Origin of the sequence: Allobosea sp. BK604 (assembly GCF_004341515.1) — a bacterium.
Lineage (GTDB): Bacteria > Pseudomonadota > Alphaproteobacteria > Rhizobiales > Beijerinckiaceae > Allobosea.
The window spans coordinates 219,954-277,248 of the sequence record NZ_SLZF01000007.1; the positions used below are offsets into that span (position 1 = coordinate 219,954).

General features: G+C 66.7%; 51 protein-coding genes (2 of these 51 only partly in view). 42 read left to right on the forward strand and 9 right to left on the reverse strand.

Annotated features, from left to right (window positions below; all coding sequences use genetic code 11):
- From EV560_RS22205 to EV560_RS22215, 3 genes are all read left to right on the forward strand, one after another.
- Positions 1–78, forward strand: the 3' portion of a protein-coding gene (locus tag EV560_RS22205) for a c-type cytochrome (RefSeq protein ID WP_131857998.1). Its footprint begins 291 nt before the window's first position; 78 of the gene's 369 nt are visible here — the last part of the coding sequence; its start codon lies beyond the left edge, outside the window; the stop codon is at positions 76–78.
- A gap of 24 nt (positions 79–102) precedes the next feature.
- The gene (locus EV560_RS22210) at positions 103–1,380 is read left to right on the forward strand and encodes an NAD(P)/FAD-dependent oxidoreductase (RefSeq protein WP_131857999.1); all 1,278 of its coding nucleotides are present in this window, start codon (positions 103–105) and stop codon (positions 1,378–1,380) included.
- 87 nt (positions 1,381–1,467) lie between these two features.
- A complete protein-coding gene (locus EV560_RS22215; protein ID WP_131858000.1) occupies positions 1,468–1,860 on the forward strand; it encodes a c-type cytochrome in 393 nt (130 codons plus the stop codon).
- A 224-nt stretch (positions 1,861–2,084) separates the two neighbouring features.
- On the opposite strand, the gene EV560_RS22220 is transcribed toward EV560_RS22215, so the two are convergent.
- From EV560_RS22220 to EV560_RS22240, 5 genes are all read right to left on the reverse strand, one after another.
- Positions 2,085–3,122 carry a succinylglutamate desuccinylase/aspartoacylase family protein gene (locus EV560_RS22220; RefSeq protein WP_131858001.1) on the reverse strand — a complete coding sequence of 346 codons (1,038 nt, stop codon included), beginning with the start codon at positions 3,120–3,122 and terminating at the stop codon, positions 2,085–2,087.
- Between the two features lie 187 nt (positions 3,123–3,309).
- Entirely contained in the window at positions 3,310–4,092 is a 783-nt protein-coding gene (locus EV560_RS22225) for a transporter substrate-binding domain-containing protein (protein ID WP_131858002.1), read from the reverse strand.
- 42 nt (positions 4,093–4,134) lie between these two features.
- Positions 4,135–4,866: an amino acid ABC transporter ATP-binding protein gene (locus EV560_RS22230; RefSeq protein WP_131858003.1), complete on the reverse strand. Its 732-nt coding sequence runs from the start codon at positions 4,864–4,866 to the stop codon at positions 4,135–4,137.
- Positions 4,853–5,503 (reverse strand): amino acid ABC transporter permease, encoded by a 651-nt coding sequence (locus EV560_RS22235; protein ID WP_131858004.1) that lies wholly within the window; start codon positions 5,501–5,503, stop codon positions 4,853–4,855. The genes EV560_RS22230 and EV560_RS22235 overlap by 14 nt, the downstream gene beginning before the upstream one ends.
- Entirely contained in the window at positions 5,500–6,162 is a 663-nt protein-coding gene (locus EV560_RS22240) for an amino acid ABC transporter permease (RefSeq protein WP_131858005.1), read from the reverse strand. The genes EV560_RS22235 and EV560_RS22240 overlap by 4 nt, the downstream gene beginning before the upstream one ends.
- A gap of 153 nt (positions 6,163–6,315) precedes the next feature.
- Between EV560_RS22240 and EV560_RS22245 the strand changes: the two genes are divergently transcribed.
- The 3 genes from EV560_RS22245 (at position 6,316) to EV560_RS22255 (ending at position 8,040) form a co-directional block, all read left to right on the forward strand.
- On the forward strand, positions 6,316–7,098 hold the full coding sequence (locus EV560_RS22245) for an IclR family transcriptional regulator (RefSeq protein ID WP_165923578.1): 783 nt from the start codon (positions 6,316–6,318) through the stop codon (positions 7,096–7,098).
- Between the two features lie 89 nt (positions 7,099–7,187).
- Complete coding sequence (locus EV560_RS22250) at positions 7,188–7,553, forward strand: ArsR/SmtB family transcription factor (RefSeq protein ID WP_131858007.1); 366 nt, start codon at positions 7,188–7,190, stop codon at positions 7,551–7,553.
- On the forward strand, positions 7,531–8,040 hold the full coding sequence (locus EV560_RS22255) for an SRPBCC family protein (protein WP_131858008.1): 510 nt from the start codon (positions 7,531–7,533) through the stop codon (positions 8,038–8,040). The genes EV560_RS22250 and EV560_RS22255 overlap by 23 nt, the downstream gene beginning before the upstream one ends.
- Before the next feature lie 104 nt (positions 8,041–8,144).
- On the opposite strand, the gene EV560_RS22260 is transcribed toward EV560_RS22255, so the two are convergent.
- A complete protein-coding gene (locus tag EV560_RS22260; RefSeq protein ID WP_131858009.1) occupies positions 8,145–9,158 on the reverse strand; it encodes a helix-turn-helix transcriptional regulator in 1,014 nt (337 codons plus the stop codon).
- Positions 9,159–9,413: 255 nt separating this feature from the next.
- Between EV560_RS22260 and EV560_RS22265 the strand changes: the two genes are divergently transcribed.
- From EV560_RS22265 to EV560_RS22400, 28 genes are all read left to right on the forward strand, one after another.
- Entirely contained in the window at positions 9,414–11,639 is a 2,226-nt protein-coding gene (locus EV560_RS22265) for a TonB-dependent receptor (RefSeq protein WP_131858010.1), read from the forward strand.
- Between the two features lie 3 nt (positions 11,640–11,642).
- Positions 11,643–12,017 (forward strand): hypothetical protein, encoded by a 375-nt coding sequence (locus EV560_RS22270; RefSeq protein WP_131858011.1) that lies wholly within the window; start codon positions 11,643–11,645, stop codon positions 12,015–12,017.
- Entirely contained in the window at positions 12,014–13,258 is a 1,245-nt protein-coding gene (locus tag EV560_RS22275) for an MFS transporter (protein WP_131858012.1), read from the forward strand. Before EV560_RS22270 ends, EV560_RS22275 begins: the two co-directional genes overlap by 4 nt.
- A gap of 354 nt (positions 13,259–13,612) precedes the next feature.
- Positions 13,613–14,155: a c-type cytochrome gene (locus tag EV560_RS22280; RefSeq protein ID WP_165923579.1), complete on the forward strand. Its 543-nt coding sequence runs from the start codon at positions 13,613–13,615 to the stop codon at positions 14,153–14,155.
- Entirely contained in the window at positions 14,155–15,273 is a 1,119-nt protein-coding gene (locus tag EV560_RS22285; RefSeq protein WP_131858014.1) for a hypothetical protein, read from the forward strand. The genes EV560_RS22280 and EV560_RS22285 overlap by 1 nt, the downstream gene beginning before the upstream one ends.
- Before the next feature lie 20 nt (positions 15,274–15,293).
- Positions 15,294–16,478, forward strand: coding sequence for a cytochrome-c peroxidase (locus tag EV560_RS22290; RefSeq protein WP_131858015.1), 1,185 nt, complete (start codon positions 15,294–15,296; stop codon positions 16,476–16,478).
- On the forward strand, positions 16,475–16,801 hold the full coding sequence (locus EV560_RS22295; protein WP_131858016.1) for a cupredoxin domain-containing protein: 327 nt from the start codon (positions 16,475–16,477) through the stop codon (positions 16,799–16,801). The genes EV560_RS22290 and EV560_RS22295 overlap by 4 nt, the downstream gene beginning before the upstream one ends.
- A gap of 120 nt (positions 16,802–16,921) precedes the next feature.
- Complete coding sequence (locus EV560_RS22300) at positions 16,922–18,574, forward strand: SpoIIE family protein phosphatase (protein ID WP_131858017.1); 1,653 nt, start codon at positions 16,922–16,924, stop codon at positions 18,572–18,574.
- Positions 18,575–18,724: 150 nt separating this feature from the next.
- The gene (gene tssA, locus EV560_RS22305; protein ID WP_131858018.1) at positions 18,725–20,374 is read left to right on the forward strand and encodes a type VI secretion system protein TssA; all 1,650 of its coding nucleotides are present in this window, start codon (positions 18,725–18,727) and stop codon (positions 20,372–20,374) included.
- Between the two features lie 27 nt (positions 20,375–20,401).
- Entirely contained in the window at positions 20,402–20,905 is a 504-nt protein-coding gene (gene tssB, locus EV560_RS22310; RefSeq protein ID WP_131858019.1) for a type VI secretion system contractile sheath small subunit, read from the forward strand.
- A 24-nt stretch (positions 20,906–20,929) separates the two neighbouring features.
- Positions 20,930–22,411: a type VI secretion system contractile sheath large subunit gene (gene tssC / locus EV560_RS22315; protein ID WP_131858020.1), complete on the forward strand. Its 1,482-nt coding sequence runs from the start codon at positions 20,930–20,932 to the stop codon at positions 22,409–22,411.
- A 96-nt stretch (positions 22,412–22,507) separates the two neighbouring features.
- Entirely contained in the window at positions 22,508–22,924 is a 417-nt protein-coding gene (tssE, locus tag EV560_RS22320) for a type VI secretion system baseplate subunit TssE (protein WP_165923580.1), read from the forward strand.
- A gap of 13 nt (positions 22,925–22,937) precedes the next feature.
- On the forward strand, positions 22,938–24,686 hold the full coding sequence (tssF, locus tag EV560_RS22325) for a type VI secretion system baseplate subunit TssF (RefSeq protein ID WP_131858022.1): 1,749 nt from the start codon (positions 22,938–22,940) through the stop codon (positions 24,684–24,686).
- Positions 24,650–25,630, forward strand: coding sequence for a type VI secretion system baseplate subunit TssG (gene tssG, locus EV560_RS22330; protein WP_131858023.1), 981 nt, complete (start codon positions 24,650–24,652; stop codon positions 25,628–25,630). The genes tssF and tssG overlap by 37 nt, the downstream gene beginning before the upstream one ends.
- Positions 25,631–25,848: 218 nt before the next feature.
- Positions 25,849–27,603 carry a type VI secretion system-associated FHA domain protein TagH gene (gene tagH, locus EV560_RS22335; RefSeq protein WP_131858024.1) on the forward strand — a complete coding sequence of 585 codons (1,755 nt, stop codon included), beginning with the start codon at positions 25,849–25,851 and terminating at the stop codon, positions 27,601–27,603.
- On the forward strand, positions 27,600–28,130 hold the full coding sequence (gene tssJ, locus EV560_RS22340; protein ID WP_131858025.1) for a type VI secretion system lipoprotein TssJ: 531 nt from the start codon (positions 27,600–27,602) through the stop codon (positions 28,128–28,130). Before tagH ends, tssJ begins: the two co-directional genes overlap by 4 nt.
- An 83-nt stretch (positions 28,131–28,213) precedes the next feature.
- On the forward strand, positions 28,214–29,536 hold the full coding sequence (gene tssK / locus EV560_RS22345) for a type VI secretion system baseplate subunit TssK (protein WP_165923581.1): 1,323 nt from the start codon (positions 28,214–28,216) through the stop codon (positions 29,534–29,536).
- Positions 29,533–30,525, forward strand: a complete 993-nt coding sequence (gene icmH, locus EV560_RS22350; protein WP_131858027.1) for a type IVB secretion system protein IcmH/DotU — start codon at positions 29,533–29,535, stop codon at positions 30,523–30,525. The genes tssK and icmH overlap by 4 nt, the downstream gene beginning before the upstream one ends.
- Positions 30,522–34,100 carry a type VI secretion system membrane subunit TssM gene (tssM, locus tag EV560_RS22355; protein WP_165923582.1) on the forward strand — a complete coding sequence of 1,193 codons (3,579 nt, stop codon included), beginning with the start codon at positions 30,522–30,524 and terminating at the stop codon, positions 34,098–34,100. The genes icmH and tssM overlap by 4 nt, the downstream gene beginning before the upstream one ends.
- Positions 34,100–34,819 (forward strand): type VI secretion system-associated protein TagF, encoded by a 720-nt coding sequence (gene tagF, locus EV560_RS22360; RefSeq protein WP_165923583.1) that lies wholly within the window; start codon positions 34,100–34,102, stop codon positions 34,817–34,819. The genes tssM and tagF overlap by 1 nt, the downstream gene beginning before the upstream one ends.
- Complete coding sequence (locus EV560_RS22365) at positions 34,816–35,511, forward strand: PP2C family protein-serine/threonine phosphatase (RefSeq protein WP_131858030.1); 696 nt, start codon at positions 34,816–34,818, stop codon at positions 35,509–35,511. The genes tagF and EV560_RS22365 overlap by 4 nt, the downstream gene beginning before the upstream one ends.
- 18 nt (positions 35,512–35,529) lie before the next feature.
- Positions 35,530–36,540 (forward strand): serine/threonine-protein kinase, encoded by a 1,011-nt coding sequence (locus EV560_RS22370; RefSeq protein ID WP_131858031.1) that lies wholly within the window; start codon positions 35,530–35,532, stop codon positions 36,538–36,540.
- 123 nt (positions 36,541–36,663) lie between these two features.
- Positions 36,664–38,160, forward strand: a complete 1,497-nt coding sequence (locus EV560_RS22375; protein WP_131858032.1) for a type VI secretion system Vgr family protein — start codon at positions 36,664–36,666, stop codon at positions 38,158–38,160.
- Positions 38,161–38,219: 59 nt separating this feature from the next.
- Positions 38,220–38,585: a hypothetical protein gene (locus EV560_RS22380; RefSeq protein WP_131858033.1), complete on the forward strand. Its 366-nt coding sequence runs from the start codon at positions 38,220–38,222 to the stop codon at positions 38,583–38,585.
- A gap of 630 nt (positions 38,586–39,215) precedes the next feature.
- Positions 39,216–39,734, forward strand: coding sequence for an Hcp family type VI secretion system effector (locus EV560_RS22385; protein ID WP_131858034.1), 519 nt, complete (start codon positions 39,216–39,218; stop codon positions 39,732–39,734).
- Positions 39,735–39,945: 211 nt separating this feature from the next.
- On the forward strand, positions 39,946–42,693 hold the full coding sequence (gene tssH, locus EV560_RS22390; protein ID WP_131858035.1) for a type VI secretion system ATPase TssH: 2,748 nt from the start codon (positions 39,946–39,948) through the stop codon (positions 42,691–42,693).
- 26 nt (positions 42,694–42,719) lie between these two features.
- Positions 42,720–44,345, forward strand: coding sequence for a sigma-54 interaction domain-containing protein (locus EV560_RS22395; RefSeq protein WP_131858036.1), 1,626 nt, complete (start codon positions 42,720–42,722; stop codon positions 44,343–44,345).
- Positions 44,346–44,386: 41 nt separating this feature from the next.
- A complete protein-coding gene (locus EV560_RS22400) occupies positions 44,387–45,742 on the forward strand; it encodes a serine/threonine-protein kinase (RefSeq protein ID WP_131858037.1) in 1,356 nt (451 codons plus the stop codon).
- Between the two features lie 63 nt (positions 45,743–45,805).
- Here EV560_RS22400 and EV560_RS22405 read toward each other — a convergent pair whose 3' ends face one another.
- Both EV560_RS22405 and EV560_RS22410 read right to left on the reverse strand, forming a co-directional pair.
- Positions 45,806–46,615 carry a MinD/ParA family ATP-binding protein gene (locus tag EV560_RS22405; RefSeq protein WP_131858038.1) on the reverse strand — a complete coding sequence of 270 codons (810 nt, stop codon included), beginning with the start codon at positions 46,613–46,615 and terminating at the stop codon, positions 45,806–45,808.
- Positions 46,612–47,052 carry a hypothetical protein gene (locus tag EV560_RS22410; protein ID WP_131858039.1) on the reverse strand — a complete coding sequence of 147 codons (441 nt, stop codon included), beginning with the start codon at positions 47,050–47,052 and terminating at the stop codon, positions 46,612–46,614. Before EV560_RS22410 ends, EV560_RS22405 begins: the two co-directional genes overlap by 4 nt.
- 377 nt (positions 47,053–47,429) lie before the next feature.
- On the opposite strand from EV560_RS22410, the gene EV560_RS22415 reads away from it, so the two are divergent.
- The 8 genes from EV560_RS22415 to EV560_RS22450 all read left to right on the forward strand — a co-directional run bounded on the left by EV560_RS22415 (position 47,430) and on the right by EV560_RS22450 (position 56,776).
- On the forward strand, positions 47,430–47,876 hold the full coding sequence (locus EV560_RS22415) for an ATP-binding protein (protein WP_131858040.1): 447 nt from the start codon (positions 47,430–47,432) through the stop codon (positions 47,874–47,876).
- Between the two features lie 66 nt (positions 47,877–47,942).
- Positions 47,943–48,278, forward strand: coding sequence for an STAS domain-containing protein (locus tag EV560_RS22420; RefSeq protein WP_131858041.1), 336 nt, complete (start codon positions 47,943–47,945; stop codon positions 48,276–48,278).
- 232 nt (positions 48,279–48,510) lie between these two features.
- Positions 48,511–51,594 carry a DUF2169 family type VI secretion system accessory protein gene (locus EV560_RS22425; protein WP_165923584.1) on the forward strand — a complete coding sequence of 1,028 codons (3,084 nt, stop codon included), beginning with the start codon at positions 48,511–48,513 and terminating at the stop codon, positions 51,592–51,594.
- Positions 51,584–52,654, forward strand: a complete 1,071-nt coding sequence (locus EV560_RS22430; RefSeq protein ID WP_131858043.1) for a pentapeptide repeat-containing protein — start codon at positions 51,584–51,586, stop codon at positions 52,652–52,654. The genes EV560_RS22425 and EV560_RS22430 overlap by 11 nt, the downstream gene beginning before the upstream one ends.
- A 16-nt stretch (positions 52,655–52,670) precedes the next feature.
- Positions 52,671–53,069, forward strand: coding sequence for a DUF4150 domain-containing protein (locus EV560_RS22435; RefSeq protein ID WP_131858198.1), 399 nt, complete (start codon positions 52,671–52,673; stop codon positions 53,067–53,069).
- A gap of 34 nt (positions 53,070–53,103) precedes the next feature.
- The gene (locus tag EV560_RS22440) at positions 53,104–54,306 is read left to right on the forward strand and encodes a hypothetical protein (RefSeq protein WP_131858044.1); all 1,203 of its coding nucleotides are present in this window, start codon (positions 53,104–53,106) and stop codon (positions 54,304–54,306) included.
- A gap of 16 nt (positions 54,307–54,322) precedes the next feature.
- Positions 54,323–54,991 (forward strand): DUF3540 domain-containing protein, encoded by a 669-nt coding sequence (locus tag EV560_RS22445; RefSeq protein WP_131858045.1) that lies wholly within the window; start codon positions 54,323–54,325, stop codon positions 54,989–54,991.
- Between the two features lie 3 nt (positions 54,992–54,994).
- Positions 54,995–56,776: a tetratricopeptide repeat protein gene (locus EV560_RS22450; RefSeq protein ID WP_131858046.1), complete on the forward strand. Its 1,782-nt coding sequence runs from the start codon at positions 54,995–54,997 to the stop codon at positions 56,774–56,776.
- 127 nt (positions 56,777–56,903) lie between these two features.
- On the opposite strand, the gene EV560_RS22455 is transcribed toward EV560_RS22450, so the two are convergent.
- On the reverse strand, positions 56,904–57,295 hold the 3' portion of the coding sequence (locus EV560_RS22455) for a patatin-like phospholipase family protein (protein WP_131858047.1). The gene runs 775 nt beyond the window's last position; only the last 392 of its 1,167 coding nucleotides appear in the window; its start codon lies off the right edge, out of view — the gene reads right to left on this strand; it ends in the stop codon at positions 56,904–56,906.

Here is a 57,295-nt window from a genome sequence, read left to right on the forward strand (position 1 = left end):
ACCATTGCCGCGCGCCTGAGCCGCGACGACATGGCCGCGCTCGCCGCCTATTTCGGCGCGCTGACGCCAAAGCCCTGAGACCGATATGCGGAGGACAGGCAGATGACACTCACCCGACGCGATCTGGCTGCCGGTTCCGGCGCCCTCCTGGCCGCGAGCACGCTCACGGCGCCCGCCGTGCTCGGCCAGGCCAAGCCGCGCGTCGTCGTGATCGGCGGCGGTCCGGGCGGCGCGACCGCCGCGAAATACATCGCCAGGGACGCAGGCGGCGCAATCGCGGTGACTCTGGTCGAGGAGGACGAGACCTACCAGACCTGCTTCCACTCCAACCTCTATATCGGCGGCTTCAAGCCCTATGACGCGCTGGTCCATCGCTATGACACGCTCGTCTCGGCTTATGGCATCATCCTCGCCCGCACCCGCGCCACCCAGGTCGATCGCGAGAAGAAGGAGGTCGTGCTGAGCGATGGCCGCCGCCTTCCCTATGACCGTCTGGTGCTCTCGCCCGGCATCGACCTGAAATATGATTCCGTGCCCGGCTGGTCGCAGGCCGCCGAGGAGATCATGCCGCATGGCTGGAAGCCGGGGCGGCAGACACAGCTGATCAGGGAGAAGCTCGACGCGGTGCCCGATGGCGGCACCATCGTGATGATCGCGCCGCCCAATCCCTATCGCTGCCCGCCCGGCCCCTATGAGCGTGCCTCGATGTTCGCGCATGTGCTGATGCAGACGAACCGCAAGCAGGCCAAGATCGTCATTCTCGATCCGAAGGAGAGCTTTTCCAAGCAGGGCGTGTTCCAGCCCGATTGGGAAAAGCGCTATGGCGCGATGATCGAATGGCTCGGCCCGAAGGTGCATGACGGCATCAAGTCGGTCGACCCGAAGACCGGCACGGTCGTGACCGGCTTCGAGACCTACGAGAACTGCGCCTTCGTCAACGTCATTCCGGCCCAGATGGCCGGCCAGATCGCGCGCGATGCGGGGCTCGCCCCGGCGGGCGGCTATTGCGCCATCGACCCGGCGACGATGAAATCGACCGCCGATCCCAGCATCTTCGTGCTCGGCGATGCCTGCAATGCTGGCGACATGCCGAAATCGGCCTTCTCGGCCAATAACCAGGCCAAGGTCGCGGCAATGATCGTGCGCAGCGAATTGGCCAATGGCCCGAGCTTCCCGGCCCGCTATCTCAACACCTGCTGGAGCCTGGTCGACACCGACGACGCCATCAAGGTCGGCGGCCGCTATGAGCCGAGGGACGGGCGCATCGCCGCGATCGATACCTTCATCTCGCAGCCCGGCGAGAGCGACGAGGTCCGCAAGCAGACCCAGGCCGAGAACACCGCCTGGTACGCCGCCATCACCGCGGACATGTTTACGTGATGGCCGCAATTGCCGCTTAGAACGATTCGAACTTATGTGAACCCCGCACGTTTGTGTGCGGGCTTACTCGCCGACGAAGGACAGACGATGAAAGCGATTCTTGCCAGCGCCACGCTCCTGACCGCCGCAATGCTGCTCGGGACCTCCGCCAACGCCCAGGACGTCGCCGCGGGCGAGCGCTCCTTCAACAAGTGCCGCGCCTGCCACCAGATCGGCGAGACCGCGAAGAACACGGTCGGCCCGGTCCTGAACGGTCTGTTCGGCCGGCATACCGGCGCGGTCGAGGGCTACAGCTATTCCAACGCCAACAAGGGCGCCAACATCACCTGGGACGAGGCGACCTTCGCCGAATACATCAAGGATCCGCGCGCAAAGATCCCCGGCACCAAGATGGTCTTCGCGGGCATCAAGAACGAGCAGGAGATCAAGGACCTGACCGCCTTCCTCAAGCAGTTCGACAAGGACGGCAAGAAGATCTGAGCAGCCGGATCGCCATCCCGGACGCAGCGAAGCGGCGCCGCCGCAAGGCTAGAGCATTTCCGCGTTTCTTCGAATCGCAAAAATGCTCTATCTATCTGTTTTGACGCATTTTCTTCACGCGAACCGGCATCCACTTCGCTCGAAAATGCGCTAGAGCACGCGCCGATCTGATCGTGAGGCGATCGGATCGGATTCGGCTCTTGTCCGGGCTGACGTGGTCTTGACTACAGCGTCCCCTTGTAGGGCGCGGCCACGATCAGGCAGCAATTGCCCGGCCTGACCCTGCCCGGCTGGCGGCGGCCGTAGAGGATGCCGTCGGCGGCGTAGTGCAGCAGCTCCGGCGGCCGCGTCGGGTCCCAGGTGCAGTGGATGCGTCCCGCCGGCTGGCCGGTGCTGACCTTCTCGCCATTGGCGTGGAACGGCTCGAAGATGCCGTCGGCCGAAGCGTAGACATAGGCCGCGGTTCCCGGCAGCTCGAGGATGGTGCTGTCGCCGCGCTTCGGCTCCGGCGTCTCGTGGGCGACGATGCCGAGGTGGTCGAGCACATTGGCGACGCCGCGCCGGCAGACCTTGAGCGCCTCCAGCGAGACCGTGCCGCCGCCCGCCATCTCCGTGCCGACCGTGACCAGCCCCTGCCGGCAGGCCGTCGCGGTCGCGGTGCGGGGCTCGCCGAGATTGCTGATCACCACCGTCATCGGCGCGTCGAAGGCCTGCACGGCCGCGACATTGCGCTTGTGCAGGGTGGGGTCGTCCGTCGGCTCGACGATTGCGCTCGGGATGATGTCGAGCGAGGAGCCGCCCGAATGCAGGTCGAGGAAGGCGTCGCCGAGCGGCAGGATATGGTCGCTGACATAGGCTGCGATCTGCTGCGTGATCGTTCCGCGCGGATCGCCCGGGAAGCTGCGGTTGAAGTTCAGCCCGTCGACCGAGGAGGTGCGTTTTCCTGCGATCACCGCATGGACATTGTTGGCCGGCATCAGGATGAGCCGTCCTTGCACCCGCCCGGGATCGAGATCGCGGATCATGTCGCAGATCGTGATCGGCCCCTCGTATTCGTCGCCATGGTTGCCGCCCTCGAGGATCGCGGTCGGCCCCGAGCCGTTCTTGATGACAGCGACGGGAATGCGCGTTGCACCCCAGGCATCGTCATCGGGCGAATGCGGGATCATCAGGAAGCCGACCTGCTTGCCGTCGCGCTCCGGATCGACCGTGAGGAAGGCGGAGGAGGGGCGGGGCGTAGGCTTTGGGCGGGGGCTAGTCATGGCGGGCTCGTGGATATGATCGCGTTTCAGGGATGAGCACGGAGAACCCCCTCCCATAGGAGGGGGCGGCTCGGAGTGCGTCTTGGTCGGGCTTGACCCGACCATCTCGGGACGGAAGAGCGCCCCGTTCTGAAAGGGATTCCCGGGTCCGCGCTTCGCTACGCCCGAGAATGACGCTCTCGGCCGTTCACAGCGTCGGCAGCGGGTCCATCGGCATGTCCAGGTACTTCCTGTGCAGCCGGTCGATCTCGCCGTTCATCGTGTTGAAGAAGATGAAGCTGTCGAGCCAGCGCACCAGATTGTGCTGGTCCATCTGCACGGCCATATGGGCCGGGCTGCGGCGAATGACGAATTTGCGCTCGAATTCCTTGTTTGGATTCTGCTTGGCGAGCGCTTGCGCGACGATGCTGTTGGTGGCGATCAGATCGGCCTGGCCGGTGATATAGGCCGCGGCTGCGGTGGCGTCGTCCTCGGTGCGCATCAGGTTGGCCTTGGGCGCGGCGGCGCTGATCGCGAGTTCCTGCGTCGTGCCCTTGGCGGCGGCGATACGGGTCGAGCCGAGCGTCTCCGGGCTGGTGACGTTCGAGGATTTCGGCCCGAAGACGGCGAGGAAGGTGTTGGCATAGGGCGCGGTGAACATCACCTGCCGGGCGCGCTCGGGGGTCAGGCCGAGCACCGAGATGACGATGTCGACCTTGTCGGTCATCAGGAACGGGATGCGGTTGGCGCCGGTGATCTGCTGCATCTCCAGCTTCACGCCGAGACCCTTGGCGACCATCTCGGCGAATTCGATATCGAAGCCGATCGGGTTGCGGTTGGCGTCCTGCGCGCCGAATGGCGGCGCGTCGAGCGGCACGCCGATGCGGACAACGCCCTTTTGCAGGATGTCCTGGAGCTTGTCGGCATGGGCCTCGACCGAGCCGAAGGCGGCGACGGCCAGGGCTGCGAGACCGGCGAAGAATGAACGCATGATGTTTCTCCCCTCGTTAACGACTGATACGAAACGGCTTCCTCAGTGCAGGACCGCGCTGAGGAAGGTCTGCAGTTCGGGCGTCTTCGGCTCGGCGAGCACCGCCGCGGCCTGGCCTTCTTCGTGGATTCTGCCCTCGTGCATGAAGACCACGCGTGAGCCGAAGCGGCGCGCGAAGCCCATCTCATGGGTGACGAGGATCATGGTCATGCCCTCCTTCGCCACGGATTCGAGCACTTTCAGCACCTCGCCGGTCAACTCGGGATCGAGCGCCGAGGTGACCTCGTCGAACAACATGACCTTGGGCCGCATCGCCAGCGAGCGGGCAATGGCGACGCGCTGCTGCTGGCCGCCCGAGAGCTGCGAGGGGAAGGCGTCGAGCTTCTCCTCGAGCCCGACCCGGCGCAGCACCTCGCGCGCGACCTCGCGGGCCGCATCCGGCGCCTGCTTCTTCACGACGCGCGGGGCGAGGGTGATGTTGTCGCTGACCGAGAGATGCGGGAACAGGTTGAAGCTCTGGAACACGATGCCGACCTCCTGCCTGAGCTTGCGCAGGTTGGTCCTGGGATCGTTGACCTTGACGCCGTCGACGCTGATCGAGCCGGCCTGGATCGGCTCCAGCCCGTTGATGCAGCGAAGCATCGTGCTCTTGCCGGAGCCGGAGCGGCCGATCACCGCCACGACCTCGCCCTTGGCGATGTCGAGCGAAACATCCTTCAGCACTTGAACGGTGCCGTAGCTCTTGCTGATCCCGTGGATTTCAACGAGCGACATCGAGCCTCCGCTCGAGCGAGCGGCTCCATTGCGTGAGGGGGAAGCACATCGCGAAATAGATGCAGGCGACGGTGATATAGACCGCGAAGGGCTTGTAGGTGCCGGCTGCCGTGAGCTGGCCCTCGCGGGTGAGCTCGACCAGGCCGATCGTCGCCGCCAGCGAGGTGTTCTTGATCAGCTGGACGAGGAAGCCGACCGTCGGCGGGATCGCGACGCGGATCGATTGCGGCACGATGACGTGGCGGAGTTGCTCGTAGAGCGAGAGGCCGAGCGAGGCGCCGGCCTCCCATTGCGTCTTGGCGATCGAGATCAACGCTCCTCGCCAGATCTCGCCCAGGAAAGCGCTGCCATAGATCGAGAAGGCGACGGCGGCCGCGAGCCACGGATTCACCGAGATGCCGATCAGCGGCAGGCCGAAGAAGATCAGGAACAGCCAGACCAGCAGCGGCGTGCCCTGGACGACATGGATATAGGCGGCGGTGAACCAGCGTAGCGGCGCGATCGGCGAGATCCGCGCGAGGGCGAGGATGAGCCCGATCACGGCCGAGCCGGCGAAGGCGGCCGCGGTCAGCGCCAGCGTCCAGCGCGCCGCGGCGATCAGGTACAGGACATCGATGGTGCCGAATGTCCTGATCATCGCCTGACGAACGCCATGTAGTAGATGCCGGCGAAGAGGCCGCGGAAGGCGAAGGCCAGGCCCAGATAGAGCACCCCGATCACGGTATAGACCTCGAAATCGCGGAAGGTGCGCGACTGCACGATCGAGGCGGCGTGGAACAGGTCCTGCACCGAGATCTGCGAGACCACGCTGGTCGCCAGCATCAAGAGCACGAACTGGCTGGCGAGCGCCGGGAACATCGCCTTCAGCGCCGGGAACATCACGATATAGCGGAAGACCTGCAGGCCGGAGAGCCCGAGCGAATGCCCGGCCTCGACCTGCGCCTTCGGCACCGCCTCCAGTCCGGCCCGCACGATCTCGGTCGTATAGGCGCCGAGATTGATGACGAGCGCGATGATCGCCGCCGTCAGCCCGTCGAGCCTGAGGCCGAAGCTCGGCAGGCCGAAGAAGATCAGGAAGAGCTGCACCAGGAGCGGCGTGTTGCGGATGACCTCGACATAAACAGTGACGATCCGCTTCAGCCAGCCCGGCCCATAGACCTTCGCTGCCGCGCAGGCGACGCCGATGACGAGCCCGCCCACCATGGTGCAGGCCGAGAGCAGCAGCGTGGTGAGGACGCCGTCGAGAATGGACTCCCAGGCCGCAAAGATGTCGCGAAACTGCAGCCCGTATTTCATCGCGTTCAGACCGGCCGGATCATGGCTGCGGCGCTCGCGCAGGCGGATTCGTGGCTCGGAATGGCAGGCAGTCGCGTCATGTTTCCCCTCTTTACGGAGAGGCTAGGTTGGCTTCTTATTTGATGTCAAGCTTCATATATGAAACAAGACGACATGGCCGATCTCCCGGACAGCGACAACGGCGACAAGGCCTCCTACGCCGCTCCGGCCCTGGAGAAGGGTCTCGACATCCTCGAATTGCTGGCCGAGGTCGGCGAGCCCTTGTCGACGCGGACGATCGCCGAGCGCCTGCAGCGCTCGAAGAGCGAGATCTTCCGCATGGTCTTCGTGCTGCAGCAGCGCGGCTATCTCGTGCGCGAGGCCGGCACCGACCGGCTCGCGCTCTCGCGCCGCCTGTTCGATCTCGGCATCAGGTCGCCGAGCGGGCGCCAGCTCACCTCGGTCGTACTGCCGCTGATGGAGCGTTTCAGCGAGGAGAGCGGGCAGGCGGCCCATCTCGTCGTGCTCAGCCGGGCGCAGACCGTGGTGCTCGCCACCACCTCCGGCCATCTCGACGCGACCGTGACTGTGCGGCCGGGCTATGGCCGCCCGGCGCTCGAGGCCAATTCCGGCCGGCTCATCCTCGCCTTCCAGCCCGAGGCGCGCCGCCGCTCGCTGATGCGGGACGATCCGGCCGAGCAGGCGAGGCTCGATAGGCCCGAGATCAAGGAGGCGCTGGCCCTGATCGTCACGCAGGGGCACCAGATCGCGCCGAGCCGCGACATTCTCGCTGTCACCGACATCGCCTGCCCGGTTATCGGGCCCGCAGGCCAGGCGCAGGCTGCGATCCTCGTGCCCTGCCTGCAGCGCCACGGCGTCACGACCGACGAGAAGGCGATCCTGACGGCACTCAAGGCCTGCTGCCACGAGGCAGGCCTGCGCCTCGCCTATAGCTAGGCCGTCGACTCACCAACCCAGCCGCAGCTGAACCCGGCACGCTCGGCCCACTTGCGTGCGGCCCGTTTGCGCGCTAAATACTGAACCATATGGTTCAGTATTTGACAGCCCGTCTCGACGCCTCGTTCGCCGCGCTCTCGGACGCCACAAGGCGCGGCGTCCTGGAGCAGCTCGGGCGTGCGGACGCTTCGATCACCGAGCTTGCCGAGACATTCCACATGACCCTCACGGGCATGAAGAAGCATGTCGGCGTCCTCGAGCAGGCGGGGCTCGTCACCACCAGGAAGGTCGGGCGCGTGCGGACCTGCAAGCTGCGTCCGGGCGGGCTGGAGGAGGAGGCGGCCTGGATCGAGGGATATCGCCAGCTCTGGGCCTCACGGTTCGACGAGTTGGACACAATCGTCAAGGAACTGAAACAGAAGGAAGAGGTCGATGGACGCAAAGGGAATGAGTGAGCCCACCTCCGGGAAGAGTCCTACGACGGTCGAGCGGGCGTCCGAGCGTGAACTGGTCGTCACGCGGACCTTCAACGGCCCCGCGCGCATCGTGTTCGAGGCCTGGACCAGGCCCGAACTGCTCCAGCGCTGGTGGGCGCCGAAGTCGTTCGGGATATCCTTCATCTCCTGCGAGGCCGATGTCCGCACGGGCGGCACCTACCGTTTCGTATTCGGCCATCCGGCCTCGGAGCAGCCCATGGCGTTCTTCGGCCGCTACATCGAAGTCATACCGCATTCCCGCCTTGTCTGGACGAATGAGGAAGGCGGTGACGGAGGGGCGGTGACCACGGTGACCTTTGAGGAGCGGGCCGGACAGACCGTCGTCACCTTGCACGATCTCTATCCGTCGAAGGAGGCTCTCGACGCCGCCATCGCCTCCGGAAGCACGAGCGGGTTCAGCGAGACCTTCGAGCAGCTGGACGAGCTTCTCGCGACCCTAGGCTGAAGCGTGGGGCGGTCATGAGGTCGATCTCATGGCCGGTTCCTTGCGCTGCCCCGCCGCTTCGCCTCACGCCGCGATTCACGGTGCGGAAATGATGGTGTCGGCGATTAGCTCAAGTGGGCAGCGTTGCTCTTAAGCTGAGAGGGCGACTGGCCGTAGCGCTTGCGGAACGAGCGGTTGAAATAGGAGAGGTCGCCGAAGCCGACCTCATAGGCGATGCCGGAAATCGTCAGCCCGGACTCGTCCGACGCGATCAGCTTGTACCAGGCCCGTTCGAGCCGGCGTTCCAGCACATATTCCGAGAAGGTGCGCGCCTCGCTTTCGAACAGCTTCTGGATCGAGCGCGCGCTGACGCCATAAAGGCTGGCGATCGTCTCGATGCTGAGATCGCGCCGCTCCAGCCGCGTCTCGATATCGGCCTTGACCGCCCCGAGCCGCGCCGCGCGCCGGTCGAGCGGATTGGCCGGCTGGGCCGGGCTGCGGTCGCGCAGCATCGCGCCGATCAGATCGTGGATATGGGCGATGGCGAGCCCCTGCAATTCGGCCGAGTTCAGCGGCAGCAGGCCGCGCAGCAGCAGTGCGCCGTAATTGGCCAGCGCCTGCAGCGCGCGGTTGCCGCGCGCGACCGGCTGCATCAGCCGGGCTTCCAGGGGCGTGATGAAGCCTTGCAGCCGCTCCGTCTCGAGCTGGATCAGGTCGAGCCGGCCGACCTGGAGCAAGGTGAAGCGCAGCTCGCTCCGGGCTTCGGCGATCAGCGCCTCGCGCGCCCGCAGGATGGTGCGGCGGCCGTCATGCTCGATGATCACCCGCCCGTCGGCCGGCCGCAGCAGCAGATAGCGCGAGACCTGGCCGAGCGCGGCGTCCGGCCAGCGCCAGTGGCCCGCCGGGTGGAAGCAGGACATCAGGCCGAGCTCCGGCCGCGTCGTCAGGACGCTGCTGGCGCCGAAGGGCAGGATCGCCCCGGCCGCCATGGTCTCGCGCGCCGCCGAGCGTCCGAGGAAGCGGTGCGACAGGGCCTGCGCTTCCTGGCGGCTGAGGCTGTCGGAGATGCGCCAGAGCGGCGCCAGCGCTTCATCATCCTCTTCGGCAAGGCCGGGCCGTGTCGCGTCCGCCACATCCATCGTCGTCGTTGCTTTGCTTCGCTGCAGTCCAAGGACGAGTTCGCGCCCGTCCAAGATTAAGCCTCTATCGCGACGATACAAGAATTCACTGGAGGGCGCTACGAAGCATTACTAGACTCCGTATCAGGAATGGGATTGCTAATTTAAAACAATTCCAAACAAGACTGAATACATTCGAGTGAAAGTAATTCTTTGCTGCGGAGACCGCCGCTTTATTTGACTGGCCGCTTACATGGCCTCGCAGGTTCGAGATCGATGCGCAGCACCTTTGCTTTTTCCTCCAGCCTTCTGGCCCTGGTCGTCTCCTCCGCCGCGCTGGCGCAAGCCCAGCCGCAGGCGCCGATCGAGCTCGACGAGATCACCGTGACCGCCGCGCGTGCCGATCGCGCCATCGCCGACGTGCCGCAATCGGTCCAGGTGCTGAACCGAGAGCAGATCGAGGACCAGCTCAAGCAGAGCTCGAGCGCCGCGGCCGCGCTGGCCAAGCTCGTTCCGGGCTATTCGATGCCGACCCAGACGGTCTCCAGCGCCTCGGAGAATTATCGCGGCCGCGACCTGCTGGTCCTGCTCGACGGCGTGCCGATGAACACGCCGTTGCGTGACGTCTCGCGCATCCTCGCGCTGATCGACCTCAACAGCGTCGAGCGCATCGAGGTCGTCGCCGGCGCCTCCAGCCTCTATGGCGCCGGCGCCACCGGCGGCACGGTCAATTTCATCACCAAGAAGGCGACCGACGGCAAGCCGACGGTCTCGGTCAACACGGCGATCCGCGGCTTCACCGAAAGCCTCGGCCGCTCGCTCGCGCCGGAGGCCTCGGTCACGGTATCCGGCAAGGTGCCGAATGGCTTCGACTACATGATCACCGGCACGGGCAAGGGGGCGGGTCGCACCTATGACGGCGCCGGGCGGGAGTTGCCGTCGGACGGCCTGCTCGGCCAGGGCGGCGGCGACCGCTATCGCCAGGGCAATTTTTTCGCCAAGCTCGGCTATGATTTCGACGCCTCGAAGCGGATCGAGGGCTCGGTCAACTGGCTCTATTTCAACCAGGATCCGAAATATCTCACCAATTACACCCCGCCCTTCGCCCGGCCCGACCGGACGGCGCCCTATACCGGCGACAGCGTGCTGGAGGACACCAAGTCCTTCTCGCTTCGCTACAGCGACAGTGATTTCGCGCTCGGCAAGCTCAGCGTGCTCGGCTTCTACAACGACATCGAGAAGCGCTTCAATTTCTCGACCTTCTCCTACCCCTATAATTCCCAGGTCTACTACTCGTTCAACCCGGCCTCGCCGACGAGCCCGGCCAACCAGACCACGCTTTATTCCCAGCGCGGCGGCGTCAACGTCACCGTCGACACGCCGCTCGACCGGCTCCTGCCCGGCGCGAAATTCACCTGGGGCGGCGACTACATCAAGGAAAAGACCTGGCAGACCCTGACCAACGGTCAGGACGTCTTCACGCCGCTGCAGCAGGATACGCTCGCCGGCTTCGGCCAGCTCCAGATCCCGATCGGCGAGCGCGTCGTCGTCCGCGGCGGCCTGCGTTACGAGCATTTCGCGCTCTCGGTCAGCAATTATACCCGCCCGGCCGCCTATGCCGCGGTCGCCGCCCGCACGCCGCTCGGCTACCAGGCCTTCGTCCTGCCGGCGCTCAACGTCATCGGCGGCGATTTCGACTATTCGGCCCTGACCGGCAATCTTGGCGCGACCGTCAAGCTGACCGAGACGAGCGAGCTCTTCGGCGGTTTCTCGCAGGGCTTTGCGCTGCCGGATGTCGGCGCCTTCACCCGCCGTGCCGGCATCTCGACCGCCTATGCCTGCCCGGTTGCGACGCCGAACTGCCTGCCCACGAGCCGCAGCACCGTGAGCTACGCCTCGATCGCGCCTGAAGCGCAGATCGTCAACAATTACGAGATCGGCATCCGCGGCAGCTATGACCGCTTCAAGGGCTCGCTCTCCGGCTATATCAGCACCTCCGACGAGGGTGTGACCTTCGACCAGATCACCAACACGCTCTCGCAGCAGAAGGAGCGCATCTGGGGCGTCGAGGCGACCGGCGACTATGCCGCGACCGATAATTTCACCCTTGGCACCGTGCTTTCGTTCCGTGAAGGCCGCTACGACACCAATGGCGACGGTAGGCTCGACAGCAGCCTGCCCAATAACCGCATCGGCTCGCCCTGGCGCGGCATGCTCTACGGCAGCTACAAGTTCGTGAACGGCATGCAGCTGCGCGTCGAGGGCGAGGCCTTCTCCGACCGCAATGTCGCGATCGACCTGAACGGCACGCGCTACAGGCTAAAGGGCGCCGCGACGATGAATGTCGCGCTGACCGCGCCGGTCTGGGCGGGCGAGGCCTATCTCGCGGTCAACAACCTGTTCGACCGCACCTACCAGAACCCGACCGGCACCTCGGTGCGCAACCTCGCCAATTATGCCTGGGGCCGCACCATCACCCTCGGCTTCCGCAAAACGTTCTGAACCATGGTCAGCCTCGAAACCGGCGCCGATTCGGTCGTCACCCTGCGTTACCTGCCGCCCTATGAGGCGGAGGACGAGCGCGCCTATCTCGATGCGCTCGCCGAGATCGGCCGGCGCGACGAGCCCTTCCTGCTGCTCACCATCTTCGGCGGCGGCGGCAAGCTCTCACGCGAGGGCGAGCGCGAGCAGGCGCTCTGGTTCAAGGCGACCCGGGCGCATTTCGGCCGGCTCTGCGGCGCCTGTGCCATCGTGCGGCCGGGCGCCAACGAGCAGATGGCCGAGACCTTCCGCAAGCTCTGGCCCTTCCCGATCAGCCTCGAGCTGGACGAGGCGGCGGGCCGCGCCTTCCTGCTCCGGCACAAGGCGAAAGCGGCATGAGCGCGACCGGTATCGCCATGGCCGGATCGGCTTCGACAAGGGCCCGCTACCGGCTCTTCGCCGTGCTCGGCGGGCTTTATCTGGCGCAGGCGATCCCGTCCTATCTCTTCGTCGCCGCGCTGCCGCCGATCATGCGCGAGCTCGGCGTCTCCCGCACCGCCATCGGCTATATGAGCATCCTGCTGCTGCCGCTGGTCATCAAGTTCTTCTGGGCGCCCTGGGTCGACCGCATCCGCCCCTTCGCCCGGGCTCACCGCGCCGGCTGGGTCCTGATCACGCAGACCGGCGTGATCCTCTGCATCCTCGGCCTGCTCGCCATCACCCCCACCAATGTGACCGGCATCATCGCGATCGGCTTCATCGCCTCCTTGCTGATCTCGACGCAGGACATCGCCACCGACGGCTATGCCGCGAAATACCTGCCGGAGTCCGACCGGCCGATCGGCAACGCCATCCAGGGCGGCTCGATCGCCTTCGGCGTCGTCATCGGCGGCACGCTCGGGCTGGTGCTCTACCATCACATCGGCTGGACCGGCATGCTCCTCACCATCGCCGCGATCTCGCTGCTGCCGCTGATCGCCGCGGCGGTGATGCGCGAGGACGATCCGGTGCCGGATGTTGCCGCCAGGCGCCCCTCGATCCGCGCTTTCCTGAAGCGCCCTGAAGCACGGCAGATCCTCTGGATCGCGCTGATCTACCGGGCGAGCGAAGGCCTGGTGAAGGCGATGGAAGGGTCCTACCTGGTCGATGCCGGCGTGCCGCTGACCCAGATCGGCTATCTCTCCGGCATCTCGGCGACGACGGCTGGCCTGGGTGGCTCCGTGTTGGCGGCCTGGCTGCTGAAGAGGCGCGGTCTTGGCTTCGTGCTCGCGCTGCTCGGCAGCCTGCGCACGCTCTGCTTCCTGCTTTTCGCCTGCCACGCCTTCGGCGCGGTGGTCGGCGCCTGGCCGCTCTTTGGCGCCGCCGGCTTCCAGACGCTGATTCGCTATATGGAGATCGTCGCGCTCTATTCGCTGTTCATGGCGGTGACGAGCTCTGACCAGCCCGGCACGGATTTCACCATTCTCGCCTGCGCCCAGCTGCTGGTCTATCTCGCGGGCTCGATGCTGGCCGGGAAGCTCGCCGATACGCTCGGCTATGGCGTCCTGTTCTCGCTCGCGACCGCGATTTCGGCGCTGGCGGTCCTCGTCACGCTGCGCCTGATCGCCAGGACCGGGGCCGCGCGGCACGCGCCTGCCTGATAGCGGCCCGTCCCCACAGACCTTCCGGCCCCTGTCGTAACGGAACGATATGTCGCAGGGGGAAGAACTGCCGTCCGCGCCATTGCAACATAACAGTTAAAAACCGCTGCTAAGCCAGCTTTCCATGCGTCATGTGCTGCTGGTGACGCATCCGGGCCGAAGCACGTCGAAACACGTCGCCATTCACCCGAAACTCCGCACAGCGTCTGGAGCATGATGCCGAAAAGTGGGAACCGGTTTTCGGGCGACATCATGCTCCAAATTGTTGGTGAGAGACGGATTCAGACATGACATGAAACCGCCCCGTCGCGGCTTCTTTCCATGTCATCCGGCTCTGGTGTTTTGGAGCCGAGAGTGGGCGGTTCGGTCGAATCCCGGCGCGAGCAGGGCGAGCAGTCGCTGCTTTGGGCGGGCGGGCTTGCCTTCGCGGCTTTGCTCTGCCTGGTGGCTGCAGCCGGGCTCTTGCTCTCGCAGCGTGGCCGCATCGAGCGCGCGAGCTTCATCGAGCCGCTCTCGCATGAACGGCTCGAGACGGGCTTCGCGCTCTATCGCCAGCATTGTGCCTCCTGCCACGGCGCCTTCCTCGGCGGCGCGCCGGGCTGGCAGGCCGATGCCCAACGCGCGCCGGCGCTCAACGAAACCGGCCATGCCTTCAATCACAGCGATGTCGATCTCTATCAGCGGGTTGCGGCCGGCTCGCGCGCGCCGGGAGGCCGTATCAGCATGCCGGCCTTTCGCGGTGCGCTGTCGGATGAGGAGATCGTGACCGTGCTCTCCTATATCGCCGCCTGGTGGCCCGAGCAGGAGCGGCTGCGACGCCTCGATCCCAACTGGGTCTTCCCCGCGACCTGCTCTCCGGGCGAGGCGGGTGCCGCCGCTGCGGCAGGTCGAAGCTGATGCTGCTTGCCGCATCGAGACGCCGCGTCGATTTCGCGGCTCTGCCTGCCGCGCCTGCAAGCCTGTTCGGACCGCCGCGCGGCATCGGGCGCGGGTTGCTCGGCGCCCTGGTCCTGCTGCCTGCGCTCGGTGGCCGGGCCGAGGCGCATGTGAAATGGTTTGCGGCTTATAATGTCGCGGCCAGCCCGCTGCCGCTGCCGGAAGTCTTCTCGGGCGCGTTCCTGATCGTGCTTGCGCTGTCCGCCCTCTTCATCCTGACGGTCTATATTTGCGACCGCACGATCGAGGCGTTCCTGCCCGAGGAGATCATCGAGAACCTCTTCGTGGCGGTGAAGCCGCTCTCCTCCGACATCCTCAGGATCTGCCTCGGCGCTTTCTTCCTCTGTCTCTGGGTGCTCGGCGGCATCATCCTGACCCCGGAGCTGAAGACCGATATCGAGGCGATCTCCTGGTTTCAGCTGGTCCTGGCGCTGTCGACACTGTCCTGGCGGACAGTTTGGATAGCCGGCTTAGGTATTTTCGTCCTTTACGCAATCGCGATCGCGGATTATGGCGTTTTCCACCTGATGGACTATCCGCTCTTCCTCGGGATTGCGGCCTATCTCATCATCGAGTCGCTGAAGATCGAGCGGCTCCAACCTTACGCGTTGTCGATCCTTTACGTCGCCATGGCTCAGACACTACTCTGGGCTTCCGTCGAGAAATGGGCCTTTGGGGCGTGGACCATGCCGTTGCTCGCGCAACATGAGCGCATCACTCTCGGCATCGACCATCGCGTCTATATGATATTAGCCGGCTTTGTAGAGTTCGTCGCATCCTTCCTGCTCTTGTACGGACGCACCAGTCAAAGGCTGGTCGCTGCGATGCTTCTGGTGATTTTCCTCGCCGCCATCATCGATTTCGGCAAGATCGACGCAGTTGGGCATAGCATGATCATCGCCTCGCTGGCGGTCATGGTCATGAACGGCAATACGATCGTCAATCGTGTCCTCCAGAACCATATTCCGTCTTTCATGATCGGCGGCGCGGAAGCGGTCGTGACCTATCTCGGTTACCTGCTGCTGTTCTTCACGATGTACTACGGCCTGCACGGCTTCATTTACGGCAGCTGGGGCTGAAGGCGGGGGATCGACGGCCGATGGATCAGCAGCTCAACGGTGCGGGACAGGGCAGGGGCCGCGGCGCGGCCCGGCGCCGGCATGTCTCCATGCTGGCCGGGGCGCTGCTGGTCTCGCTCGTCGCCGGCTGCTCGACCTTGGAGGACATTGTCGAGGATTCGCAGCCCGAGGTCGCGCAGGCGAGCCTGGCGCTGACCCCCGAGGCGCAGGAGCAGAGGGCGCGCGCCCTGGCGCGCCGTCCGAGCACGGCTGCCCTGCGCGCCGCCTATCGCCGTCCCGCTGCCCTGCCATCCGATGCGCATGCTTCCGAGGCGATCGTCAGCCTCGGCGACAAGCTCTTCCGCTCCCGCGAGCTGTCGCGCCAGCGCAGCATTTCCTGCATGAGCTGCCACGAGCCGCGCGCCGCCTGGTCGGATCTGCGCGCCAAGCCTGTCGCCGATAACGGCGTGCCGATGCCGCGCCGTTCGCAGACCCTCTACGACATGGCCTGGCAGAGCAGCTTCCTCTGGGACGGGCGGCAGGACTCGCTCGAGAGCATGGTCAACGGGCCGATCGCCTCGCCAGACATCATGGGCCTGCCGCTCGACGCCATGGTCGCGCGCCTGCAGGGCCTGCCCGAATACGTCGCGGATTTCCAGAAGGCCTATCCGGATTACGGCATCACGCCGGAAACCGTGTCGCATGCGCTCTCCGCCTTCATGCGCACGCTGCGTTCGCCCGCCACCCGCTTCGACCGCTGGGTGAACGGCGACGACAAGGCGCTCAGCCCCGCCGAGCTGCGCGGCTTCCAGCTCTTCAACGGCAAGGCCAATTGCTTCGCCTGCCATTCCGGCTGGCGCTTCACCGACGAGGGTTTTCGCGATATCGGCCTGCCCGCGACGAGCGATCGCGGCCGCGGCAAGATCAAGCCGCAGATCGAGAGCCTCGCCTTCGCCTTCAAGACGCCGACGCTGCGCGGCGTCGCCGACCGGCCGCCCTATATGCATGACGGCTCGGTGCGCAGCCTGGAGGCGGTGGTCGAGCATTATGATCGCGGCGGCGTCCGGCGCCCGAGCCTGTCGCCCGACATGTTCCCGCTCGGCCTGACCGCGCAGGAGAAGAGCGACCTCGTCGCCTTCATGCGCACGCTTTCGCCCGGCCCGCGCGACGCCAGGACGGCGAGCACGGCCGGCACGGCAACCACGGAGGAGGCGCAACAGCCATGACCAGAACCGGAGTTTTCGTTGCGGCCCTGCTCGCCGCCGGCACCATTGCCCTCTCGCCCGCGCTGGCAAAGGAATTCACCGTCACGCAGAAGGGCCAGCAATTCACGCCGCGCACGCTCACCCTCAAGGTCGGCGACGAGATCGTCTTCATCAACGACGATACCGGCACCCATAACGTCTTCTCGGAAAGCCCCGGCAACGCCTTCGACCTGAAGGCCCAGCGTCCGGGCTCGAAGACCAACGTCACCTTCTCCGCGGCCGGCCAGGTCGATGTCCGCTGCGCCATCCATCCGACGATGCGCCTCTCGGTCACCGTCGAATAGGCCGCGGCGCACAGCAAATCATCAGCTTACCCGGTGAGCGCGCATGTCCATGCGTGCAACTGTCATATTCGTGCGGTCCTGTGCCCGGCTGGATACGTGCCACGAGGATCATCGGTGAAAATGACGGTCAAGCGTAAACTCTACGGCCTGGTCGCGCTCGGGATCTTCATCGCGGCGCTCGTCGCCTCGGTCGCGGTCTATGGCGTCGCCTCGATGTCGCGCGCCAGCCATTCGATTTTCGACAATGCGCTCCTCGTCAACAAGAACGTCTCGACGCTGGTCGTGCTCTTCGAGCAGAGCCGCTCGCTGGTGCGCAGCGTCTCTTCCGATTCCAACACGCAGGCGGTCGAGAAGGCCTTCGCCGCCTTCGACGCGATCGACCAGAAGCTGGCCGACACCTCGATCGACGTCTTCCGCTCGATCACGAACGAGGGCGTCCGCGAGGTCGTGACCTCCTTCATCGCCAGTCTGGACCGTTCGCGCCAGGTCTCGCAGGATATTTTCAAGGCCTGGCTCCAGGGCGACAAGGCCAGCGCCGCGATCCTCAGCAATGTCGACGAGACCCGTAACGAGGCGGCGATGCGCGAGTCACTGGCGACGCTGACCGCCTTCGTCGACCGCCTGGCTGCGGACGATCTCGCCGCGCTCGAACGGACGCAGCGCGTCACCATCATGGTCGCGGTCGCGGTCGCGGCGGTGATGCCCTTCCTGATCTATCTCGCGTTCCTGGTCGCAAGGCAGATCGCGCTGCCGATCGCCTCGCTGACCTTCGCGGCGCGTGATGTCGAGCGCCGCAAGTTCGAGCCGGTCTCGATCGAGCATGTCGCGGTCCAGCGCAACGAGCTCGGCTCGCTCGCCCGCGTCTTCCAGAAGATGGCAGTCGACGTGCAGCGCCGGCAGGAAGAGCTCGAGGCCGAGGTCGAGGCGCGCACGCATGATCTTGCCGCCAAGAACGAGCTTCTCGAGAAGTCGCAGCATCGCATGGAGACCGAGCTCGACATCGCCCGCTCGCTCCAGGGCGCGATGCTGCCACAGCGCATGCCGAAGCATCCGAGCTATTCCGGCCGTGCCATCATGCGCCCGGCTCGCGAGCTCGGCGGCGATTTCTACGACTTCTTCATCATCGGCGAGGACGAGATCGGCCTCGTCATCGCCGACGTCTCCGGCAAGGGCGTGCCGGCCGCCTTCTTCATGGCGATCTCGCGCACGGTGCTGCAGGCGAGCGCCCGCGAGCGCCGCTCCGCCGGCGAATGCCTGGCCGAGACCAACAGCATCCTGTGCGAGCAGAACCCGCTGGAGATGTTCGTCACCGTCTTCTACGGCATCCTCAACCTGCGCACCGGCGTGCTGCAATACGCCAATGGCGGCCACAACCCGCCGGTCGTGGTCAAGGATGATGGCGAGGTCACCCAGCTGCCGCAGACCGGCGGCATGGCGATGGGCATCATGGCCGGCCTGACCTACCAGGAAGGCAGCGTCACGCTTTCGGCCGGCGACACGCTCTTCCTCTATACCGACGGCATCTCCGAGGCGATGGATGGCGAGGGCCATGAATTCACGGTCGATCGGCTGCTCGCCTCGCTCTCTGAGAGCCATCGCCAGTCGCTCGATATCGTCGTCTCCAACGTCACCGACGCGGTCAGCGATTTCGTCGGCGATGCGCCCCAGCATGACGACATGACCTATCTCGTCGTGCGCTATAAGGGCCCGCCCGTGGCGCCGATGGCGGTCGCTGCCGGCCGCGACGGCGCCGAACTCGCCCAGCCGGTCTGACCCTAGCAAATCGAACGGCTATTCATGCCGCGGCCGTAAAGCGGCCGGGGTGTCGTAAAGTCATATAACAGTCATCGAAGCTTCAAGAACGAGCGTCATCACTGTCCGGCGCGGCCGAGCTTGCGCGTCTTGCGGCCGCTGTGGGCGTCGATGTCAGAAACCGAAACTCCCTTCGATCAACGCATCCTGATCGGAGCGGCGGCTGTGTCCGAGGGCGCACCTGCCGGCGCCGACCCGCGTGGTGGTCCCGAGTTCGAGGAGCTCGAGACCGAGCTGCGGCGGATGGAGACCGACGGCCCGGCTGCGGTGAACTGGCGCCGCGTCATCGACAATTCCAGCGCGATCATCGGCGCACGCGGCAAGGATCTGCTGATCGGCGTCTGGCTCGCCTATGCGCTGACCCGCGAGGAGCGTTATCACGGGCTCGCCACCGGCCTCGGCGTGATCAGGGGCATGGTCGCCGAGCATTGGGACGGCATGCAGCCGCCGGTGGCGCGTGAGCGCGCCCGCGTCGGCGCGCTCGAATGGCTGGTTGGCCGCGTCACGCCCTTGCTCGAGGGCGAGGTCGCCGAGAGCGACTGGCCGGCCGTCCTCTATGCCTATGACCAGCTGGGCGAAATCGACACGCTGACCAGCGAGAAGCTGAAGAAGGAGCAGGTCGCCTATGGCGACCTCCTGCGTGCGCTCCGCCCGCATCGTGATACCGCCCGCCGCGGCATGGAAGAGGCCGCGCAGAAGCTGGCGCAGGCCGAGGCCGAAGCCAAGGCACGCGAGGAACAGGCGGCGCAGCAGGATGCCGCTCCCGCAGAGCCGGCAGCGCCCGCACCGGCGGCAGCGCCCTCGGCCGCGCCCGCTGCGGCCTCCACGCCTCTTGCCCAACCGGCCGCGGCGCCCGCTTCAGCCAGTTTCGACCTGTCATCGCTCGATCAGTTGCCGGACACGCTGCGCAATCTCGCAGCCGCCATGATCGCGCGCAGCACGGCCGATCCCGGCGCCTATCTGTTGGCGCGAGTCGCCTCCTGGTGGCGCATCCGCCAGCTGCCGCTGAACGAGGGCGGTCGCACGGCGGCCATGCCGCCGGTCGACGAGTTCGCCGCAGTCACCACGATGCGCGGCGCCGGCCAGAACGCCGAGGCTCTGCGTGCCCTGAACGATCTGGTCTGGACGGCGCCGTTCTGGCTCGAAGGTCATCGCCTCACGGCCGAGATCCTCGGCTCGCTCGGGCCGGACCATGCGGCCGCGCAGGCGACCGTGGCCGGCGCGATGCCGCTCCTGCTCGCGCGCTTCCCCGAATTGCTCGATCTCACCTTCGGCGACGGCCGGCCCTTCGCCGATCCGGCGACGCGCAGCTGGATCGAGGAGACCGGCGGCGCCGGCGGCGGCGGTTCGGGCGGCCCGTCCGATGGGGTCGATCGCGCCATCAGCGAGGCGCGCGCGCTCGTCGCCAATGGCAAGGCGCCCGATGCGCTCGAACTCCTTGCCGGCCTGACGCGCGGCGAGATCGGCGGGCGCGCCCGCCTGGTCCGCCAGGTCGCCCAGGCCCGCTTCTGCCTCGATGTCGGGCTGATCGGCGCGGCCCTGCCGCTGCTCGACCATCTCGAGGCGATGCTGAAGACACATGATCTCGAATCCTGGGAGCCCGCGCTCGCGGTTCAGGTCGCGGAGCTCCGCTTCCGTGCCCTGACCCATTCCGACGCGACGCGGCTGATGCTCGAGGAGCGTCGCAGGACTGCTCTGGAGGAGACGCGCCTGCGCCTCGTCCGGCTCGATCTCGCGACGGCCGCGAAACTGTTCCGCTGATCCACCATTGAAGCTGGGGAGATAGTCATGTCGAAGGAAGTCTCGGTGGCTCCGAAAGAGCGCGTCAACATCAAGTTCAAGCCCGCCACGGGCAACGCCAAGGAAGAGGTCGAGCTCCCGCTCAAGCTGATGATGGTCGGCGACTTCACCGGCCGTCCCGATGACCGCACGGTCGAGGAGCGCTCGCTGGTCGACATCAACAAGGACAATTTCGACGATGTCCTCAAGGGCCATGAGCTCAAGCTCGACCTCGCCGTCACCAACAAGCTCGAGGACGGCGCCGATGCGCCGGACGTGAAGGCCAATCTCTCCTTCGGCAAGCTCAAGGATTTCGAGCCGGAGCAGGTCGCCCGCCAGGTGCCGGAGCTGCGCAAGCTGCTCGAACTGCGCGAGGCGCTGGTCGCCATGAAAGGCCCGCTCGGCAACGTTCCCGCCTTCCGCAAGGCGATCCAGAACGTGCTCGACGACGAAGGCGCCCGCGAGCGCCTGCTCAAGGAACTGACCGGCCCGGCGCCGGACAAGACGCCCTGATCTGCTGACCAACAGGACATCGCCATGAACAACCCGCAACTCCAGTCTGAGGGCGCTACGCTCGTCCAGACCGAGGACTCGATCCTCGACCAGATCCTCGGCGAGACCAAGCTGCAGCCGAGCGACGAGGGCTATGACGTCGCCCGCCGTGGCGTCGCCGCCTTCATCGCCGAGCTGATGCAGCCGTCGCGCAAGGACGAGAAGATCAACAATGCGGTCATCGACCAGATGATCGCGACGATCGACCAGAAGATGTCGGCCCAGCTCGACGTCATCCTGCACGACGAGACGTTCCAGAAGCTGGAATCGGCCTGGCGCGGCCTGAAATTCGTCGTCGACCGCACCGATTTCCGCCAGAACATCCGCCTCGAGATGCTCAACGTCTCGAAGGACGAGCTCCTGGCCGATTTCGAGGACAGCCCGGAAGTCGTCAAGTCCGGCCTCTACAAGCACATCTACTCGGCCGAGTTCGGCCAGTTCGGCGGCAAGCCCTACGGCGCGGTCATCGCCAATTACGAGATGTCGGCCGGCGCCCAGGACGTCAAGCTGATGCAGTTCATGTCGAGCGTCGGCGCGATCTCGCATGCGCCGGTCATCGCCTCGGCGGGCCCGCAGATGTTCGGCGTCGAGAAATACGAGGACATCGCCAACCTCAAGGATCTCGAGTCGATCTTCGAGGGGCCGAAATACGCCAAGTGGAACGCCTTCCGCGAGACGGAAGATGCGCGCTATCTCGGCCTGACCGTGCCGCGCTTCCTGCTGCGCCTGCCCTACGGCCCGGAAACCGTTCCGGTGAAGTCGTTCAACTACCAGGAGACCACGGCCGGCGACACGGACCGCTATCTCTGGGGCAACGCCGCCTATACCTTCGCGACCCGTCTCACCGATTCCTTCGCGCAGTATCGCTGGTGCCCGAACATCATCGGCCCGCAATCGGGCGGTGCGGTCGAGAACCTGCCGGTCCATACCTTCGAGTCGATGGGCCAGACCCAGTCGAAGGTGCCGACCGAGGTGCTCGTCACCGACCGTCGCGAATACGAGCTGGCGGAGCAGGGCTTCATCGCGCTGACCATGCGCAAGGGCTCGGACAACGCCGCCTTCTTCTCGGCCAACTCGGTCCAGAAGCCGAAGAACTTCGGCAACACCGCCGACGGCAAGCAGGCTGAGCTGAACTACAAGCTCGGCACGCAGCTGCCTTACATGATGATGATCAACCGCCTGGCGCACTACATCAAGGTGCTGCAGCGCGAGAATATCGGTTCCTGGAAGAGCCGCGAGGAACTCCAGGACGAGCTCTCCAAGTGGATCAGCCAGTATGTCGCCGACCAGGAGAACCCCTCTGCCGAGGTGCGCTCCCGCCGGCCGCTGCGCAAGGCCGAGATCCGCGTCGAGGATGTCGAGGGCGAGCCGGGCTGGTATCGCGTTGGCATGTCGGTCGTCCCGCACTTCAAGTACATGGGCGCCGACTTCACGCTCTCGCTCAAGGGCAAGCTCGACAAGCAGTGAGACCGGCGCCGCGGCGCGTGACATGCGCGCCGCGGCATTCCGGCTGAATCTTAGGCCCGCCGTCGCGGCGGGCCCGCTCCCGTCATGGGCGAGATCATGTTTTCGAAGAGCCTGTTCGACCGCCTTGAGACCGCCACGGAGGGGATGCCGTCCCCAAGCGGTAGCATCGACCGCTGGGAGCTTGCCGACAGCGTTCTCGCCAGCGTGCGGCGCATCCTCAACGCGCGCCAGGGCTGCTGCGAGACCCGCACCGATTTCGGAATGCCCGATCTCAACGACATCTCGAACGAGGCCTCCGAGACGGTTCCGGCGATCGCGCGGGCGGTGAAGTACCAGCTCGAGACCTTCGAGCCGCGCCTGTCGCAGGTCCAGGTCCGGGCGCTGGCCGAGACCGATCGGCCGGGCGACTTCGCCTTCACCGTCAGCGCCACGCTCAAGGTCGGCGAGGATGGCGAGGCGATGAAGTTCGATACCGTGCTCGGCAGCGACCGGCAGATGCGGCTGCGGACCTGAAGGCACCTGGACGATGTCGCTCAACGCCTATTACGAAGACGAACTCTCCTATTTGCGCGAGCTCGGCCAGGAATTCTCGCTGGCCAATCCCAAGCTCGCCGGCTTCCTCTCGCGCGAGGCCAATGACCCGGATGTCGAGCGTCTGCTGGAGGGCTTCGCCTTCCTCGTCGCGCGCCTGCGCCAGAAGCTCGAAGACGAGATGCCGGAGCTGGTCCATGGCCTGATCCGGCTGCTCTGGCCGCATTATCTTCGTCCGCTGCCGCCGATGAGCGTCGTCGCCTTCGACGCCGCGGCGAGCGCCGGCCAGACCACGATCCGCGTCGCGCCCGGCACCACGCTGGCCGCGCGCCCGGTCGATGGCGTCAGCTGCCGGTTCAGGACCTGCTATCCGGTCGATGTCCTGCCCTTCGCCATCGCCAAGGTCGAAACCGAGAACCGGCCGACCACGGCGCGGCTCTCGCTGACTCTGCAGGCGGTCGGGCGCGGCACCTTGCACGCACTCGATGGCGGCCGTGTCCGCCTGTTCTTCAACACCGAGCGCGAGCCGCAGATCGGCCGCACGCTGCTGCTCTGGCTGCAACGCTCGCTCAGGAGCATCACCGCGACCGTCGAGAGCGGCGAGAGCCTGACCTTGCCGGCCAATTCGGTGCGCGCCGTCGGCTTCGAGGATGACGAGGGCGTGCTGCCCTATCCGGCCAACGCCTTCATCGGCTTCCGCCATATCCAGGAATATCTCGCCTTCCCGGCCAAATTCCTCTTCGTCGATATCGAGAACCTCGCCGGGCTCGCCCAGTTCACCGGCCGCCAGGTCACGCTGAACTTCGAGTTCTCACGGCCCTTCCCCGACCAGATCCGCATTGCCGACGGCCATGTCCGGCTGAACTGCACGCCGGTCGTCAACCTCTTCGGCCATGATGCGCATCCCCTGCGCATCGACCGCTCCCGCAGCGAGTATCGCATCGCACCCGGCGGCCATCAGGGCGCCGCGATCTACAGCGTCGACAAGGTTGTCGGCTATGTGCAGGGCAGGGCGGAGCGCATCGAATACGAGCCCTTCGAGGCCTTCCGCCACGATATTCCCGGCCAGGCCGATCAGAAGCTGTTCTATCGCGAGCGCCTGCGCCCGGCGACGGTCGGGCGCGGCGTCGACCACTACATCTCCTTCGTCTCGCGCGCCGACAAGACGGTCAATCCGCCGGCCGAGATCATCTCGGTCGCGTTGACCTGCACCAACGGCGCGCTGGCCGAGCGCCTCGCCATCGGCGCCATCGACCAGCCGACCTCCGAGACGCCGGCGACGGTGACCTTCGCCAACATCATGTCGGTGAGCGCGCAGGTGCCGCCGCCGATCGGCGAGAACCTGCTCTGGCGGCTGGTCTCGAACCTGTCGCGCAATTTCGGCTCGCTGGTCGATGTCGGCGCGCTCAGGACCATCGTCGCCAGCTACGATTTCCGCGCCGTGCACGATGCCCAGGCCCGCCGGCGGCTCGAATTGCTGCTGGAAGGGCTGGAGAGCTTCGAATCGCATGTCGAGGACGGGCTCGTCCGCGGCATGCCGGTGCGGGTGCGCCGCATCACCCTGAGCGCAGCCGAGAGCAAGGTCGGCGGCGAGCCGGAGCTCTTCCTGCTCGGCTCGGTGCTTGAGCGCTTCTTCTCCGTCTATGCCAGCATCAACAGCCTGCATCGCTTCGCGATCAGGGGCTCGGAAAGCAAGGTCGACTATCTATGGCCGCTGAGAACGGGGACGACGAGCGCGATCTGAGCGGGGTCGAACCGCTCGACGCGGCCGCGATCCAGTTCTTCGAACTCTGCGTGCGTCTGGAAGAGATGTACCCGCAGGCCGGCGGCATCGGCGGCACCGCTGCGCCCGGGCAGGAGACGGTGCGCTTCCGCGCCAATGCGACGCTCGGCTTCCCACCCGAGGAGGTCTCCGCCGTCCAGCTGCCGGCAGCCCCTGGCGGGCGGGTCGAGGTCGTCGCCAACCTGCTCGGCCTGCATGGCCCGTCCTCGCCCATGCCGCCATCCTATACGGAGCGCATGATCTTCGCCGAGGATGGCGGCGCGCTTCGCGATTTCTCCGATTTCTTCAACCATCGCCTGCTGGCGCTGCTGTTCCGGGTCTGGAAGCATTACCGCCATCATCACCGCTATGTGCCCGGCGCCACCGACCCGATCTCGGGCTCGGTCGCGGCCCTGTTCGGCATGCACGGAACCAAGGCCGACCATGAGCTGCCGGCGCGCACCTTGCTCCTGCCCTATGCCGGCATTCTCGCGCTCTACAGCCATTCGGCGCCGATCGTCGCCGGCGTCGTCCGCCATTATTTCGGCATTCCCTGCACGATCGAGGAATTCGTGCCGCGCGAGATCACGATCCCGCCGGAGGACCGCTTCATGCTCGGCGGCGAGAATGGCGAGCTCGGCATCGGCACCGTCGCCGGCGAGACCATGCGCGACGTCATGGGCAAGTTCCGCATCCGGCTCGGCCCGCTGACCGCGGCGCAATGCAACGAGCTGCTGCCGGATGGCGACGCCTTCCGCACCTTGCAGGATCTGATTCGGTTGTCGATCCGCGAGCCCTATACCTGGGATCACGCCTACGTCCTGGCGAAGGGCGAAGCGGCCCCGGCCAGGCTCGGCGAATCCCGCCTCGGCTGGTCCGGCTGGCTCGACCCGGATTCGACGCAGGATATTGAATTTGTCGTATAAGCTGACCTACCGTCACATCACTGTCTTTCAACTGTCCCAAACACCTCCAGGGCGGCGGATTTTGACGCGGTGACGCGAACGAACCCGCATGCTCCGAGCGCTGTGAAGCGCGGCGAACCCCGGTTCGCCGCGGATGGCGCGTCGGGGCGAAGGCAGCGGGCAGTGATCCGGATCGCGAGGTTCGGGGAGCGCGTCGGCGATATCGTGAGGGGGGCGGAATGAGACTGTTGCTGACCGTGCTCAGCGCACAACGCAGCAACCTCGGAGAGCGCTCCACCCACGCCTTCGACATGGGCGGCGGCATCATCGGCCGCAATTCCGGCTGCGAGTGGAGCCTGCCCGATGCCAGCAACACGCTGTCTTCGCGGCACGCGACGATTTCGCATAACGGCCATGGCTTCGTCGTGACCGATACCAGCACGAACGGCGTCTATCTCAACAGCGTCGATACGCCGATCGGGCGTGGTCAGTCGGCGCCGCTCTCGAACGGCGATACGCTCTATATTTCCGACTACATCATCTCTGTGGCGTTGCTGAGGGACCAGCCGCAGCAGGCTTCGCCGCTGCATATGGCGCCGCCTGCACCGGCGCCGTTCCTGTCTGCCTCTCCGCTGCCGGGCACGGTGTCGCCGACATTCTCGGCCCTGCCGACCTCGATCGGCACCATGCCGGCCGCGGCCCCATCGCGGCCGTCCGTGGACCGGATCGGCCTTTCGATGGAGGACCTCCTCGGGCCCGCCCCGACGCCAGCCACCCAGTCGCCCGCTGCCACGGTCGCCCTGCCGTCCTTCCCGGCCGCGCCTGCCGCTCCGCCGGTTCAACTGCCGCCGCTCGCTCCCGCGGCTGTCGCGCCGCCATCGCCGCCCCCGGCTGCGGTCATCCCGGACGATTTCGATTTCAGCGACCTGATGCCCGGGGGAGTTCCGGCTACGGCGCCCCTGGCGCCACCGCCTCCGCCGCCGGCGGCCGCCACGCTGACGAGCCTCAACGCGCCGCGGCCCGTGCCGCAGGCTCCGCCCGGCCCTCCGGCGGCGATCCCAGCCAATTTCTCCCTGATGGGGGAGGTGGCCGCCCCGGCACCTGTCGCGACGGCGCCGGAGCCGACCGGCTTCGCGCTGCCGAATCTGCCGCCGCAGCCCGCGCCGCCATTTCCCGCGTCGCCCCCTGTGGCCATGCCCGCACCGGTACCTGCTCCAGAGGCCGCGCTTGCTCCGGCGCTCGATCCGCTCGCGATGCTGCGCCATCGCGCCATCGCGCGCGCGGCTTCGATCGACCTGTCGCGGCCGAATGGCGAGGCCGCGCCGCGCATGCCGGAGCCCGCTCCGGCAGCAGCGCCCCGTCCTGCGATCGGCGCGGTCGCCATGCCCGGCGGCATGGCTGCCGATGCGGGCTCGGATGCAGAGGTGTTCTGGCAGGCACTCGGCCTCGATGCCGACGCCATCCCCGCCGCCTCGCGCCAGGACATGCTGGCCGAACTCGGCCGCGCCATGCGCGAGACGGCCTCAGGACTCGTCGCCATCCTCTCGGCGCGCAAATCGCTGAAGGACGAGTTCCGCATCGACCAGACCAGGCTGGCGGCGCTGGAGAACAATCCGTTCAAGTTCTTCCGTAGCGGCGACGACGCGCTGCGCCGCGTCATCGTCGAGGGCAAGCCCGGCTATCTGCCGCTCGATCGCGCGGTCAAGCAGGGCTTTTCCGACATCCAGGCGCACGAGGTCGCGACCGTCGTCGCGATGCAGAGCGCCTTGCGCAAGCTCCTCGCCCGCATGGCGCCTGTCGCGATCGAGAGCGGCACCGAGCCCGGTCTGCTCGGCCGCCGGCCCGACAAGGGCAAGCTCTGGGACCGCTATGTCGAGGCGCATGGCGGCCTCTCCAGCGATCTCGACCGGACGACGCGTGAGATGCTGGCCGAGGAATTCGCTCGTGCCTATGCCGAGCAGACAAAAGGCGATGCGGCGGAGACCGGACGATGATGCAACGCCCTGGCCTTCTGCCCATGCCGACGCGACGCCTCTTCTGCCGAAACATCCTGATCCTGCCGGGCCTTGCTGCACTCGGCGGCTGCGGCGGCGCCGCCAGCGTCAAGACCAACTCTCTGGAATTCACCATCCAGGCTGATCAGGAGATCAACCTCAACGAGAACAACGAGCCCTCCCCGATCGTGATCAGGGTCTACGAGCTCAAGACCAAGACGGCCTTCGAGCAGGCGAGCTTCTTCGAGCTGCTCGACAGCGACACGACCAAACTCGGCGCCGAACTCGTGGCCAAGCGCGAATTCGAGGTCAAGCCGGGCGACAAGAGCACTTTCACCCGCGATTCTCCGACGGATGCCAAGCATATCGGCGTCATCGCCGGCTTCCGTCAGATCGAAGCGGCGACCTGGCGCTCGGTCGTGGACATCGTCCAGGACCGCAACAACAGCTTTGTAATATCAGTGACAGCACTCGCAGTGAAAATCGAACTCGCGGGCGCCACGCGCTCGGTCCCCGGCCTGTTCTGACCCTTGGGGCAGGGCGGGCAGGGCACAGCATTGAAGCAGACGATGAGCATGGACAGGCGCGAGGGTTCCCGCTGATGACGCTGATGAGCAAACCGCTCTGGTCGGAAGGCATGCTGATCCGGCCGCAGCATTTCCAGCAATATGACCGCTGGATCGAGCATGTCATCGAGGGGCGCGCCGCCGGGCTCGACGCCTTCGGCTGGGGCCTGCGTTCGCTCTCGCTCGCGAGCGAACTGCTGCCACTCGGCCGCATCGGCATCACCGGCATCGGCGGGGTCATGCCTGATGGTACCGTGCTCGGCAACGCCTCCCATGCCGGCTTCGAGGCGCGCTCGATTCCGCCCAACACCAAGAATGCCCTGATCAAGGTCGCGGTCTCGGTGCGCGGCCTCGACGGCGCCGAGATCGGCGCCGACGGACGCCAGCGCCGCTACGAGTCGATCGAGCAGCCGATGCGCGACACCACCGCCCCGGGCAAGGGCGCGGTCTCGCTACGTGTCGCCAGGCTGGTTCCGCGCATCCTGATCGAGGGCGAGTCCGAGGACGATCTCGTCACCATGCCGATCGCTCGCATCAAGGAGCTCGATGCGACCGGCGCGATCATCCTCGACGAGAACTACATCCCGCCCTGTCTCGATTTCCATGTCTCGCAGCGCATGGTCAGGATCGTCAACGAGATCCGCTCGCTGCTGCGCAGCCGCGCCGAGGCGCTCGCCGGCCATGATCCCGCGCAGGCGACCGCCGAGAGCGGCGGCCTCGTCGACCTGATCATCCTCTCGATCGTCAACGGCCAGGAAGCGGTCTTCGACCATTTCGCCGCGACGCCGGGCCTCCATCCCGAGACGGTCTATCGTGCCGCGCTTTCGCTCGCCGGCCATCTCTCGACCTTCACCCGCACGCGCCGGCGCAGCGCCGATTTCCCGGCCTATCGCCATCCCGATCTCGACGCCGCCTTCGCACCGGTGCTCGACCAGCTCAGGCAGCTCCTGGCGACCCTGGTCGAACGCAACGCCATCGCGCTGCCGCTGCAGGATCGCGGCTATGGCATCAGGCTCTCGACCATCTCCGACCGGACCCTGTTCCAGGATTGCCGCTTCGTCCTGATCGCGGTCGCGAGCGTGCCGACCGAGAGCCTGCGCAGCCAATTGCCGATCTCGATGAAGATCGGCTCGGTCGAGCAGATCCGCGACCTCGTCAACCTGCAATTGCCGGGCATTCCGCTCAGGGCGCTGCCGGTGGCGCCGCGTGAGCTGCCCTTCCTGCAGAGCGGCGTCTATTTCGAGCTCGATCAGAGCGTCGAGCTCTGGCGCAACCTGACGCGCTCCGCGGCCGTCGCCTTCCATGTCAGCGGCGACTATCCCGACCTGCATCTCGAATTCTGGGCGATCCGCGGGAAACGTTCGTGAAGCAGGTCCCGGATCCGAGCCTGGACGCTCCCACCGTCGTCGGTCACAAGCCGACGGGGCTGCTGCAGCCACGCGCGCCGTCGCCCTCCGTGCTCGATATCCCGACCACGCCGATCATACCGCCGCCGCCGCGGCAGATGGCGCCCGCGCCGGGCAACGCCATGCGCGCCCAGACCGTGCCCGGCCTCGCCGGCACCGATCTCGCCGCGCGCCAGTCGCGCGAGCCGGCGCCGCGCGAGGCGGGCGGCCGCAGCGTCAGCATGCAGCTCGCCAGCGAGCCGGCCGGGCCCTCCGACGCGATCATCGCCGCCGCCGGGCCGCTGCTCGTGCTGGTGGCGCAACTGCGTGACGCGGTCGAGTTCGCCGATGTCACGACCCTGCGCAACGAGGTGGTCAACCAGATCCAGAAATTCGAGGAGATGGCGGTCAAGTTCGGCGCCTCCGCCGGCGATGTCAGCGCCGCCCGTTACATCCTCTGCTCGCTGATCGACGAGACGGTGATGACCACGCCCTGGGGCAGCGCCAGCACCTGGAGCACGAGCTCGCTGCTCAACCGCTTCCATAACGAGACCTGGGGCGGCGAGAAGGTTTTTGCCATCCTCGACAGGGTCAAGGCCGATCCGAAGAAGAGCCTCGTCCTGCTCAAGCTGATCGACATGGTCCTCGTCCTCGGCTTCGAGGGCATGTACCGCGTGCTCGATGGCGGCCGCGAGCGCCTGGCCGATCTGCGCGACGAGGTCGGCTCGCTGGTGGCGCAGCATTCGCCGCCGCCGCCCTCCGAGCTCTCGGCCGAATGGCGCGGCTTCAGCGGCCAGAAATCGCTCAGGACCTTCCTGCCGCTCTGGGTCGTCTTCGCCGTCACCGGCGTGCTGCTGGTCTGCATCTACGGCTACCAGCGCTACAAGCTGACCAGCAATCTCTCGCCGGTGGTCGAGCAGTTGCGCGGCCTCAACGCCTCGATCAGCCCGATCGGAGGCGCTGCGCCATGATCCGCTCCTTCCTGATGGGCTTCCTGAGCTGGCGCGGCATCGTCACGCTGCTCGGCCTCGCCGCGCTCTGCGCGGTGATCTGGTTCGCCGGTCCCTTTCTCGTCTTCGGCGACATGCAGCCGCTGGCGCCGATCGAGAACCGTGTCACGACCATCGTCGTCCTGCTCGGCGGCCTCTTCGCCCTGGCCCTGATCCGGCTCTGGCTGGCACGGCGCGCCAATGCCCGGATGATCAAGTCGCTGCTCGACACCGAGGGTCTGGCCTCGATGGCCGATAGCGGCGGGGTCGAGGAAGTCGCGATCATCCGCGAGCGCTTCGAGGAGGCCCTGACCACGCTGCGCGACACGGTCTTCGAGGGCAAGAAGGGCAATGGCTATCTCTTCGAATTGCCCTGGTACGTGATCATCGGCCCGCCGGGCGCCGGCAAGACCACGATCCTGAAGAATTCCGGCCTCGATTTCCCGTTGGCGCGCAAATTCGGCTCTGACCCGGTCGCGGGCCTCGGCGGCACCCGCCATTGCGACTGGTGGTTCACCGAGCAGGCCGTGATGATCGACACGGCCGGCCGTTACACCACGCAGGATGCCGGCAATGTCGTCGATCGCGCCGCCTGGCGCGGCTTCCTCGACCTGCTCAAGGCGCATCGCCGCCGCCGCCCGCTCAACGGCATCATCATCGCGATCAGCCTCTCCGACATCCTGCTGCAGAGCGAGGCCGAGCGGAAACGCCATATCGCTGCCCTGCGCTCGCGCCTGCAGGAGCTGACGCAGACCTTCGGCATGGAGCTGCCGACCTATCTGCTCATCACCAAATGCGACCTGATCGCCGGCTTCACCGAGTTCTTCGACGGGCTCGGTGAGCCACAGCGCGCCCAGGTCTGGGGCATGACGCTGCCGCACGACCAGAACCTCAACACCAAGCTCGCCGAGATCTTCGACCAGGGCTTCCGCGGCCTGGTCGAGCGGCTCGAGGCCTTGATGCCGGAGCGTGCCCATTCCGAGCGTGGCCTCGCCCGGCGCGGGCGCATCTTCACCTTCCCGAAGGAATTCGCCAGCCTTCGCCGCGATATCGGCAGCTTCGTCCACGAGGTCTTCAAGCCCAGCCGCTTCGAGGCCCATTCCAAGCTGCGCGGGGTCTATTTCACCTCGGGCACGCAGGAGGGCACGCCGATCGACCGCGTGCTCGCCGCCTTCGGCCGCAGCTTCGGCCTCTCCGGCAGCCAGCGCGCGCCCTTCTCGGGCCAGGGCAAGGCCTTCTTCGTCAACCGCCTGCTGACCGATGTCGTCTTCGAGGAGCAGGGGCTCGTCGGCGTCGACCGCAAGCTCGAGCGCCGGCTCGTCGTCGCCCAGAGCGCCGGCTATGCCGTCGCGGCCGCACTGTTCCTCGGCTTCTGCGCGCTCTGGTGGGGCGCGGCGAGTCGCAGCGAGGCCCGCATCAACGCCACCGCACAGGCCACGGCGGCGGCGCAGTCGCGCATCGCCGAGATGGGCCAGCGCCCGACGCTCGCCACCATCCTGCCGGCGCTGAACGCCGTCGAGGCCGTGCGCGACGCCACCGGCCATGCCGATTTCTTCGCCTGGCTCGACGGGCTCGGGCTCGCCGCGACGCCGACGCTGGCGCCGCTCGCCGACGGGCTCCGCGACAAGCTCCTGACCGACCGGCTCCTGCCCGGCGTCGGCAGCCGCGTCTCCGAGCGCCTCAACGGCCTGATCCAGGTCGGCGGCGACGCCGAGGCGACCCGCGATCTGCTGCGAAGCTATCTCATGCTCGGCGATCCCTCGCGCTATGACCGCGCCGCGGTGCTGAAGACGCTGAAGGAGGAGGCGCAGCTCGCCTTTCCCATCGACCGCAGCAAGCTCGCCGAGATGAACGGTCATATCGAGCATCTGATGAACCTGCTGCCGCGGCCGATGATCCTCGACGCGAGGCTGGTCGACTATGTGCGCTCGCGCCTGACACGGACGCCGCGGACCGAGCAGGTCTATGCCAGGCTCTTGCGCGAGGCGGCGCAGAACCCGCGCCTGCGGCCGGTCAACCTCGCCTCGGTGATCGGGCCGGGCAGCCTGCAGATCGCCTCGGCCCGCTCGAGCGACGCGGTCTCGGTTATTCCCGCCGCCTTCACCCGCGAGGGCTTCTACGAATTCGTGCTGCCGCGCTTGCCTGTGCTGATCCGCGAGGAGCTCGGCGTCGACTGGGTGACCGGCGGCGACAAGGCGAGCGACGGCGTCGTCCAGACCATCGCCAAGGAGGTGATGGAGCGTTACGTTGCCGATTACACCCGCTCCTGGCAGGCGGCGATCGCCAATGTCGGGCTTGTGCCGTTCAGCGATCTGCAGCGCGGCCTCACCGCCGTCCAGGCGCTGGCCGGCGCCAATTCGCCACTGGAGCGCCTGGTCGGCGTCGTCCGTACCAATACCGAGCTGCCCCTGCCGGGCGATCAGGCCGCCGCGGCGGCCAATGCCGCCTCGCCGATTCCCGGCGCGCTCGGCGGCGGGCTGATCGCGCAGGCCGCGAGCGGCGCCGCCAATGCCGGCGTCGCGGCGGCGCTCGGCGATGCGCCCTGGCCCGGCATCGCCATTGGCGCCCCGTTCAAGCCCCTGATCGAGCTGGTCGCACCGCCAAGCGGCGCCCAGCCGCAAATGGCGCGCGTGCGCGAGCTCTTCAGCGGCGTCTACGGCGCGCTCAGCAATGTCGCCAATGCGCCCGACCCACGCCAGGCCGCCTATCAGCTGGTCGTCAGCCGCAAGGGCTCGGGGCCTGACCCGCTGGCGCAGCTGCGCGCCGATTCAGCGCTGCGGCCCGATCCGGTCCGCGGCGTCATGCGCGATGTCGCCAATGCGAGCTGGGCCGCGGTGCTCAGCGGCGGTCTCGGCCATGTCAACGAGGCCTGGCGGCGCGATGTGCTGCCGGTCTGCCAGGGCGCGCTCGACCAGCGTTACCCGATGTTCGGCGACGGGCGCGACGAGGTCTCGCTGCGTGATTTCGGCGATTTCTTCCGCCCCGGCGGGCTGATGGACGATTTCTTCCAGAAATACCTGTCGCCCTTCGTGACCGACCAGCGTACCGGCTATGCCCCGGCGGTGGTCGATGGCACGGCGCTGCCGCTGCGCAGCGAGGCCTTGCAGCAATTCGCCCGGGCGCGGGCGATCCGCGGCGCCTTCTTCTCCGGCACGGGCTCCGCCCCTTCGGTCAAGTTCAGCTTGCGGCCCTCCTTCCTCGATCCGCGGCTGCTGCGGGCCACCATGTCGATCGACGGGCGCGATCTCGTCTACCGCCATGAGGCGACGCGTGCCTACGACCTGGAATGGCCGACCCGCAGCGAATCCAGCTCGGTCTCGGTGACGCTGACCGATCTCAACGGCAAGGACACCCGCATCGAGAAGACCGGCGCCTGGGCCCTGTTTCGTTTGGTCGATGCCTCCAACATCGCCGCGCGCGGCGGCGCCGATCAGTTCAGCATCACCGTCACCGGCGAAGGCGGCACGCGCGTCTCCTATCAACTGCGCGCCTCCAGCATCAACAACCCGTTCAGCCTGGGGGTTCTGCGCGCCTTCAGATGCCCCGATTCACTGTGATGACGACGCGGCCCGCGGTCGGCCTTTTCGGAAAGCTGCCTTGGGAGGGGGATTTCATCCAGCGCGGCCTGCCCTCGCGCTTCGTCCGCCCCTGGGACGAATGGCTGTCGCAGGCCATGGCGGCAAGCCGAGAGGCGCTCGGCCCCAGATGGTCCGATGCCTATCTGCTCAGCCCGCCCTGGCGCTTCGTCATCGAGCCCGGGATTCTCGGGCCTTCCGGCTGGGCCGGAATCCTTGCCTCCTCGGTCGATCGCGTCCGGCGCTTCTTCCCGCTGACATTGGCGCTGGAACTGCCTGCCGGACTCGCAGCGGTCGAGGGCGCGGTTTCGCTCGGACCGCTCTGTGCGATCCTGGAGGAGGCCGCGCTGTCGCTGATCGATGCCGACCAGTCGCTCGATCTCGCCCTGGAGCAGACGGCGCTGAGGGCCGAGGCCGCGCTGATCGTGATGCGGCCGCCGCTACCGTTCAGCGACGGTGCGAGCGCCGCAGGCGCATCCGCCCTGCTCGCCGCGACGGGAGACGATGCGCCATTGCAGGCTCTGGCCGGTGCCGCGACCGGGGACGCCGAGAGCGGCTGGTGGCATGATCGCTGGAGCGGGCATGCGCCTGCCGCGATCCGCTGCGAGGGGCTGCCCGACCCTGCCGGCTTCGCCGCCTTCCTCGATGGCGACTGGCCGCGTCATGGCTGGAGCACGACCATGATCGAGGCCGGCCGATGACCGCGCCGCTGATCTGGGATGTCTCTTCCGCCACGATGCAGGGGCCGAACCACGACGACAACCAGGACGCCTATGCCGCCTGGCCGGAGGCCGGGCTCTTCGTCGTCGCAGATGGGATGGGCGGCCATACCGATGGCGGCCTCGCCAGCCGCTCCATCGTCGAGATCCTGCAGACCGTGCTCGAGCCCGGTGTCGAGCTCACCGTGCGCGTGGCGCTGGCCGAGGAGGCGATCGAGGCCGTCAACACTGCCCTGCGCGAGAAAGCCGATACCTTGCCGAGCCGTGACATCATCGGCTCGACCGTGGTCGCGCTCCTGGTTGGCGACGATCTCGCCGTCTCGCTCTGGGTCGGCGATTCCCGCATCTACCATTTCAGCCAGGGGCGGCTGCGCCGGCTGACCCGGGACCATACGCTGGCCGAGGATAGCGACGTCACCGAGGGCAATCTCAACGTGCTGACGCGCGCTGTCGGCTCGACCCGACATGTCGAGATCGAGCGCCTGGTCACCGAGGTCGCCGCGGGCGATACCCTGCTCGTCTGCAGCGACGGCCTGACCAAGGCCCTGAGCGAGGAGGAGATCGCGAGCTTCCTGGCCGAGCCGCTGCCGGGGCTGGCGGAGCGCCTCGTTGCCCGCGCCGTGGTCAGCGGCGGGCGCGACGACACCACGGCCGTCGTGGCTCGCTGTCGATGAGGGCGCCCTGACGGCATCATGAAGCGCATTCGGGGAAAGATACCGCATCGGCCGGTCGAGCGAGCGCTCCCCGTTCCTCTCGGCACCAAGGTGCGCGGGCGCTTCAAGATCATCGACGTCATCGGCCGCGGCGGCATGAGCACGGTCTATCGCGCCATCGATCTCGTACGGGTAAGGGCGCGCGCCGCCGATACCGACATCGCGCTCAAGGTCATCGATGTCGACGAAGGCTATCGGCCGGACGCGATCGCCCTGCTGCATCGCGAGGGCAGGCGGCTGCTCGAGTTGCAGCATCCCAATATCGTCCGCGTCTACGATTCCGACGAGGACGGCTCGCTGCATTTCCTGGTCATGGAGCTGCTGCGCGGCAAGACGCTCGCCAAGGTGATGGAGGAGCGCGATGGCAGGCCGCTCGATGCTTCGCTCGCCATGCGCGTGATCCGCGGCGTCGGCGACGGGCTCTCCGCCGCGCATGCTCAGGGCATGATCCATGGCGACGTCAAGCCAGGCAACGTCTTCGTCACCCGCGAGGGCATGGTCAAGCTGATCGATTTCGGCACCGCCCAGGGCACGGCGCGGCGCGATCACGATCCCGACGAGGATGCGACCTCGCATTATGTCGACCGCATGCGCGCGGTCACCCCGGCCTACGCTTCGCTGGAGATGCTGGCCGGCGAATTGCCGGACGAGCGCGACGACGTCTTTTCCTTCGCCGTCATCGCCTATCTGATCCTGTCCGGCGCCCATCCGTTCGGCGGCAAGACGGCCGAGCAGGCGCGCAGGGAAGGGCTGGCGGCGACGCGGCCGCCAAAGCTCGCCGGCGCACGCTGGGTCGTGCTGCGCGAGGCCCTGGCGCTGGCGCGCGCCGACCGGATCGCGACGGTCGCGGCCTTCTCCAGCCGGCTCGCGCGGCCGACGCTTTCCGATTATTGGCGGGCGCTGCGGCCGCAGGCGCGCCGGCCCATCGCGACGAGCGACATCTCCGTTCCGGCCAGCGGGGAAAAGCCGCCGACGCCGTCAGCGTCGTAAACCTGTCAACAGCGCTGCCTAGTTTACGCTACGTCCCCTTTCTCCGTTCCGGCGTCTGCCACGGGCAAGCCAGCCGGAAATACATTCGCGCTTGATCAACCTGCTTTCCGAGGCTGCGCCGCCATGGCTGACACCACCCATGATCTGACGATCGAGCTCGAGCTGGCCTCCGGCCAGATCAAGAGCGGCATCCATGTCGAGTCGCTGCAGGGCCGCGAGGAGATCTCGCATCCCTATCTGCACCGGGTCACCTTCCGCTCGACCAACGAGATCAAGCCGGATGATGTCGTCGGCGAAGGCGCCAAGGTCACGGTGAAGAGCGAGGCCGGCGATCTGGTCGTGAACGGCGTTGTCGTCGAGTTCTCGGCCGATGATCCGCTTGGCGATCAGGGCTTTCTCTACGTGGTCGAGATCGCGCCGCGGCTCAAGCTGCTCGATCTCAGCCGCCAGAACCAGGTCTACGGCACCAACAGCAAGGTCACGGTCAAGGACATCATCAAGGCCGAGGTCGACGGCACGCTGACCACTGCCAGCGACTCGCCCAAGATCGAGGCCGAGATCAACCTGAACGCGACCTATCGCGAGCGCGAATTCATCGTTCAGTACGACGAGACCGACCTCGCCTTCCTCTCGCGCTGGTGCGAGGCGAACGGCATCTTCTATTACTTCACCCAGGGCGACAGCACCGAGACGGTCGTCTTCGGCGATTCCAACGTCGCCTTCGGCCAGGCCGCGGTACAGCGCCTGCCTTACCGCAACGGGCACAACCTCCTGGTCACGACCCAGGCCGCTGTGACCTCCTTCCGGTTCTCGGCCAAGCCGGTCACCAAGTCGGTGATCCTGCGCGAATACAATCCCGACAAGCCGGCTCTCGTACTGCGCTCGGCCGCAAGCGTCGAGCAGGGCAAGATCGGCACGATTGTCGAATACGGCCAGTATTTCCTCGAGCCGGACGAGGGCGATTACCTCGCCCAGGTCCGCGCGCAGGAGATCGCCTGCCGCCGCCAGATCTTCCGCGGCACCAGCAATGCGCCGCAGCTGCGCCCGGGCCTGTTCTTCGATCTCGACGGTCATCCCTCGCTCGACGGCCGCTACCTGATCATCTCGGTCGAGCATTCGGTCGCGACGCCGGCACCGTCTGGCTTCGGCACGGCCGAGGCCAGCGGCGGCCAGCCCTATGTCAACAATTTCGAGGCGATCCCCTTCGCCACCGATTTCCGCCCCGCGCGCAAGACGCCGCGCCCGCTGGCAGCCGGCCTCTTCACCGCCCATGTCGACGGCGAGACCGATGGCTCGCGCGCCGAGGTGGACGATCACGGCCGCTACAAGATCAAGCTGCGCTATGACGAGGGCGACAGCAGCGACGGCAAGGCGAGCGAATATATCCGCAAGGCCGAGCCCTATGCCGGCCCCTCCGATACCGGCATGCATTTCCCGCTGCTGAAGGGCACCGAGGTCGTGCTCTGCTGCGTCAACGGCGATATCGACCGGCCGATCATCGTCGGCGCCGTGCCGAACCCGTTGACCCCGAATGTCGTCGCCAGCCGCAACCAGACGCTCAATCGCTTCCGCTCGCCGTCGGGCACCCTGTTCGAGATGAATGACGGCCCGTCCTCGTGACAGTCGGGCGCCGATGCGCCGGGCATGACGACGTGATCGAGTGAAGAAGGCTGCGTGAGATGACGACGATCTGGCAGGCTCCCACGCAGGAGATCGACCCGCTGACCGAGGTCGTGCTCGAAGCCATTCGCAGCCAGGTCTTTCCGGTTGCGCCGGTCGGTGTCGCCATCGAAGCCGTGCCCGGCGCCGCCTGGCGCGAGGCACGGCTCGCGGATGGACGCACTGTCCGTCTGGCGCTGACGGTCGCGCCCGGCGAGCAGGCTCGTTTCGGTGTTCGCGCCTGCGCCAATATGCGGGTCTCCGGCGAGGTCGCGGTCGATGATCACGGCTACCGTGTCGCCTCCGACGTCATCGTCGACCTGAAGACCCGCGCCGTCCTCTCCTGCGATTGCAGGATGGAGAGCCTCGGCCGCATCGGCGGCTGACGCCAGCCGCACGCGGCTGGAGCCGAGCGCTGTCTCGGCCGTAGGGAAGCCAGCCGCGACGAGCTATCGCGCTGCGCCGGGCCACTGCCGGCCGCCCCCCCGAGCGCTTTCGAGCACAGTAGAACCAGCTTCGCGGTGGCCGTCGCCGCAGCGATCCGATGGTCGCGCGTGGGCGGCGAAAACCCTGACCGGGGCCGGCCGAATCTCGCTTCCGGCTTTACTCGTTTCTGCGCAACGCCTCCGGCACCCTCATGGAGTGCCCTGTCGTGACGTCATCACGTCGGCATGCCGTCGCGCCTCATGTCGAAATCCCCAGGCAAAAGCCGAGTTCCTGTTGCTGGTTGTTCACGTTTCGGCGGGGTTCTTGCGGCTTCGCTAACGCGCTCCGCGACAGCTCGCGCAGCCGGTTAACCTTCTCGTGGGTCTCGTTCCGCTCCAAGCCTCCCCGACGCTGAGAACGGGCCTGCGCAAGACGACCTGACCGCGCAGGAATCTGCGCAGTCACAGGGCTGACATCTTGATTGAAAATACAACCATTTCAATGGGTTGATGATTGTTCGGAGGTTGGTACGGCGCTTGCGGTACTGATGGTGCCGGCGAGGGCCGGTTCTCATACCAAGGGTTAAGACAATGGCACTCGACGCCTATATGACCATCAAGGGCCAGAAGCAGGGCGACATCTCGTCCGAGGCCAGCACCATCAAGAGCGCCGGCGCCGGCGCCAAGTACGACAAGCACGGCAACGAGATCACCATCCTCGCTTTCACCAGCGGCGTGATCAACCCGCGCGATCCGAAGTCCGGCACCACCACCGGCGCCCGCATCCATCAGCCGGTCACCTTCACCAAGGTGTTCGACCGTTCCTCGCCGCTGCTGTGGCAGGCTCTCGCCACCGGCGAGACGCTGACCGAGATCGTCTGCAAGTTCTTCCGTCCGGACACCAGCGGTCTCGGCGAGCCGGAAGAGTTCTTCGAGTACAAGTGGGAAAACGCCAAGCTCTGCGAGGGCAAGTCCTACCTGCCGCTGACCGTTGCCGCCGGCAACGATCACATGCGCCCGATGGAAGACTGGTCGTTCACCTATGAGAAGGTGACCTGGAAGCACTCGAAGGCTTCGACCGAAGGCACCGATTCCTGGCAGGCCGCCTGATCATCCGACCTTTCGTCGCCGCCCCGGCCCCGGGGCGGCGATTTGTTGCCCGGCAATCATATTTTTCAAGATTTCCCTTCGGGAAGCTGGCGGTGTCATCGCAGGGTCATTCAGCCCCTGTGAGGTTGCGCCCAAGTCGGTTGCCGGCTCGATCAGGATTGCACCGGTCAAGCTGCGATTCGCCGGCTCTTTCGACAGCGGGGGCGTTTTCATGGTTCAAGTCGATCTCAAGCAGCTTCTCGGCCGCCTCAATCCTTATGTGAAGCGCGCTCTCGAGACCGCTGCGGGTCTCAGCGTCGGGCGCAGCCACTATGAGGTTGCGGTCGAGCACATGCTGCTCGTGCTCGCCGATGACGAGCAGCGCGATCTCGGCGTGATCCTGCGTCATCATGGGCTCGACGCCTCCGGCCTGAAGCGGGGCCTGACCCGCGCCACCGAATCCTTCAAGACCGGCAATGCCGGCCGCCCCGTCTTCGCGCCCGGCCTGATCGAGCTTCTGACCGATGCCTGGCTCGTCGCCTCGGTCGAGCTCGGCCAGCAGCAGATCCGCTCCGGCGCCATCCTCGCCGCGCTGCTCTCCAGCCCGAGCCGCTATGCGATGGCCGACTGGTTCGAGGAGCTGCGCGCCATTCCGCTCGGCGAGCTCAAGGCCAAGTTCCGCGACATCGTCGCCGCCTCCGCTGAAGAGCCGACCGGCGCCAAGCCGGGTGAGGCCGGCGCCGCCGCCAAGGGTGGCGAGGTCATGCCGGCCGACGGTGCGCTCGCCCGCTTCACCGTGAACTTCACCGAGCAGGCCCGCGCCGGCAAGATCGACCCGGTCTTCGGCCGCGATCGCGAGATCCGGCAGATGATCGACATCCTCGGTCGCCGCCGCAAGAACAACCCGATCTGCGTCGGCGATCCCGGCGTCGGCAAGACCGCGGTGGTCGAGGGCCTCGCGCTCAAGATTGCCGAGGGCGACGTCCCGGACTTCCTCAAGAATGTCGAGCTGATCAGCCTCGATCTCGGCATGCTCCAGGCCGGTGCCGGCGTGAAGGGCGAGTTCGAGAACCGGCTCAAGGGCATCATCGACGAGGTCAAGGCCTCGCCGAAGCCGATCGTCCTCTTCATCGACGAGGCGCATATGCTGGTCGGTGCCGGCGCCTCGGCCGGCGGCGGCGATGCCGCCAACCTGCTGAAGCCCGCGCTCGCCCGCGGCGAGCTCAAGACCGTCGCTGCCACGACCTGGGCGGAATACAAGAAATATTTCGAGAAGGATCCGGCGCTCGCCCGCCGCTTCCAGCTCGTCAAGCTCGACGAGCCCTCTCCGCTGGAAGCAATCACCATCGTGCGCGGCCTGCGCGCCGCCTATGAGAAGAGCCACGGCGTCTATGTCCGCGACGATGCCGTCGCCGCCGCCGCCAATCTTTCGGCCCGCTACATTTCCGGCCGCCAGCTGCCCGACAAGGCGGTCGACGTGCTCGACACCGCCTGCGCCCGCGTCAAGCTTTCACTCTCGACCAAGCCGGCGACGATCGACGACCAGGAGCGCCGTATCGCCACGTTGCAGCGCGAGCTCGGCGCCCTCGAGCGCGACCGCACCACGCTCGGCCGCGACAACCCGCGCATCGCCGAGATCGAGGCAGAGATCGCCAGGATCGAGGCCGACAAGGCCGAGGCGATGGCGCAATGGGAGCGCGAGAAGGCGCTGGTCGACCGCATCGTCGAGCTGCGCCGCGAGCTGGGCATCGGACCGGAGGGCATGGCCGAGATCGAGGCCAAGGCCGCGAATGACGATGGCGACGACGCTCATGACGATCGCGACGAGGATGCGACCGGCGAGGCCGACGACTCGCGCAAGGCGGCCGAGCAGGAGTTGCAGCAGGCCGTCGCCGAGCTGGAGAAGGCCCGCGGCAAGACCGCGATGATCCATTATGAGGTTACCGCCGATGCGGTCGGCCAGGTCATCTCGGACTGGACCGGGATCCCGGTCGGCAGCATGGTCAAGGACGAGGCGGCTGCCATTCTCGGCATGTCCGCGAACCTGCGCCAGCGCATCAAGGGCCAGGACCACGCCGTCTCGGCGCTGGACGAGGGCATGCGCGCCGCCAAGGCCGGCGTCAACAATCCCGGCCAGCCCATGGGCGTCTTCCTCTTCGTCGGCACCTCCGGCGTCGGCAAGACCGAGCTCGCGACCCAGCTTGCCGATCTGCTCTTCGGCGGCGAGCGCTTCCTGATCACCATCAACATGTCCGAGTTCCAGGAGAAGCACACCGTCTCCAAGCTCGTCGGCGCCCCGGCCGGCTATGTCGGCTATGGCGAGGGTGGCCTGCTCACCGAGGCGGTGCGCCAGCGGCCCTATTCGGTCGTGTTGCTCGACGAGTGCGAGAAGGCCGATCCGGAGGTGCTCAACCTGTTCTACCAGGTCTTCGACAAGGGCACGCTCGCCGACGGCGAAGGCCGCGTCATCGACTTCAAGAATACCGTCATCATCCTGACCTCCAACCTCGCCACCGACATCATCACGGCGATGGGGACCCAGGAGGAGAAGCCCTCGACGGCCGAGCTGACCGAGGCGATCCGCCCCGCGCTCTCGCGCCATTTCAAGCCGGCGCTGCTCGCCCGCATGCAGATCGTGCCGTTCTACCCGCTGATGCCCGACGTGCTCGGCGAGATCGTCCGGCTCAAGCTCAACAAGGTCGGCAAGCGCCTGCGCGAGAGCCAGAAGATGAGCTTCTCCTATAGCGACGCGGTGGTGGAGGCGATCACGGCGCGCTGCACCGACGTCGATACCGGCGCCCGCAATATCGACCACATCGTCAACCGCACCCTGCTGCCTGAGATCGCGACCGAGATCATCAGCCGCATGGGCGACGAGGCTGCGCCCGACAGCCTCTCCGTCGATATCGATGCCGACGGCAACTTCACCTACAGCTTCGGCGGTTCTGCGCCGGAGCCGGTGGCGGAGGCGGCCGAGTAAGCAGGCGCCGGATATCGGGGCTGACCATGCAGGACCCGCTAGCGGTCGCTGAAGAGCTGATCGAACTGACGACCACGCTTGCCACCGAGCGGCGCCTCGAGGCGCTGCTCGGCGCGGTGGTCTCTTCGGCGCGCCGTCTCACCCGGGCCGAGGGCGGTCGCGTGCTTGTGCTCGACCGGACCGGCCGGCACCTGCACGGGCTGATCGGCCAGAACGATGTCGTGCCCGAGGCGGCCGCCTTTCCGGATACGATCCCGGTCTATGCCGAAGGCAACGCGTTCAACATGCGCGACGCCAATGTCTTCAGTGCCGTGACCGGGCAGATCGTCAATCTCGCCGATCTCTACGACTACACCACCTTCGACGTCTCGGCGCTCTACGCTCATGACGCCAGGACCGGCTATCGCAGCCGCTCCTTCGTCGTCGCGCCGCTCTGGAATGTCGAGGGCGTCACACTCGGCGTGCTGCAGCTCATCAATGTCCGGCAGACGCCGGATGGCGAGATCGGCGCCTTGCCCAAGGCGTTCGAGCGTATCGTCGCCTCCTTCGCCGCCCATGCCGCGGTCGCCATGGCCAATGCCAGGCTGTTCGAGGAGAACCGCCAACTCATCCGCCAGCTCGACCGCAAGAATGCCGATCTCGCCCAGGAGAACACCCGGCTCAAGGTCATGGCGACCATCAATGACGATCAGGTCGTCGGCGAGAGCCCTGTCTTCCAGGCGGCGCTCGATCTGGCGCGGCGGGCGGCCTCGTCGCCCGTTGCGGTGCTGCTGCTTGGCGAGACCGGGACCGGCAAGGAGGTTTTTGCCCAGGCGATCCATCGTTTCGGCAAGCGGCAGGGCCGTCCCTTCGTCGCCCAGAACTGCGCTGCGCTGCCCGAGACGCTGCTCGAAAGCGAGCTCTTCGGCCACCGCAAGGGCGCCTTCTCCGGCGCCGTCGCCGATAAGAAGGGGCTGGTGCACGAGGCCAATGGCGGCACGCTCTTCCTCGACGAGATCGGCGACATGCCGCTCGCCCTCCAGGCCAAGATCCTGCGCCTTCTGGAAGAGGGCTCGGTCCGCCGGCTCGGCGACACCAAGGTCGAGAAGGTCGATGTCCGCATCGTCGCCGCGACCAATGTCGACCTGCCGCAGAAGATCGCCCAGGGCACGTTCCGCGAGGATCTCTACTATCGCCTCAGCGTCTTCCCGGTGCAGATCCCGCCGCTGCGTCAGCGCCCCTCCGACATTCCCAAGCTGATCGATTTCTTCCTGACCCGCATCGCCAACGCCCATGGCCGCACGCCATTCGCGCTGACGCCGCGCGCGCTCGATGCGCTCTGCCGCTGGCGCTATCCCGGCAATGTCCGCGAGCTCAAGAACATCGCCGAGCGCGCCGCGCTGCTCGTCGATGGCGAAGAGCGGATCGACCTTAAACATTTGCCGGCAAATCTATCGGCGACGCAGGCGCCCGATATCGTCGTGCCCTCCTCGTCGCCAGGCGCCGATCATGCGAGCCTGCGCGCCGCGGTGCGCCATTACGAAGCGATCGTGATCGAGAACCGACTGCGTGAAACCGGCTGGAACCAGAGCCGCGCCGCCGAATTGCTGCAAATCTCGCGGCGCAGCCTGGTCGAGAAACTCCAGCGCTATGCGATCAGGCCGCCAAGCTGATATGACAGCGATTGATCGCATCGAGGCAGCCCGAGGACCACATGGATAGCGTCGCGGAGCTCGACCGCTGCCTGCAATCATTCTTCGCCGGCCGGCTGCCCTTCGACAAGCTCGTGATCGCTTTGAAGAGTTTGCGGGCGCAGGGCGATCCGCATGGTGCGATCCCGGAGCGCCTGCAATATTGGGTCGAACTCGGCCGCCTCCCGGCCGATCTCAACGCGCATCTGCTCGCCGAGTTGCAAGCCAGCGCTCCCGCCGCGCCGCAGGACTATCTCGACCAGCCGACCGTGCCGCTCGCGCGTCCGGCCGGCGCGCAGCCTGCGCCGAGCGTGGCCCTGCCCAAGGCCGACACGATGCGCGACAAGGTCGACGAGGTCGTCGTCAACGCGCTGATCGGCGGCTTCACCGGCTTGCGCGGCCGCGGCCGGGAGACGGCGCCGCGCCAGGACGCGGCGCTCGACGCCAGCCTCGCCGATTTTCGCAGCCTGCGTTTCCGCCGCGACGCCAGCAATGCCGAGGCCGGCCGGGCCCGCCGTTTCGAACTCGACCCGCGCCAGGAGAGCCGGGCCATCGGTACGGGCGCGATGCTGAAGGACCGCTTCATCCTCGACAGCGAGATCGGCCGCGGCGGCATGGGCGTGGTCTATCGCGCCGTCGACCGGCGCCGGCTCGAGGCGATGCACCGTCAGCCCTATGTCGCGATCAAGCTGCTTTCAGGCGATTTCCGCTACCATCCCGAAGCGCTGCGCACGCTCGAGGCCGAGGCGCGCAAGGCGCAGGAATTGTCGCATCCGAATATCGTCACCGTGCATGATTTCGAGCGCGACGGCACGCATCTCTTCATCGTCATGGAGTTGCTGGAAGGCGAGCCGCTCGACAACCTGCTGGCTCAGGCCGGCGGCGCCGGATTGCCCTCAGCCCAGGCGCAGGCGATCCTGCTTGGGCTCTGTGGCGGGCTTGGCCATGCCCATGCCCGCGGCGTGATCCATGCCGATCTAAAGCCGGCTAATATATTCGTGGCCGCAAATAGCGAGGTCAAGCTGCTCGATTTCGGCATTGCCAGCGCGACGCGGGACAGCGGCTTCGACCCGGCTTCGCTCGGTGGCCTGACCTTGCCCTATGCCAGCCCCGGCATGCTGGAAGGTGCGGGGCGCAACGCCCGCGACGATGTCTATGCCCTGGGTTGCGTCGCCTATTTGCTGCTGAGCGGCCGGCATCCGTTCGACATGACCCCCTCCGTCGAGGCGCGCGAGCGCGGGCTCGTGCCGGCGCGGCCGGCGGGGCTGCCGGAGCCGACCTGGGCTGCGATCGCCGCGGCCCTCGCCTTCGATCCGGATCTGCGGCCCGCCGATGCGATCGCCTTCCAGCGCGCTTTCTTTGCAGGTGCCGCGGTCTGATTGCGCGGTCGCCCGTCCAGAGCAGGGCGAAGCAGGTAAAGGGGTTGGGTGGCAGAGGGCCGGTCAGCCCACGTTCTGCGCCGGCGCGTCCGTGAAGGGCTGGTCGACCAGCGCGCCGATCGCGGCGATGCCCTCGGCATAGGCCGTCTCGGGCGCCAGCAGCGAATAGAGCCCGCCGCTGCCCAGCCGTACCATGTCCTCGGTCAGCGGCAGCACGGCGGCGACCGGCACGCGATAGGTGCTGGCGATCCGGTCCGACAATTGCCGGAAGTCGAGCGAGGGCAGCACCTTGTTGACGATCAGCAGCAGCTGCGGCACGCCGAGGCGGCGGGCGAGATCGAGCGTCACCGCCGTGCCCTGATAGTCCTGGTGATCGGGACGCAGGATCAGCAGAAGCGTGTCGGAGATCGCGATCGAGAGCAGCGTCTCCTCGTTGACACCGGGATGGGTGTCGATCAGCAGGTAGTCGAGCTGGAGGCGCCGCGACAGGTCCTGGAAGCCGTCATTCAGCAGGTTGACGTCATAGCCTTCCTTGATCACCCGCGCGATCTCGCCCGGCCTGATGCTCGAGGGCACCAGCACGACCGAGCCGCCGGACGAGGACGGATGGATTCCGGCATTGGTGACCAGCCGGTCGCTCACGTCATGCGCCGCTTCCTCGATCCGGCAGCGGCCCCAGAGAAAATCGTTCAGCGTGTAACGCAGCTGGTCCGGGTCGACATTGAACAGCACATGCACGCCGGGCGACTGGATATCGGTGTCGACCACGCCGACGCGCCGGCCCTTATGGGCAAGATTGGCCGCGATATTGGCGGTTGTGTTCGATTTGCCGGTGCCGCCGCGATAGGAATGCGTCGAAACGATCACGGTCATGAGCTGGCGGCCTCGGTTGTCTCGCCGTGACGCTGGCGCTGGCGCATCGCCTGTGCCCGCTCCTGCAACGTCCGGAAATAGTCGGTCTCGACGATGGCCGAGACCTCGCGCTCCTTGCGCGTCTGGTCGATCTCGATGGTCAGGCGCTGCACCTGGCTGCGCAGGGTGTCGTTCTCGTTCGTGACCGTCCGGTTGGCGTCCTCGAGCCGGCGATTGGCTTCCTTGAGCTCGGCCAGCATCTCGCCGAGACGATATTCGCGGGCCTCGATCTGCACGGCCATGCTGGCGAAGGCCTCGGCCAGCTCCTGCAGCACGGCGGGTGCGCCGGCGTCGATGGTCATCGCGAAGAGGCTGTCGATCTTGCCGTAATCCCCGCGCGCGAGCTCGCCGCAGAGGTCGCGCAGCCGCCGTTGAAATTCACTCGTCTCGTCTTTCACGCCGCTCTCCCAGAGCCGGATGACTTCAGCCGCTGTCGCCGGCGCCGCCATCTGAAGTCCAGATCCGTCTCTCACCAGGTCATTCGAGCATGGCCGCGCCCGAATCCCGGGCCCAATTCTGCCGAACATGCTCCAGCCGCGCACCTTAGAGGATCGATCATGACAGAACGAGGAAGGTTACTCGTCCGATCTGGCCGCCGAATCGTGCAGACGGTTTCGGTTGGAGATCGCGCCTTGTGCCCGGCTGGAATAGCGGTTCATCGCCGGATTCGACAAGATGTGCTGTGAACGGGCGTTACGTAACCGTAATCGAATCTTCGCAATAGGACTCTAGTCTCGTTAATCGAATAAACAGATTAAGGGTTCGGGGCGCCGGCATGTTGGCTCGCGGAATTCATGTCGTGCTGCGCAGCGACACTCACGAAATCCGCAAGCTGGCGGATGCAATCGAGTATCTCTCCGATTCGCTGCAATTGCCGCCGCCCATGGTGTTCCGGCTCAATCTGGCCCTCGACGAGCTGATCACCAACACCATCGCCTACGGCTATGCCGAGCGGAAGGATGGGGAGATCGACATCGAGATGCGCCGCCACGACGACCGGGTCGTGGTCAAGCTGATCGACCACGCCATCGCTTTCGATCCTTTCGATGTCGATGTCGCCGACACGACCTCCGCCCTGGAGGAACGGCCTGTCGGCGGGCTCGGCATCCATTTCGTCCGCACCCTCATCGACGAGGTCAGCTATAGCCGTGACGACGACCGCAATGTCATCACCCTGACCTTGCTGTTCCCGCCGCAGCTTGCCAGCGCGGCCGATGCCTGACATGTCAACCGTTGAACCGGGAGCGCCGGTTTCCCGCACTCTCAAGATGATGGAGATCGTCCGCTCATGATCGAGTCGGATTGGGTTGAGGAAGTGCTGGTGCTGGCTCTCAAGGGCCGGCTCGACAGCGTCAATGCGAGCGCCGTCGAGCTGTCGATCACGGACGAGATCAAGCAGGGCGCCAATCGGCTCGTGCTGGATTTCTCCGAGGTGCCCTATGTGTCCAGTGCCGGCCTGCGCGTCGTGCTCGTGGTGGCGAAACGCCTGAAGGAGGTCGGTGGCAAGCTCGTCCTCATCGGGCTGACTCCCTCCGTCCATGAGGTTTTCTCGATCAGCGGCTTCCTCCAGATCCTGACGGTCTGCGAGGATCGCGACGCCGCCATGGCCAAGCTTGGCGAATGAGTTCCGCGCCGGCCCCGTGGCCGGTGCCCGCCGCTGATTCCCGATGGCTTAACTGACCGCGGTGTCGCGGAAATTCGCGCTCGCGATTCCCTTTCGTCACGTCCATGTCATGCGCAGGCGGGACGGTTGAAATCTCTGGATTTCCGTCGTTGTCTCGGGCGTCGCCTTACTCATGGCCTTGATCATCAAACCGCGCACTCTGGGCTTGTTGGCCAAGACGGAGCGTCGAGCCGTGGGCGCGAGCTACATCGTCTCGGCCTTCGGCATGTTCGACCTGGCGCAGCCGGATCCCTACCGGCTCGAGGGCGAGCAGGCGATGTGGATGATGACAGCGAAGGAGCTGCCGTCCGGAGCGGTTTTCGATCTCGGCATGCCCAAGCCGACGGCGGAGGTGATGATCGCCGGTCATGCCGCAGCGCTCGGCGGCGAGCCGGTGCAGCGCATTGGCCTCGCCTGGGCGATCGGCAATCTCCAGAAGCAGCTGCTGGTCACCGGTGACCGCGTCTGGCGGATGGCGGGCGCGACCGCGGTGCCGACCGAGCCGCAATCCTTCCTGCAGATGCCGCTGGTGCCGCAGCGCTGCTTCGGCGGCGAGGGTCATGGCTCCAATCCCGCAGGCATCGGCTTCAGGGCGCAGGAGCGCCTGATGGCGCGCGAGACGGTCGCGCTGCCCAATATCGAGACGCCGGAAGTCGCCATCCGCTCGATCGGCGATACGCCGCCGCCGCCACGCTTCGGACCGATGGCGGTCGATGCCAAGGAGCGGCTGCAATATTCCGGCACCTATGACGATCACTGGATCAAGAACCTCGCGCCGGCTCTGGCGGAAGATGCCGACCCCAGGCTCTTCCTATTTGCGCCGCCGGACCAGCGCCTGCCGCAGCATCTCGAAGGCAACGAGGGCTATGGCCTGCGCAATTTCGCCGCCGATGCGCCGGAGATCCAGCAGCATCTGCCCGGCTTCCGGGTGCGCTGCTTCATCGGCTGGACCGATCCGCAAAAGCCGATCGTCGAATTGCCGATGCGGATCGACACGCTCTGGTTCTTCGCCGGCGCACGCCGCGGCGTCATGGTCTATCGCGGCGCGACGCCGGTCGAGGATATCGAGGCCGCCGACATCGCCGATGTCATGCTCGCCTATGAGCGGATGGGCGAGGAGCCGCGCCCGCTCAGCCATTATCTCCAGGTCCGGGCGCTGCGCACCAATCCCGAGACCGCCTTCAAATACGCCTTCTCCGAGCATCAGCTGACGCCGGAGCTGCCGCAGGAGGAACGCGACCGCCGCACCGCCAAGCGTCAGGCGCTCGCGGCCGAGCGGCGGCAGAAGCGGCGCGAAGCCATGGAGTGGGGCATCCAGAGGGAACTGGAACGCTCCGGCGTGCGCAAGGAATTATGGCCCGCTTTCGAGATGGGGGAGGCGGAGGACGAGATCCTCATGCCGCTTCCGGAGGAACTCGAGAGCGGCGAGGTCGACCTTGCGGAACTGCTCGACGGAATCGAGGCGCTCCAGGTCAAGAAGGAGGCCGAGCTCGACGCGATCGTCCAGAAGCAGCAGCCCCTTCTCGCCGCTATGAACGAGATCGCGTCGGGCGAGGCCGAGCCCGAGGCCATCGACCGCTTGCTCGCGCTGCTCGACAAGCCGGAAATGGCGGCCCAGGTCGACAGCGAGCTCAGTCAGCTGCCATCGGCCGCCGATCTGCCGTTCGATGTCGCCACGCCGGAAGGCACGCAGGCCGATGCGGCGCTGGCGCGCGCCGGGGATTGGCGCCGGGCCATGCTCGACGCCGCCGCGCCGAAGGTCGACGAGGCCGAGCAGCTGGCTCTGGCTCGCGGCCGTTTCCTTGGCCTGCCGGAGGGGCGCCCGCTCGAGCGCACGCGCCGGCAGCTGACGGAGGAGCGCTTCTCGATGCCCGATCTGCCGGGTATCCCGGCCCTGCCGGACGGGGCGGCCGCTGCGCCGGAGACCGTATCGCTCGACGACGCCTTGCGTGCGCTCGAGGAGAACCCGTTCGCGCCGGCGGGCGCGGCGAAGCAGGTCAGGGACGCGCTCGACAGCGTCGACGCGAAGCTGGCGCAGACCCTGCCCAACCTGGCTCCGGGCGGCGGCTCGGCGCTGCGCGCGCTGATCCCGGCCGCCCCGCCGCCGCCGGCCTCTGCCGAGGACGCCTTGAGCGAAACCGGCGCCAGGCTGAAGCAGGCCCATGCGGAGATCCATGCCGGGCTCGATGCGGCCGAGGCGCAAATGATCGCCGGGCTTGCCGAGATGCGCCGGACATCGCCGCTGCCGCTGAAGCCGGACGTGCCGTTGACGCCGGGCGTGGCCAGGGCGCTGGGCGACCTGGTGATGGAACAGGCAGCTGCCGGCCTTGCTCTGGCCGGCCGGGATTTTGCCGGCGCCGACCTGTCCGATCGTGACCTCTCCGGTGTGGATCTCAGTGGTGCCCTTCTCGAGAACGCCAAGCTGGACCGCGCCCGCCTGGTCGGCGCGAGGCTGGTCAACGCGACGCTGGCCGGCGCCTCGCTGCGCGGTGCCGATCTCAGCGGCTCCGATCTGACCAATGCCAATCTCTGCAAGGTCGACGGCGAAGGCGCCCGCTTTGAGAGCGCCCGGCTGAGCGAGACCATGTTGCTCGAGGCCAGGTTGCCGGGCGTCTCGTTCGACGGGGCGGAGCTCAGCCGCCTGCAGATCATGATGACGCCGCTCGCCGGCGCCAGCTTCCGCCAGGCCCGTGTCGCCGACACGATCGTGATGCGCGCCGACCTCGCCGACACCGACTGGCAGGCTTCGGTGCTCGAGCGCGTACAGGTGCTCGATACGCCGCTGGAGCGTGCCCGCTTCGCTACGGCGTCGCTGCATGAAGTCTGCATCCTGATGGCCAAGGCGGCCGGGATCGACTTCAGCGCCGCGCGCCTGTCGAGCGTGCTCTTCGCGGGCGAGGTCGACCTGCGCCAATCCTCCTTCGCACGGGCGACCTCCGCCGGCCTGACCTTCCAGAAGGCGGACCTGTCGCTGGCGGATTTCGCCAGGGGGCGGTTCGAGCGCCTGTGCTTCGTTGAAGCCGGGCTCGCCGGGGCCAGCTTCCGCGAGGCGACGCTGAAGCGCGGCATCTTCTCGCGCAATACGCTCACCAGCACCGATTTCTTTGCGGCCGACCTGCTGGAGGCGCAGTTCAATCGCGCCGACCTGACCGGCGCGAGCCTGCGCGCCTCGAATCTCTTCGGTGCCGACCTGATGGACGCGACGCTGTTCGGCGCCGACTTCAGCCGCGCGAACCTGACCCGAACGATCCTAGCGGTGGCCAGCGATGCCGGTTGAGACCCTGTTCGAGCATTTGCGGCACAATTGGCCATATCGCGACGGCGTGCTCGACGGCCAGGACCTGTCCGGCACCAGCCTGGTCGACGGCACGCTCATGAAGTGCTCGTTCCGCAATGCGTCCTTCGCCGGGGCGGTGCTGCGCGACATGACCTTCCTCGAATGCGATTTCAGCGATGCCAGCTTTGCCGGCGCCCGCATCGAGCGCTGCACCTTCGCCACCTGCATCATGCCGCAGACGGACTGGCGCGAGGCCGCCTTCGACCAGACCACGGTGATGGCCGGCGACGTCGCGCGCGGCACCTTCGTCGGCATGACCTTCACGCGCAGCTTCTTCATGAAGGCGGACCTGAGCCAGGCCGTCTTCGCCGAGGCGCAATTCACCAAGAGCTGCATCATGCATTGCAGGCTCGATGCGGTCGACCTGACGCGCGCGAGCTTGAACAATACCGGCATCATCCAGGCGGACCTGCGCCAGGCGGTGATCGACGGCCTGCGCTGCGACATCGCGCTCCTGACCGAGTGTGATCTCACCGAGCGTGACCTGCGCTCAATGACGCTCGCGCGTGCCAACCTGACCGACGCCAGGCTCGACCGGGTGATCCTCTCCGGCGTGGACCTGAGCGGCGCCATGCTGTCGGGCGCGAGCCTCACCGGAGCCGATCTCTCGGGCGCCACCGCGCCGGGCGCGATGTTCCTCAAGGCCGATTTGCGCGGCGCGACGCTGGCCGGCGCAAGACTCAGCAATGCGGTGTTCCAGGAGGCCAATCTGGGCGGGGCCAATCTCGATGGCGCACAGCTCGATATGGCGATCTTCACCGGCGCCGATGCTCGGGCGACCTCGTTCCGGCGGGCCCGCCTGGATTACGCGCTGTTCGACCATGCGGCGGTCGACAGCAGCGACTTCAGCGGCGCGCGTTTCCTGCGCACGGATTTCCACTGCGCCTCGACCGAGGGCGCGATTTTCATGGGGCAAACCGGCAGCGCGCTCGAAACCAACATGGCGCGGGCGGTCGGCGAACTCTACGATCCGCGCAAGGTTAGACCATGGTTGACGTAGGGGCAGATTAATGTTCATGAACGCCAACGGCCCGATGCCGTGCATGAATTTCGCCTTCCCGGACGTCTGCCTGGTGCCGACACCGGCCGGGCCGATTCCGACCCCGTTCCCGAACATCGCGCTGATGCCCACTGCGATCCCGAGCCAGTTCAAAGTGCTGACGATGTGCATGCCGGCATCCAACCTGATGACCACCGTCCCGATTTCGAACGGCGACAATCCGGGTGTGGCCATGGGCGTGGCCTCGGGCATGGTGATGGGGCCGAGCTCGGCGATGATGGGTTCGACCAATGTCATGGTCGGCGGGCCGCCCGCGGCCAAGATGACGATGCCGGCCAAGCAGAACGGCATCAGCCCCAACACGATCGGAATGACGATCAGTCCGGCCCAGATCACGGTCCTGGTCCTGCGCTGAGGCCGTCCAGATAGCGCGCCCCCGGAGAAAGCCGATGTCCAATACGCCTCCTGGATCTCCCAATTCCGGCCCTGGTGGGTCGGGCTCGGGCCCGAATTCCAATTCGGGGAATAACACGCCCGCCAATCCCTATTTCCGGGTGTTGCAGCCACAGACTCCGACCTCGGCCTTCACCGCGTCGAGCTATTTGCGCCTCGGCAACTATGTCGCGGACGAGACCGGCCTGCCGACCGGCCTGACGACGTCGACCAGCACGGTCGGTGTCGACAGCTCCAAGGGCGGCGCCAAGGAACAGGCCGAGGCTGCGGAGCTGAACGAGAAGAACGATCCCGCCAAGCAATATACCGCGACCAGCCAGTCCTCGACGGCCTACAAGACGACGCCGACCGCTGTCGCCGCGACCGACCATGCCGGCATCCTGATCTATTCCGACGGCGAGCTGAACGAGAATATCGCCGGCGCGGCGCTGCAGAAATTCGGCAAGGGTCATGTCGTCGAGGTGACGACCGCCGATGCCAAATACGGCGTCGTCGAGGGCAAGCTCGACATCTCCGCGTCCAACGGCATCTTCGTCAAAGCAGGCCTGGTCGACACCAATACCGGCTCGGTGAGCCGGGCGGCGAATCTGGAGCTGACGGCGAGCGGCTATATCAAGCAGACCGCCTACGGCCCGCTCGACGAGATTACCTACGGCACGACCCGGAAGAACTTCCACGGCGACGCCTATGACGAGTTCCACGGCTTCAAGGAATCGATCTTCCACGGCCGCGAGCACACCTATAAAATGAGCGGCGTCATGCAGTTGACGCTGAGCGGCGAGCTCATCATCAAGCTCTCAACCCAGTTCGCGCTGACGGCCGGCATCGACACCGGCATCCGCCTGGCGCTCGACATCAAGATGTTCATCGGCGGCAAGTTCGACATCGTCGTCCTCGAGGACGCCAAGATCGTGCTCGGCTTCTCCGAGAAGCTCGTCGTCGGCTCCGACTGGAAGATGGCGGGATCCGACATGAAGATACTCTCGACGGTCGATATGAAGTTCGCACCGGTAGCCGACATGAAGAAGGTTGGTTTCAACGTCACGATCTGCGATTTCGACTTCAAGAAGCAGTTCATCAAGGCGGAATCGAGCGAGGCCGAAGCGCTGAAGAAGGCGTTCGAGGCCGGCATCAAGGACCTTAAGGCCGAGGGCGGCATGACCGAGGCCAAGGTCAAGCAGCTGACGGCGATGTTCTAGTCCGCCCGTGGCTGAGATGGACAGGATCGCGCCCCTCCCGGTGCTGGAGAGCTTGCTCGCGGCCGAGCCGGCGCAGGCGGAGCCCGCAATTGCCGGCCTCGCGACGGCGGTGGTCGCGGCCGTCGATGAGGATGCTGCTCATGCCGATCTGCAGCTCGGCGGCGCATCCCTGCGCGCTGCCGTTGCCGTGAGCTGCCTGGTGCGGCCGATCCCGGGCGACAAAGTGCTCGCCTTCCGCGGGGATGGGGAAGCCTTCGTACTCGGCGTATTGGAGCGCGAGGCGCCAAATTACGCCACGCTCGCGCTGCCGGGGCATGGCAATCTGGCGATCGAGGGCGAGACGCTCTCGCTCACGGCCCGCCAGCGGCTGGCCCTGAAGGCCGACGGGCTCGATCTCCAGGCGCGCACACTCGCCTTCATTGCCGACAAGGCGACCTGGCTCGGCAAGGCACTGACGGCCATCGTCGAGCGCTGGCACGTTTCGGCGAAGGCGCATGAGGTCAGCGCCGAGACGATGACGGCCAAGGCCGAGAACCGGATCGCGATCGTCGACCAGGTCGATACGCTGCGGGCGCAGACCCAATCCATCAAGATCGCCGGCATCGTCAGCGAGACGGCCCAGAGCAAGGTCATCGCGGTCAGCGACGATTTGCGGATGGACGGCAAACGCATCACGATGGGTTAGGGCGTGACGTCGATCCAGTCCTTTCCGCCGATCACGCTCAGGGATCGGATCGCCAGCGCGCATGAACTGATCGTCGGCCGCCGCTTCGACGAGGCCGAGGCGCTTCTCGACGAGGTGCTGCAGGCCGATCCCGGCCATGCCGAGGCGCTGAATGCGTTGGGCGGTGTCGCGCTCGCCCGCAAGGACGGCGCGCGCGCCGGCGAGATCCTGTCGGCCGCGGCGACGGCCTTTCCTGATGATGCGGCCATCGTCAACAATCTCGGTCTCGCGCATCAGATGCTGGGCCGGCTCGACGAGGCGATCGTCTGCTTCGAGCGTGCCACGGCGCTGACGCCGCAGGCCGACGGCCCGCTACACTCGCTCGCGACCGCCCGCTTCATGATGAACAACCTGCCCGGGGCGCGCATGGCCGCGGAGCAGATCCTTGCGCGCTCGCCGGATGCACCGGAAGCGGTCAGCCTGCTCGGCATGGTCGCCCTGGCCGAGGGGAACAAGGAACAGGCCGAGCTCCATCTGAGCCGCGCGCTTGCGCTCAATCCCAACGATGCGGCCGCGCTGCGGACGCTGTCGATCTGCTGCTACGATCGCCTTCGCTTCGATGAGGCCCTGCATCTGGCCGAGCGGGCGCGGCTGGCCGCGCCGCTGGATATGGATATCGTCGAGCATCTCGCCCGCTGCGAAGCGGCGCTCGGCCTTTATCCGCAAGCCGAGGCGTCCTGCCGCAAGCTCCTCGCCTTCGCGCCGAACCATCTCGGCGTGCGCGAATTGCTGGCCCGGGTGCTGGTCATGACCGGCCGGCCGGACGCTGGGATCGCGGAACTGACCAAGCTGGTGAAGGCCTCCCCGAAATCGGTGGAGCCCCTGCTCGGTCTTGCCGCGACCTTGCGCTTCGCCGGCCGTCTGACCCAGGCGCTGCCCTTCGTGCAGCACGCGCTGAAGCTCGATCCCGACAACGCCTCGGCGCTGGACGTGAGGGCCGAGCTCTCTCTCGCCATCGGGCGTTTTCTGCCGCGGCTCGAAAGCGGCGGGGTGCAGCCGGAGCAGGTCAATGTGCCGCCGGGCATGCGTGCGGCGGATTTCATCCTGTTCTCGCGCTTCCTCGCGCGGTTGAGCGAGGGCGGCGCGCCGGTTCGGCTGGGGGCCGACGAGCGTTTCTGGCCGCTCGCGGCGCATCTGCGCGTGCCGATCGAGATTCCACCGCCCGATTCCGAGGCTCCCGCGGTGGCCCTGCCGGCGCTGATGCGCCGCTTCGACCTCGACGCCACGACCGTCGCGCAGAGCGTGCCTTATCTGCAGCCCAATCCCACGCTCGAGCAGCGCTGGCAGCAGGCGCTCAGCGAGTATCCGCGTCCCTGGATCGGCGTCGTCTGGGAAAACCATGCCTCCGGCCTCGGCATGGACCAGGTCCGCGCCGCCATGCCGGGACGCGGCACCGTGATCAGCCTGATGACCGGCCAGGCTCGCCACGACCTCGCGGCATGGCCGGAAGCGATCGATGCCGGGCGCCATATGGATGGCTTTGACGAGATGATCGGCGCCATCGCCAATCTCGACGCCGTCATCGGGCCCGACGTCTCCGCGCTGCATCTGGCAGGAGCGCTAGGGCGACCCGGCTTCGTCGTCGTCTCCGCGGGCTATCCCTGGTATTGGGCGGCGCAGGACGGGCACTCGCTCTGGTATCCGAGCATCGAGGTCATGCCCCAGGAGCAGCCCGGCCAGTGGTCGCAGGTCGTCGCTGACCTGCACCAGCGCCTGTCGCAGCGCTTCGCGGATCTCAGGAACTAGAGCATTTTCGAACGAAGCGGGCACCGGTCCGCGTAAAGAACATACGATAAAACAAAGGCCTAGAGAGTTTTCGCGATTCGAAGACACGCGGAAATGCTCCAGGATCCGCGACTTCTCCGGAACCGGCTCAGCGCCGCTCGAAATCGCGATGCACGTCATGGGCGACGATGCCGGCGCCATCAGGCGGGATCGTCAGCCAGTCCTTGCGGGTCAGCGTCTGCTTGGTGTCCTCGTAGCCGGAATGCCAGTGCTCCCGCATCGAGGTGCGCGAGAACTCGTAGTCCTTGGCGTGTCCCTCATAGGATTTCTGCTGGTAGATCAGCTGCAGGATCGTGTGCTCAGGCATCAGCGAGAGGTCGTCGCGCAGCTTGCGGTCGTCCTCGGTCAGGTCGGCATCCGGAATCTTGGTCAGCGCCTGATGCGTCTTCTTCTTCCAGTTCTGCAGCAGCTGGAACAGGTCGGTGGTGAGGCGCGTGCGCGAGGAATACATGATGTCCTTGTGCCGGCCCATCACGTCCT

What these genes read in the sequence shown, in the direction of transcription:
- EV560_RS22225 (WP_131858002.1), bottom strand. Translation starts at nt 4,092, where the DNA reads ATGCGTTCATTCTTCGCCGGTCTCGCAGCCCTGGCCGTCGCCGCCTTC.
- EV560_RS22255 (WP_131858008.1), top strand. Translation starts at nt 7,531, where the DNA reads ATGGACGCAAAGGGAATGAGTGAGCCCACCTCCGGGAAGAGTCCTACG.
- EV560_RS22395 (WP_131858036.1), top strand. Translation starts at nt 42,720, where the DNA reads ATGCAGGACCCGCTAGCGGTCGCTGAAGAGCTGATCGAACTGACGACC.
- tssF (WP_131858022.1), top strand. Translation starts at nt 22,938, where the DNA reads ATGTCGCTCAACGCCTATTACGAAGACGAACTCTCCTATTTGCGCGAG.
- tagF (WP_165923583.1), top strand. Translation starts at nt 34,100, where the DNA reads ATGACGACGCGGCCCGCGGTCGGCCTTTTCGGAAAGCTGCCTTGGGAG.
- EV560_RS22230 (WP_131858003.1), bottom strand. Translation starts at nt 4,866, where the DNA reads ATGTCGCTCGTTGAAATCCACGGGATCAGCAAGAGCTACGGCACCGTT.
- EV560_RS22400 (WP_131858037.1), top strand. Translation starts at nt 44,387, where the DNA reads ATGGATAGCGTCGCGGAGCTCGACCGCTGCCTGCAATCATTCTTCGCC.
- EV560_RS22415 (WP_131858040.1), top strand. Translation starts at nt 47,430, where the DNA reads ATGTTGGCTCGCGGAATTCATGTCGTGCTGCGCAGCGACACTCACGAA.
- tssM (WP_165923582.1), top strand. Translation starts at nt 30,522, where the DNA reads ATGATCCGCTCCTTCCTGATGGGCTTCCTGAGCTGGCGCGGCATCGTC.
- EV560_RS22235 (WP_131858004.1), bottom strand. Translation starts at nt 5,503, where the DNA reads ATGATCAGGACATTCGGCACCATCGATGTCCTGTACCTGATCGCCGCG.
- tssH (WP_131858035.1), top strand. Translation starts at nt 39,946, where the DNA reads ATGGTTCAAGTCGATCTCAAGCAGCTTCTCGGCCGCCTCAATCCTTAT.
- EV560_RS22275 (WP_131858012.1), top strand. Translation starts at nt 12,014, where the DNA reads ATGAGCGCGACCGGTATCGCCATGGCCGGATCGGCTTCGACAAGGGCC.
- EV560_RS22420 (WP_131858041.1), top strand. Translation starts at nt 47,943, where the DNA reads ATGATCGAGTCGGATTGGGTTGAGGAAGTGCTGGTGCTGGCTCTCAAG.
- EV560_RS22265 (WP_131858010.1), top strand. Translation starts at nt 9,414, where the DNA reads ATGCGCAGCACCTTTGCTTTTTCCTCCAGCCTTCTGGCCCTGGTCGTC.
- EV560_RS22300 (WP_131858017.1), top strand. Translation starts at nt 16,922, where the DNA reads ATGACGGTCAAGCGTAAACTCTACGGCCTGGTCGCGCTCGGGATCTTC.
- EV560_RS22405 (WP_131858038.1), bottom strand. Translation starts at nt 46,615, where the DNA reads ATGACCGTGATCGTTTCGACGCATTCCTATCGCGGCGGCACCGGCAAA.
- EV560_RS22245 (WP_165923578.1), top strand. Translation starts at nt 6,316, where the DNA reads ATGGCCGATCTCCCGGACAGCGACAACGGCGACAAGGCCTCCTACGCC.
- EV560_RS22260 (WP_131858009.1), bottom strand. Translation starts at nt 9,158, where the DNA reads ATGGATGTGGCGGACGCGACACGGCCCGGCCTTGCCGAAGAGGATGAT.
- EV560_RS22440 (WP_131858044.1), top strand. Translation starts at nt 53,104, where the DNA reads ATGTCCAATACGCCTCCTGGATCTCCCAATTCCGGCCCTGGTGGGTCG.
- EV560_RS22215 (WP_131858000.1), top strand. Translation starts at nt 1,468, where the DNA reads ATGAAAGCGATTCTTGCCAGCGCCACGCTCCTGACCGCCGCAATGCTG.
- EV560_RS22430 (WP_131858043.1), top strand. Translation starts at nt 51,584, where the DNA reads ATGCCGGTTGAGACCCTGTTCGAGCATTTGCGGCACAATTGGCCATAT.
- EV560_RS22240 (WP_131858005.1), bottom strand. Translation starts at nt 6,162, where the DNA reads ATGAAATACGGGCTGCAGTTTCGCGACATCTTTGCGGCCTGGGAGTCC.
- EV560_RS22295 (WP_131858016.1), top strand. Translation starts at nt 16,475, where the DNA reads ATGACCAGAACCGGAGTTTTCGTTGCGGCCCTGCTCGCCGCCGGCACC.
- EV560_RS22435 (WP_131858198.1), top strand. Translation starts at nt 52,671, where the DNA reads ATGAACGCCAACGGCCCGATGCCGTGCATGAATTTCGCCTTCCCGGAC.
- tssA (WP_131858018.1), top strand. Translation starts at nt 18,725, where the DNA reads ATGTCAGAAACCGAAACTCCCTTCGATCAACGCATCCTGATCGGAGCG.
- EV560_RS22290 (WP_131858015.1), top strand. Translation starts at nt 15,294, where the DNA reads ATGGATCAGCAGCTCAACGGTGCGGGACAGGGCAGGGGCCGCGGCGCG.
- tssB (WP_131858019.1), top strand. Translation starts at nt 20,402, where the DNA reads ATGTCGAAGGAAGTCTCGGTGGCTCCGAAAGAGCGCGTCAACATCAAG.
- EV560_RS22250 (WP_131858007.1), top strand. Translation starts at nt 7,188, where the DNA reads ATGGTTCAGTATTTGACAGCCCGTCTCGACGCCTCGTTCGCCGCGCTC.
- EV560_RS22220 (WP_131858001.1), bottom strand. Translation starts at nt 3,122, where the DNA reads ATGACTAGCCCCCGCCCAAAGCCTACGCCCCGCCCCTCCTCCGCCTTC.
- EV560_RS22370 (WP_131858031.1), top strand. Translation starts at nt 35,530, where the DNA reads ATGAAGCGCATTCGGGGAAAGATACCGCATCGGCCGGTCGAGCGAGCG.
- EV560_RS22385 (WP_131858034.1), top strand. Translation starts at nt 39,216, where the DNA reads ATGGCACTCGACGCCTATATGACCATCAAGGGCCAGAAGCAGGGCGAC.
- tssG (WP_131858023.1), top strand. Translation starts at nt 24,650, where the DNA reads ATGGCCGCTGAGAACGGGGACGACGAGCGCGATCTGAGCGGGGTCGAA.
- EV560_RS22210 (WP_131857999.1), top strand. Translation starts at nt 103, where the DNA reads ATGACACTCACCCGACGCGATCTGGCTGCCGGTTCCGGCGCCCTCCTG.
- EV560_RS22285 (WP_131858014.1), top strand. Translation starts at nt 14,155, where the DNA reads ATGCTGCTTGCCGCATCGAGACGCCGCGTCGATTTCGCGGCTCTGCCT.
- tssE (WP_165923580.1), top strand. Translation starts at nt 22,508, where the DNA reads ATGTTTTCGAAGAGCCTGTTCGACCGCCTTGAGACCGCCACGGAGGGG.
- tssC (WP_131858020.1), top strand. Translation starts at nt 20,930, where the DNA reads ATGAACAACCCGCAACTCCAGTCTGAGGGCGCTACGCTCGTCCAGACC.
- tagH (WP_131858024.1), top strand. Translation starts at nt 25,849, where the DNA reads ATGAGACTGTTGCTGACCGTGCTCAGCGCACAACGCAGCAACCTCGGA.
- EV560_RS22365 (WP_131858030.1), top strand. Translation starts at nt 34,816, where the DNA reads ATGACCGCGCCGCTGATCTGGGATGTCTCTTCCGCCACGATGCAGGGG.
- EV560_RS22380 (WP_131858033.1), top strand. Translation starts at nt 38,220, where the DNA reads ATGACGACGATCTGGCAGGCTCCCACGCAGGAGATCGACCCGCTGACC.
- EV560_RS22445 (WP_131858045.1), top strand. Translation starts at nt 54,323, where the DNA reads ATGGACAGGATCGCGCCCCTCCCGGTGCTGGAGAGCTTGCTCGCGGCC.
- tssJ (WP_131858025.1), top strand. Translation starts at nt 27,600, where the DNA reads ATGATGCAACGCCCTGGCCTTCTGCCCATGCCGACGCGACGCCTCTTC.
- EV560_RS22270 (WP_131858011.1), top strand. Translation starts at nt 11,643, where the DNA reads ATGGTCAGCCTCGAAACCGGCGCCGATTCGGTCGTCACCCTGCGTTAC.
- EV560_RS22375 (WP_131858032.1), top strand. Translation starts at nt 36,664, where the DNA reads ATGGCTGACACCACCCATGATCTGACGATCGAGCTCGAGCTGGCCTCC.
- tssK (WP_165923581.1), top strand. Translation starts at nt 28,214, where the DNA reads ATGAGCAAACCGCTCTGGTCGGAAGGCATGCTGATCCGGCCGCAGCAT.